This window comes from Leifsonia sp. Ger2509, assembly GCF_055231915.1.
The window spans coordinates 3,966,488-4,014,330 of sequence record NZ_JBUYVB010000003.1 but is presented as its reverse complement, the minus strand read 5'-3'; the positions used below and the strand labels follow the sequence as shown (position 1 = coordinate 4,014,330).

Annotated in this window: 54 protein-coding genes, 1 tRNA gene and 1 riboswitch (1 of these 56 cut by a window edge); of the genes, 20 read left to right on the top strand and 35 right to left on the bottom strand. The window is 68.4% G+C overall.

Annotated features, from left to right (window positions below; genetic code table 11):
* Positions 1–66: 66 nt before the first annotated feature.
* Positions 67–327 (bottom strand): thioredoxin domain-containing protein, encoded by a 261-nt coding sequence (locus ACV7NN_RS19490; protein WP_463351199.1) that lies wholly within the window; start codon positions 325–327, stop codon positions 67–69.
* 149 nt (positions 328–476) lie between these two features.
* On the opposite strand from ACV7NN_RS19490, the gene ACV7NN_RS19485 reads away from it, so the two are divergent.
* The 3 genes from ACV7NN_RS19485 (at position 477) to ACV7NN_RS19475 (ending at position 2,044) form a co-directional block, all read left to right on the top strand.
* A complete protein-coding gene (locus ACV7NN_RS19485) occupies positions 477–1,286 on the top strand; it encodes an SGNH/GDSL hydrolase family protein (protein WP_463351198.1) in 810 nt (269 codons plus the stop codon).
* 9 nt (positions 1,287–1,295) lie between these two features.
* Positions 1,296–1,916 (top strand): oligoribonuclease, encoded by a 621-nt coding sequence (gene orn, locus ACV7NN_RS19480; protein ID WP_463351197.1) that lies wholly within the window; start codon positions 1,296–1,298, stop codon positions 1,914–1,916.
* A gap of 52 nt (positions 1,917–1,968) precedes the next feature.
* Positions 1,969–2,044 (top strand) — tRNA-His (locus ACV7NN_RS19475).
* 17 nt (positions 2,045–2,061) lie between these two features.
* Here the strand turns inward: ACV7NN_RS19475 and ACV7NN_RS19470 are convergent.
* Positions 2,062–2,583 (bottom strand): AAA family ATPase, encoded by a 522-nt coding sequence (locus ACV7NN_RS19470; RefSeq protein WP_463351196.1) that lies wholly within the window; start codon positions 2,581–2,583, stop codon positions 2,062–2,064.
* A gap of 68 nt (positions 2,584–2,651) precedes the next feature.
* Here ACV7NN_RS19470 and ACV7NN_RS19465 point away from each other — a divergent pair, with 68 nt between their 5' ends.
* Both ACV7NN_RS19465 and ACV7NN_RS19460 read left to right on the top strand, forming a co-directional pair.
* Entirely contained in the window at positions 2,652–4,547 is a 1,896-nt protein-coding gene (locus ACV7NN_RS19465; protein ID WP_463351195.1) for a DUF2207 domain-containing protein, read from the top strand.
* Positions 4,548–4,590: 43 nt separating this feature from the next.
* The gene (locus ACV7NN_RS19460; RefSeq protein WP_463351194.1) at positions 4,591–4,767 is read left to right on the top strand and encodes a hypothetical protein; all 177 of its coding nucleotides are present in this window, start codon (positions 4,591–4,593) and stop codon (positions 4,765–4,767) included.
* 20 nt (positions 4,768–4,787) lie between these two features.
* Here the strand turns inward: ACV7NN_RS19460 and ACV7NN_RS19455 are convergent, their stop codons facing one another.
* The 3 genes from ACV7NN_RS19455 to ACV7NN_RS19445 form a co-directional block, all read right to left on the bottom strand.
* A complete protein-coding gene (locus ACV7NN_RS19455) occupies positions 4,788–5,693 on the bottom strand; it encodes a hypothetical protein (RefSeq protein ID WP_463351193.1) in 906 nt (301 codons plus the stop codon).
* Entirely contained in the window at positions 5,690–6,343 is a 654-nt protein-coding gene (locus tag ACV7NN_RS19450) for a hypothetical protein (RefSeq protein WP_463351192.1), read from the bottom strand. Before ACV7NN_RS19450 ends, ACV7NN_RS19455 begins: the two co-directional genes overlap by 4 nt.
* A 109-nt stretch (positions 6,344–6,452) precedes the next feature.
* Positions 6,453–7,415, bottom strand: coding sequence for a helix-turn-helix domain-containing protein (locus tag ACV7NN_RS19445; RefSeq protein WP_463351191.1), 963 nt, complete (start codon positions 7,413–7,415; stop codon positions 6,453–6,455).
* A gap of 86 nt (positions 7,416–7,501) precedes the next feature.
* Between ACV7NN_RS19445 and ACV7NN_RS19440 the strand changes: the two genes are divergently transcribed.
* The 3 genes from ACV7NN_RS19440 to ACV7NN_RS19430 all read left to right on the top strand — a co-directional run bounded on the left by ACV7NN_RS19440 (position 7,502) and on the right by ACV7NN_RS19430 (position 8,926).
* A complete protein-coding gene (locus ACV7NN_RS19440) occupies positions 7,502–7,705 on the top strand; it encodes a hypothetical protein (RefSeq protein WP_463351190.1) in 204 nt (67 codons plus the stop codon).
* Positions 7,706–7,869: 164 nt separating this feature from the next.
* Complete coding sequence (locus ACV7NN_RS19435) at positions 7,870–8,016, top strand: hypothetical protein (RefSeq protein ID WP_463351189.1); 147 nt, start codon at positions 7,870–7,872, stop codon at positions 8,014–8,016.
* 34 nt (positions 8,017–8,050) lie between these two features.
* Entirely contained in the window at positions 8,051–8,926 is an 876-nt protein-coding gene (locus tag ACV7NN_RS19430; RefSeq protein ID WP_463351188.1) for an aminoglycoside phosphotransferase family protein, read from the top strand.
* Between the two features lie 3 nt (positions 8,927–8,929).
* Here ACV7NN_RS19430 and ACV7NN_RS19425 read toward each other — a convergent pair whose 3' ends face one another.
* From ACV7NN_RS19425 to ACV7NN_RS19415, 3 genes are all read right to left on the bottom strand, one after another.
* Positions 8,930–10,288: a maltokinase N-terminal cap-like domain-containing protein gene (locus ACV7NN_RS19425; RefSeq protein ID WP_463351187.1), complete on the bottom strand. Its 1,359-nt coding sequence runs from the start codon at positions 10,286–10,288 to the stop codon at positions 8,930–8,932.
* A gap of 55 nt (positions 10,289–10,343) precedes the next feature.
* A complete protein-coding gene (locus ACV7NN_RS19420) occupies positions 10,344–11,426 on the bottom strand; it encodes a fatty acid desaturase family protein (protein WP_463351186.1) in 1,083 nt (360 codons plus the stop codon).
* 141 nt (positions 11,427–11,567) lie between these two features.
* A complete protein-coding gene (locus tag ACV7NN_RS19415) occupies positions 11,568–12,293 on the bottom strand; it encodes a GAF and ANTAR domain-containing protein (protein ID WP_463351185.1) in 726 nt (241 codons plus the stop codon).
* 335 nt (positions 12,294–12,628) lie between these two features.
* On the opposite strand from ACV7NN_RS19415, the gene ACV7NN_RS19410 reads away from it, so the two are divergent.
* The 3 genes from ACV7NN_RS19410 to ACV7NN_RS19400 all read left to right on the top strand — a co-directional run bounded on the left by ACV7NN_RS19410 (position 12,629) and on the right by ACV7NN_RS19400 (position 14,895).
* Positions 12,629–13,387, top strand: a complete 759-nt coding sequence (locus tag ACV7NN_RS19410) for an aggregation-promoting factor C-terminal-like domain-containing protein (RefSeq protein WP_463351184.1) — start codon at positions 12,629–12,631, stop codon at positions 13,385–13,387.
* A 92-nt stretch (positions 13,388–13,479) separates the two neighbouring features.
* Positions 13,480–14,541: a hypothetical protein gene (locus ACV7NN_RS19405; protein WP_463351183.1), complete on the top strand. Its 1,062-nt coding sequence runs from the start codon at positions 13,480–13,482 to the stop codon at positions 14,539–14,541.
* A 3-nt stretch (positions 14,542–14,544) separates the two neighbouring features.
* Positions 14,545–14,895 (top strand): metallopeptidase family protein, encoded by a 351-nt coding sequence (locus ACV7NN_RS19400; RefSeq protein WP_463351182.1) that lies wholly within the window; start codon positions 14,545–14,547, stop codon positions 14,893–14,895.
* Between the two features lie 27 nt (positions 14,896–14,922).
* Here ACV7NN_RS19400 and ACV7NN_RS19395 read toward each other — a convergent pair whose 3' ends face one another.
* From ACV7NN_RS19395 to ACV7NN_RS19370, 6 genes are all read right to left on the bottom strand, one after another.
* The gene (locus ACV7NN_RS19395) at positions 14,923–15,183 is read right to left on the bottom strand and encodes a hypothetical protein (RefSeq protein WP_463351181.1); all 261 of its coding nucleotides are present in this window, start codon (positions 15,181–15,183) and stop codon (positions 14,923–14,925) included.
* A 24-nt stretch (positions 15,184–15,207) separates the two neighbouring features.
* Positions 15,208–15,822 carry a nucleoside/nucleotide kinase family protein gene (locus ACV7NN_RS19390; RefSeq protein WP_463351180.1) on the bottom strand — a complete coding sequence of 205 codons (615 nt, stop codon included), beginning with the start codon at positions 15,820–15,822 and terminating at the stop codon, positions 15,208–15,210.
* The gene (locus ACV7NN_RS19385) at positions 15,806–16,588 is read right to left on the bottom strand and encodes an energy-coupling factor transporter transmembrane component T family protein (RefSeq protein ID WP_463351179.1); all 783 of its coding nucleotides are present in this window, start codon (positions 16,586–16,588) and stop codon (positions 15,806–15,808) included. Before ACV7NN_RS19385 ends, ACV7NN_RS19390 begins: the two co-directional genes overlap by 17 nt.
* Positions 16,585–18,069: an ABC transporter ATP-binding protein gene (locus ACV7NN_RS19380; RefSeq protein ID WP_463351178.1), complete on the bottom strand. Its 1,485-nt coding sequence runs from the start codon at positions 18,067–18,069 to the stop codon at positions 16,585–16,587. The genes ACV7NN_RS19385 and ACV7NN_RS19380 overlap by 4 nt, the downstream gene beginning before the upstream one ends.
* A gap of 11 nt (positions 18,070–18,080) precedes the next feature.
* The gene (locus ACV7NN_RS19375; RefSeq protein WP_463351177.1) at positions 18,081–18,701 is read right to left on the bottom strand and encodes an ECF transporter S component; all 621 of its coding nucleotides are present in this window, start codon (positions 18,699–18,701) and stop codon (positions 18,081–18,083) included.
* Positions 18,702–18,738: 37 nt separating this feature from the next.
* Positions 18,739–18,848: riboswitch (TPP riboswitch) on the bottom strand.
* Positions 18,849–18,884: 36 nt separating this feature from the next.
* On the bottom strand, positions 18,885–19,217 hold the full coding sequence (locus ACV7NN_RS19370) for a spore germination protein GerW family protein (protein WP_463351176.1): 333 nt from the start codon (positions 19,215–19,217) through the stop codon (positions 18,885–18,887).
* Positions 19,218–19,330: 113 nt separating this feature from the next.
* Here ACV7NN_RS19370 and ACV7NN_RS19365 point away from each other — a divergent pair, with 113 nt between their 5' ends.
* On the top strand, positions 19,331–20,248 hold the full coding sequence (locus ACV7NN_RS19365; protein WP_463351175.1) for an endonuclease/exonuclease/phosphatase family protein: 918 nt from the start codon (positions 19,331–19,333) through the stop codon (positions 20,246–20,248).
* A gap of 5 nt (positions 20,249–20,253) precedes the next feature.
* Here the strand turns inward: ACV7NN_RS19365 and ACV7NN_RS19360 are convergent, their stop codons facing one another.
* Positions 20,254–21,516, bottom strand: coding sequence for a DNA polymerase IV (locus ACV7NN_RS19360; protein ID WP_463351174.1), 1,263 nt, complete (start codon positions 21,514–21,516; stop codon positions 20,254–20,256).
* Positions 21,517–21,651: 135 nt separating this feature from the next.
* Here ACV7NN_RS19360 and ACV7NN_RS19355 point away from each other — a divergent pair, with 135 nt between their 5' ends.
* The 3 genes from ACV7NN_RS19355 to ACV7NN_RS19345 are packed head-to-tail and all read left to right on the top strand — an operon-like array spanning position 21,652 to position 24,711.
* Positions 21,652–22,329 (top strand): response regulator transcription factor, encoded by a 678-nt coding sequence (locus tag ACV7NN_RS19355; RefSeq protein ID WP_463351173.1) that lies wholly within the window; start codon positions 21,652–21,654, stop codon positions 22,327–22,329.
* A complete protein-coding gene (locus tag ACV7NN_RS19350) occupies positions 22,329–23,696 on the top strand; it encodes a HAMP domain-containing sensor histidine kinase (protein ID WP_463351172.1) in 1,368 nt (455 codons plus the stop codon). The genes ACV7NN_RS19355 and ACV7NN_RS19350 overlap by 1 nt, the downstream gene beginning before the upstream one ends.
* A 10-nt stretch (positions 23,697–23,706) precedes the next feature.
* Positions 23,707–24,711 (top strand): aldo/keto reductase family protein, encoded by a 1,005-nt coding sequence (locus ACV7NN_RS19345; RefSeq protein WP_463351171.1) that lies wholly within the window; start codon positions 23,707–23,709, stop codon positions 24,709–24,711.
* 82 nt (positions 24,712–24,793) lie between these two features.
* Here ACV7NN_RS19345 and ACV7NN_RS19340 read toward each other — a convergent pair whose 3' ends face one another.
* The 5 genes from ACV7NN_RS19340 to ACV7NN_RS19320 are packed head-to-tail and all read right to left on the bottom strand — an operon-like array spanning position 24,794 to position 29,071.
* Positions 24,794–25,441, bottom strand: coding sequence for a hypothetical protein (locus ACV7NN_RS19340; RefSeq protein ID WP_463351170.1), 648 nt, complete (start codon positions 25,439–25,441; stop codon positions 24,794–24,796).
* A 58-nt stretch (positions 25,442–25,499) separates the two neighbouring features.
* Positions 25,500–26,672 carry an ABC transporter permease gene (locus ACV7NN_RS19335; protein ID WP_463351169.1) on the bottom strand — a complete coding sequence of 391 codons (1,173 nt, stop codon included), beginning with the start codon at positions 26,670–26,672 and terminating at the stop codon, positions 25,500–25,502.
* 35 nt (positions 26,673–26,707) lie between these two features.
* Entirely contained in the window at positions 26,708–27,391 is a 684-nt protein-coding gene (locus ACV7NN_RS19330) for an ABC transporter ATP-binding protein (protein ID WP_463351168.1), read from the bottom strand.
* The gene (locus ACV7NN_RS19325; protein ID WP_463351167.1) at positions 27,388–28,485 is read right to left on the bottom strand and encodes a peptidoglycan-binding protein; all 1,098 of its coding nucleotides are present in this window, start codon (positions 28,483–28,485) and stop codon (positions 27,388–27,390) included. The genes ACV7NN_RS19330 and ACV7NN_RS19325 overlap by 4 nt, the downstream gene beginning before the upstream one ends.
* Positions 28,478–29,071, bottom strand: a complete 594-nt coding sequence (locus tag ACV7NN_RS19320; RefSeq protein WP_463351166.1) for a hypothetical protein — start codon at positions 29,069–29,071, stop codon at positions 28,478–28,480. The genes ACV7NN_RS19325 and ACV7NN_RS19320 overlap by 8 nt, the downstream gene beginning before the upstream one ends.
* Before the next feature lie 139 nt (positions 29,072–29,210).
* Here ACV7NN_RS19320 and ACV7NN_RS19315 point away from each other — a divergent pair, with 139 nt between their 5' ends.
* Together ACV7NN_RS19315 and ACV7NN_RS19310 are read left to right on the top strand one after the other, a co-directional pair.
* Entirely contained in the window at positions 29,211–29,861 is a 651-nt protein-coding gene (locus ACV7NN_RS19315) for a response regulator transcription factor (protein WP_463351334.1), read from the top strand.
* Positions 29,858–31,087: a sensor histidine kinase gene (locus tag ACV7NN_RS19310; RefSeq protein WP_463351165.1), complete on the top strand. Its 1,230-nt coding sequence runs from the start codon at positions 29,858–29,860 to the stop codon at positions 31,085–31,087. Before ACV7NN_RS19315 ends, ACV7NN_RS19310 begins: the two co-directional genes overlap by 4 nt.
* A 112-nt stretch (positions 31,088–31,199) precedes the next feature.
* Here ACV7NN_RS19310 and ACV7NN_RS19305 read toward each other — a convergent pair whose 3' ends face one another.
* The 6 genes from ACV7NN_RS19305 to ACV7NN_RS19280 form a co-directional block, all read right to left on the bottom strand.
* Positions 31,200–32,921, bottom strand: coding sequence for an MDR family MFS transporter (locus ACV7NN_RS19305; protein WP_463351164.1), 1,722 nt, complete (start codon positions 32,919–32,921; stop codon positions 31,200–31,202).
* Positions 32,918–33,553 (bottom strand): TetR/AcrR family transcriptional regulator, encoded by a 636-nt coding sequence (locus tag ACV7NN_RS19300; RefSeq protein WP_463351163.1) that lies wholly within the window; start codon positions 33,551–33,553, stop codon positions 32,918–32,920. The genes ACV7NN_RS19305 and ACV7NN_RS19300 overlap by 4 nt, the downstream gene beginning before the upstream one ends.
* Before the next feature lie 73 nt (positions 33,554–33,626).
* Positions 33,627–34,190, bottom strand: coding sequence for a DUF1697 domain-containing protein (locus ACV7NN_RS19295; protein ID WP_463351162.1), 564 nt, complete (start codon positions 34,188–34,190; stop codon positions 33,627–33,629).
* Positions 34,187–34,507: a hypothetical protein gene (locus ACV7NN_RS19290; RefSeq protein WP_463351161.1), complete on the bottom strand. Its 321-nt coding sequence runs from the start codon at positions 34,505–34,507 to the stop codon at positions 34,187–34,189. Before ACV7NN_RS19290 ends, ACV7NN_RS19295 begins: the two co-directional genes overlap by 4 nt.
* Positions 34,508–34,637: 130 nt before the next feature.
* The gene (locus ACV7NN_RS19285) at positions 34,638–35,402 is read right to left on the bottom strand and encodes a YidC/Oxa1 family membrane protein insertase (protein WP_463351160.1); all 765 of its coding nucleotides are present in this window, start codon (positions 35,400–35,402) and stop codon (positions 34,638–34,640) included.
* A 91-nt stretch (positions 35,403–35,493) separates the two neighbouring features.
* The gene (locus ACV7NN_RS19280) at positions 35,494–35,844 is read right to left on the bottom strand and encodes a DUF6412 domain-containing protein (protein WP_463351159.1); all 351 of its coding nucleotides are present in this window, start codon (positions 35,842–35,844) and stop codon (positions 35,494–35,496) included.
* A gap of 82 nt (positions 35,845–35,926) precedes the next feature.
* On the opposite strand from ACV7NN_RS19280, the gene ACV7NN_RS19275 reads away from it, so the two are divergent.
* Complete coding sequence (locus ACV7NN_RS19275; RefSeq protein ID WP_463351158.1) at positions 35,927–36,580, top strand: SDR family oxidoreductase; 654 nt, start codon at positions 35,927–35,929, stop codon at positions 36,578–36,580.
* A gap of 9 nt (positions 36,581–36,589) precedes the next feature.
* On the top strand, positions 36,590–38,293 hold the full coding sequence (locus tag ACV7NN_RS19270; protein ID WP_463351157.1) for a long-chain-fatty-acid--CoA ligase: 1,704 nt from the start codon (positions 36,590–36,592) through the stop codon (positions 38,291–38,293).
* On the opposite strand, the gene ACV7NN_RS19265 is transcribed toward ACV7NN_RS19270, so the two are convergent.
* Together ACV7NN_RS19265 and ACV7NN_RS19260 are read right to left on the bottom strand one after the other, a co-directional pair.
* The gene (locus tag ACV7NN_RS19265; protein WP_463351156.1) at positions 38,290–38,811 is read right to left on the bottom strand and encodes a PaaI family thioesterase; all 522 of its coding nucleotides are present in this window, start codon (positions 38,809–38,811) and stop codon (positions 38,290–38,292) included. The two genes, ACV7NN_RS19270 and ACV7NN_RS19265, sit on opposite strands and share 4 nt — an antisense overlap.
* Positions 38,808–40,574 (bottom strand): APC family permease, encoded by a 1,767-nt coding sequence (locus ACV7NN_RS19260; protein ID WP_463351155.1) that lies wholly within the window; start codon positions 40,572–40,574, stop codon positions 38,808–38,810. The genes ACV7NN_RS19265 and ACV7NN_RS19260 overlap by 4 nt, the downstream gene beginning before the upstream one ends.
* Before the next feature lie 197 nt (positions 40,575–40,771).
* Here ACV7NN_RS19260 and ACV7NN_RS19255 point away from each other — a divergent pair, with 197 nt between their 5' ends.
* Positions 40,772–40,909, top strand: a complete 138-nt coding sequence (locus ACV7NN_RS19255) for a hypothetical protein (protein ID WP_463351154.1) — start codon at positions 40,772–40,774, stop codon at positions 40,907–40,909.
* Here the strand turns inward: ACV7NN_RS19255 and ACV7NN_RS19250 are convergent.
* The 7 genes from ACV7NN_RS19250 to ligA all read right to left on the bottom strand — a co-directional run.
* Positions 40,896–41,804: an oxygenase MpaB family protein gene (locus ACV7NN_RS19250; RefSeq protein WP_463351153.1), complete on the bottom strand. Its 909-nt coding sequence runs from the start codon at positions 41,802–41,804 to the stop codon at positions 40,896–40,898. The genes ACV7NN_RS19255 and ACV7NN_RS19250 overlap by 14 nt on opposite strands.
* A complete protein-coding gene (locus ACV7NN_RS19245) occupies positions 41,801–42,358 on the bottom strand; it encodes a YbaK/EbsC family protein (RefSeq protein WP_463351152.1) in 558 nt (185 codons plus the stop codon). The genes ACV7NN_RS19250 and ACV7NN_RS19245 overlap by 4 nt, the downstream gene beginning before the upstream one ends.
* A 4-nt stretch (positions 42,359–42,362) precedes the next feature.
* Positions 42,363–43,871, bottom strand: coding sequence for an Asp-tRNA(Asn)/Glu-tRNA(Gln) amidotransferase subunit GatB (gene gatB, locus ACV7NN_RS19240; protein ID WP_463351151.1), 1,509 nt, complete (start codon positions 43,869–43,871; stop codon positions 42,363–42,365).
* Positions 43,871–45,418: an Asp-tRNA(Asn)/Glu-tRNA(Gln) amidotransferase subunit GatA gene (gene gatA / locus ACV7NN_RS19235; protein WP_463351150.1), complete on the bottom strand. Its 1,548-nt coding sequence runs from the start codon at positions 45,416–45,418 to the stop codon at positions 43,871–43,873. Before gatA ends, gatB begins: the two co-directional genes overlap by 1 nt.
* 3 nt (positions 45,419–45,421) lie before the next feature.
* Complete coding sequence (gatC, locus tag ACV7NN_RS19230; RefSeq protein ID WP_463351149.1) at positions 45,422–45,718, bottom strand: Asp-tRNA(Asn)/Glu-tRNA(Gln) amidotransferase subunit GatC; 297 nt, start codon at positions 45,716–45,718, stop codon at positions 45,422–45,424.
* Between the two features lie 63 nt (positions 45,719–45,781).
* On the bottom strand, positions 45,782–47,092 hold the full coding sequence (locus ACV7NN_RS19225; RefSeq protein ID WP_463351148.1) for an alpha/beta hydrolase: 1,311 nt from the start codon (positions 47,090–47,092) through the stop codon (positions 45,782–45,784).
* A gap of 197 nt (positions 47,093–47,289) precedes the next feature.
* Positions 47,290–47,843 carry the final stretch of an NAD-dependent DNA ligase LigA gene (ligA, locus tag ACV7NN_RS19220; protein ID WP_463351147.1) on the bottom strand. Its footprint extends 1,693 nt past the window's final position, so the window shows 554 of its 2,247 coding nt (coding positions 1,694–2,247); its start codon lies beyond the right edge, outside the window — the gene reads right to left on this strand; its stop codon occupies positions 47,290–47,292.

Below are 47,843 nucleotides of genomic sequence, written 5' to 3'. Positions count from 1 at the left end.
TAGAAGGCTCCTGCTCTATCCGCTGAGCTACGGGGGCGCTCAACCGCCTCAACGATACCGGATGGGTCAGAGCGCTTTTGCAGCCGCCACGAGGACCTGCTGCAGCGTCGGTACCCCTTCGGCGCGGAAGACCTCCACGCCGTCCGCGTTGTTGACGATCACCGTCGGCGTGAACCGGATGCCGTCCGCTTCGGCCGAGTCGTTGTCGCGTGCGACATCGAGTTCCGTCACCTTCGCCTCCGGCACCAGTCGCGCAGCCTCGGCCAGCACCGCCCTGGTCTGCATGCACGGCTCGCAGAAAGCCGACGTGTAGAGCCTGAGTTCCATCGAATCCTCCCCGGCAGGTGACACGCAGGCAAACCCGCGGTGTCGCGCTCTCCCCGTTCAGTGTACGGCCGGCGAACAGCCGGAGACGAGTCGACGGCGGACGCGCGGTGAGTCCCCGCGCGCGCCCGGACGCCGCGAGAATTCGTACTGTGACAGGCGCCGCGTGGACCCGGTATGTCGCCCTCGGTGATTCGATCACCGAAGGGTTCTGCGACCCGGCCCCGACGGCTACGGGGCCGGTCCCCGGCGCCGAGTGGCTCGGATGGGCGGACCGGCTCGCCGTCATCCTCGACGGTCACGCGCGGCTTGGTCACACATCCTTCGAGTTCGCGAACCTGGCCGTCCGGGGCCGGCGGATCGCGCACGTCGTCGACGACCAGATCCCCCGCGCGATCGCCCTGCATGCCGACCTCGTCTCCGTGATGATCGGCGGGAACGACCTGATGAGTCCGAACGCGGACCCGGATGCGCTGGCCACCCGGCTCGAGGACGGCATCCGTCACCTGCGCCAAGCGGGTTCGAACGTGCTGCTGGCGAACTGCTTCGACCCGCAGTTCGCGTTCTTCCTCAAACCGTTCCGGGGACGGGCAGCGGTGTTCAACGCGGACATCTGGAGCATCGCGCGGGCGAACGGCGCGAGTGTGCTCGATGTGTGGGGAATCCGCGAGTTCCAGCAGACCTCGATGTGGGCGGCGGACCGGGTGCACCTGAGCACCCGTGGTCATCGTCTGCTGGCGGCACGTGCTGCACACGTGCTCGGCGTTCCGTACGCCGAGATCGCGGCGCGATCCGTTCCCTTCCCGGATGCGCCGATCCCGCCACCCGACTCGCTCCCCTTCCGCACGTGGCTGCGTGTCTACGCCATCCCGTGGGCTGGGCGTCGGCTGAGGGGTGTCTCCGCCGGCGACGGGCTGAGTCCCAAACTGCCGGTCCCGTGCCGCGTCGGAGCCCCACAGTAGACTTTCCGCATGCCTACTTCCTCGGATCGACTGGTCTGGATCGACTGCGAAATGACCGGACTCGACCTCGAGATCGACGAGCTCGTCGAGATCGCCGTGGTGATCACCGACTTCGACCTGAACGTGCTCGACCCGGGCCTCAGCATCGTCATCAAGCCGGATGCGTCAGCGCTTGCGAACATGAGCGACTTCGTTCGCCAGATGCACACGACCTCGGGCCTGATCGAGGAGATCCCGAACGGTGTGAGCCTCGCTGAGGCCGAATACGAGGTGCTCGAATACGTGCTGAAGTTCGCCCCCGGCGCCCGCACGGCACCGCTCGCCGGCAACACGATCGGCACCGACCGGTCGTTCATCGCCAAGTTCATGCCGAGGCTCGACAACCACCTGCACTACCGCAACGTCGACGTGTCGTCCATCAAGGAGCTGGCACGACGCTGGTTCCCGCGCGTGTACTTCAACGCCCCCGCGAAGAACGGCGGCCACCGCGCGCTGGCCGACATTCTCGAGTCGATCCGCGAGCTCGACTACTACCGTTCCGCGGCCTTCGTCGGCGAACCGGGACCCACGTCGGAGCAGACCCAGGCGGTCGCCAGCTCCGTGGTGGAAAAATGGGCGGCGCGGATGTAATAGAATCTCCTAGTTGCCTCGCTCGGCGCAGCAGTGTCGGGCAGGTCGCATGGTGGGTATAGCTCAGCTGGTAGAGCGCCTGGTTGTGGTCCAGGAGGTCGCGGGTTCAAGCCCCGTTACTCACCCCAATTGCTCCACCCGGCCGTCACCAGCCCACGGTCGCCCGGATGGCTGCGGCCACCTCGGCAGGACTGGTGTTCGTCGTGTCGAAGTCTTCGTCGTCGCAGCCTGCGGCATCCAGGATGTGCGTCAGTTCGACGGCCCTGGCCGGATACCAGGCGAGGGCTTCGGAGTCTCCCGCGTGCCGCTTGCGCAGCCGCGCCTGCAGGACGACAGGATCGGTGACCAGGCGTGCCACGAACATCCCCGTGCTCTGCGCGGCCTCCCGGTACCGCGGTAGCTCCGAACGCTGCTCCACGACACCCGCAAGAATGATCCGCTCGGCGCCGACCGCGCGATAGTTGCCGACCAGGGCAGCGAGATTCCTGAGCTCCAGCTCGTGGTTGAAGGGATCACCGGCGGGCGCCGGCCACGATCGGCGTATGTCGTCGAGGTCGATCACGGCGTTCTGAATTCCGTTCAGGCTGACGATCTTGCTCAACTGGTCCGCCGCCGTGGTCTTGCCTGTTCCGACGGTTCCATTGATGAATACGCAGTCGACTTTCATTGCGCCACCACCGTATCGCGACGTGTGGTCGTCGCGGCATTTCCTCAAGCGCGCGCTACTCTCTAGCAGTGCCCAGCCACGTCGCCCGCTCGTCTCTCCTCACCGCTCTCGCTGTAGCGGGCGTTCTTGCCGGGCTCTTCGGCCTCGGGTCTCCCGCCATGGCGGCTCCGACTCCCGTCACCGAGCCCCATGCCGCAACGGTTCACAGCAGGTCCCAGCCCGCCCTCCGCACCGACACCAGCGACTTCACCTTCGACTCGTTCACCGCCGACTACACGCTCAGCCGTGACGCCGGCAAGGTCTCCACCCTGAAGACCGTCGAGACGCTGGTCGCCGAGTTTCCGCAGACCGACCAGAACCACGGTATCGTGCGGGCCATCCCGCTGACCGACCAGAACACGAACCTGGATGTCTCGGTCGTCTCGGTGACGGATGCGAACGGGGCGAGCATCCCGTTCCAGCGTGCGGACCAGGACGGCTTCGCGCAGTTGCGCATCGGCTCGCCGAACACCTTCGTGCATGGCCGGCAGACCTACGTGATCACGTACACGCAGCAGAATGTGGTCCGCTACTTCGCCGACACGGGTGACGACGAGTTCTACTGGGATGTCAACGGAACGGGATGGGACCAGCCGTTCGGCCGGGTGACGGCTCGGCTGCACCTCGACGGCGCGGTCTCGGCTGCCCTCACCGGCAGCAACGCATGCTATGTCGGCAATCTGGGCAGCACCGATCGCTGCACGATCACGTCCGCTCCCGAGGCAGGTGGAACGGTGATCACCGCCGGCCACGCGAACCTCGGCCCGCAACAGAACATCACGATGGCGGTCGGCTTCGCGGCCGGAACGTTCGCCGCCCCGCCCGACCCGCGTGCGGCGTTTCCGTTCGCCGTCCTCCCGTGGATCCTCCTGGGTCTGGCGATCGCGATCCTTGTCTCGGTCGTGATCGCCCGGCTGTACGTCTGGCGAACGCCGAAGGGCCGCGGCATCATCGTCGCGCAGTACGCTCCCCCGCCCGGCATGTTCCCGGCACTCGCGGCGCAGTTCCTGAACCGCGGGGATCGGGCGGTTCCTGCGCAGCTCATCGGGTTCGCCGTGAACAAGGTCGCGGCCCTCATCGACCACTCGAACGCATCCGTCGACACCATGTTCGGGCTGCGGCGACTGGTGCCGTCCGCCGCGGTGGCGGACCCCGATGAGCGCGCCATCCTGGACCGCATCTTCCCGACCGACGAACCCGGAGCCGAAGTGCTGCTCGATCCGCGCGACCACAAGCTCGGAGACCGGATGGCGGGCCTCGACACCGAACTCGCTCGCGTCGTCGACGCACGCGGCCTTCGCGGGAGGGCGAAGAGTCGCCTTCCGCGCATCCTCGGATCGGGGATCGTTCTGGTCCTCGCCGCGTGGCTGCTCCTGATCTGGTGGGCGACGACGCAGAACGGCACGACCGGCATCCTGTCGTGGGGGCTGTGGGCGGTCGTCATCATCGCTGTGCTGGTCTTCTGGCTGGCGCGGGTCCCGGACCTCATGACGGTCGAGGGCGTCGAGGTCCGCGATCAGCTCCTCGGCCTCCGCGAATACCTCACACTCGCCGAGGCGGACCGTTTCCGCGTGCTGCAGAGTCCCGGAGGCGCCGACCGGGTCGATGCGACCGACGGCTCTGCGGTCGTCGGGCTCAATGAGAAGCTCTTGCCCTACGCGATCGTCTGGGGTGTCGAGAAGGAGTGGATGCGCGAACTCGCCCACGCCTACGCCACGACGGGCACAGAACCCGAGTGGACCGCAGGGACCATGAACGCCTCCCTGCTCCCCCTGCAGATCGCCGCCTTCAGCTCGCTCTACGAGGGCGCACCGTTCGCGGTCACCCCGCCACCGTCGTCGGGCTCAGGGAGCTCGTTCGGCGGTTCGGGCGGCGGCGGCTTCTCCGGTGGCGGCGGCGGAGGCGGCGGTGGCGGCGGGTGGTGAACCCGGCATGCCGTTTCGACGTCGAGCGGAGTACCGTTCAGCTATGGATGTGACGATCGCGCAACTGGAAGGCGGACCGTTCGACGGCCGCACCTGGGATGTTACGGAGTACGCTCTGCAGGCCGAGATCACTGACGACGACGGGCGCACGGCCACCTATCTGGAGACAGCGAGGCGCACGGCGACCGGTCTGGTGATCTGGACCGTCGACATCGACTGAGCTGCGGAGTTGAGGCTGGGTCAGGGCGCCAGGTTGCGGAACTGGAACTGGAGCCGCGTCGAACCGTCGACCGGCAGAACCAGTGTGGTGTCGTGGGGGTTCCAGACGTTGGGCACCAGGAACATATGGTCACTGCCGACGATGAGCAGTCGGAGACCGGCGTAGCGGTAGCGGAACTTCTGGCTGTCCGTGGGCGGCAGTTCGATCTCCGTGACGTGCGATTCGGCAGGGAGATACAGCCGATCCTGCGTGTCGACGATCACGCTCGGCAGAGTGTCGAGGTGACGCGCCTGCTGCTGCGCGAGGCCGAGCCCTGACCATTGCGCGATCGTCGCCGTCGCCCAGAACACGCAGGCCGCGGTCGCCGCCCAGAGCAGCACGACGACGCCGAGTCTCGGAACCGTTCCTCTTCGATCCCGGCGCGCCACGAACCGGAGGGTCCCGAGGCCGTAGGCCGCTACGGCACCGCCGATGGCGAGGACGAGCGGCGTCACCAGCGGATAGTACGGCCAGCCGGACAGCAACGGGTAAGCGAAGAGCAGGATGAGCCCCGCACCCAGGATGATCAGGCCGACCAACACAGTGCGCCGCACGGCACCGGCGAACCCGGGCCTTCGTGAGCGGCGACGGATGATCGCATGCACCCCGACCAGGGCCGCGCCCAGGAGCGCGAGCACCAGCAGGGGCACGAGCAGCGGCTGCGGGCTGCGGGCGACGTAGTTCTGGGTGGTGAGGCCGATCACATCCACGTCGATCCCGAAATAGTCGTACTGTGCGCGCGACGAGACGTAGCCGAAATAGAACAGGAGCGCACCGAGCAGGGTCGCCGGCGCGATGACACTGCCGAGGACGTTCACCCAGCGTTCGACCTGGGGCGCGGCGGGCGTCTCGGCGCTCTCGGCCGCTTTCGGCGCGTCGTCCGTCACGCGACGGCCCCGCCGCGATCCGACTGCGCGGGCCCGATGCCCTGGCTGGGGGGCGGCGGATCGAGCGGAATGCTCACGCTCGGCTCATTCGCCACGGCCGAGAGGAAGTCCTCGCACTCGGAGGTCTGCCCGTTCACACAGGTGACATCTCCCGAGATGCTGACGGCGGGCTCCGTTCCCGTGGAGTCGGCAGATCCCGTGGGCGTGACCCCGAGGTCGCACACTTGGTGACCGACGTCGAAGACGAACCCGATGCACGCCGGATGGTCGGTCGGGCATCCCTGGTCGGCCAGCGTGTAGACATCGGTGCTGAACGCCGCACCCGTGATCGTGATCTGCACGTCTGCAGGGATCTTGGCCGCGTCCTGCTGCACGATCCAGTTGATCGTCACGCAGGTGTCGGCGCCGGTGGTCTGGTCCTGTGTGGTGTCCCCGCCGATGGGGAGCTGGGCGAGCTCGACGGAGACGGCCTGTGATGTGTTGTCGGGCTGCGGTGCGGTGGTGCCCGTTTTCGGTGACGCAGTATCGACCCCGCCCGGCGTGACTTCGGGCGCAGCTGTTCCGACGCATCCGGTGAGGCTCGCCAGACAGACGATCACCGTCACGAGGACCACGCTGAACGCGCTCCCCCGATATCCCCTTGCATCCATCTCAGCCTCCGCGTGGAGGGGTGACGAGGTCCGCGAGACGTCCGCCACCGATGACCTGAGTATCCCGCAACGCGCCGCCACCGGCAACCGTCCGCGACAGCGCGGCCGCTCAGGCAGGCTGGCCGGATGCGGCGAACGCGCGCCGATAGCGGGTCGGCGCGACCCCGACCTCCTGGTCGAAGTGGTGACGGAAGAGGGTCGGGCTGCTGAAACCGCACTGGGCGCTGATCTCGTCGATCGACATCGTCGTCGTCTCGAGCAGCAGGCGCGCGTGAAGGATGCGCTGGCGGTTGAGCCACTGCATCGGCGAGACGCCGGTCTCGGCCCGGAACCTCCGGGAGAAGCTTCGCGTCGACATCCGTGCATGCTGCGCCAGCGACGGGATGGTGTGCTGCTCGTCGAGTCGCGCGGCCAGGTACTCGAGGACGCCGGCCAGCGCATCCCCCTCGGCCTCGGGAACAGGGTGGTCGACGAACTGCCGCTGACCCCCGTCGCGCTGCGGGGGCACGACCATGTGGCGTGCGATGGTGTTCGCCACCGCGCTGCCGAGCTCACGGCGGACGAGGTGGAGGCAGGCGTCGACGCCCGCGGCGGTGCCTGCGCTCGTGATCAAGGCGCCATCGTCGACGAAGAGCACGTCGGGGTCGATCCGCGCGAGCGGGTAGCGCTTCGCGAGCTCGGCGGCGTAGCGCCAGTGCGTGGTGCAGGCGCGACCGTCGAGCAGCCCGGCAGCACCGAGCACGAACGCGCCGGAGCACACGCTCAGCAGGATGGCACCCCGGTCGGATGCGCGCCTCAGCGCTTCGAGGATTTCTTCGGGGTAGTCGTCACGGATGCGCGCAGCGGGAACGGCGATCAGATCGGCATCGTCCATCGCCTCGAGACCGAAGGGCGGGGTGATCGTCGCTCCGGTGGGATTGGTGAGGGGCACGCCGGGCTCGACACCGCACACGCGGAAGTCGAAGACCGGGAGACCGGCGTAGCTGCGGTCGAGTCCGAACACCTCGCAGACGACCCCGAATTCGAACATCGCGAAATCGTCGATCAGCGGTACAGCGACGGTGGTGATCATGCGCTCGAGTCTAATGGCCGAATGTTTGCGAAGATAGTCTCAAAGCCATCTGGTGGCCGAATATGTACTTCCGTATCGTTAACGCCATGACACAGGGAACGCTCACACTAGGACATGGCCACCGGATGGCGACGCGCGCGACCGCGCGTACGGCATCCCCCGAACGGCGCAGGCACCCGATCAGCGAGTTCCTCTCGTCGGCGATCAAGGCGCGCGGCGGCGAACCGAACCGGGACACGGAGCGGATGTTCCGCGACCTCCAGGCTGCGCAGAGCGCGCGCGAGAACTGAGGCACAGAGCGCAGCGCGAGCTGAGGCGCAGAGCGCACGCGCGAGCTGAGGCACAGAGCGCAGCGCGAGCTGAAGCACAGCCCGCCGAGACCGACGCCGCGGCGCCTCATCGACACGCGCATCGGCTCCCGCGGATGTCGGTGGCGGGCCTCATCATTGTGTTCATGAACCTCGAAATGTGCGAACGCTGCGACGGTACGGGTGCCGACCCCGTCCAGCCCTACCGGATCGACGAGGTCGCGCTCTGCGTCGAATGCCTGGGCGACGGCTGCCACCGTTTCCCCGAAGAGGAGCTGCAGCTGAGCGCGTGAGCCGCCCTTCTCGGCACGCGCTAGCCTGAGATCCGTGGATACGCCGGCTGCTGACATCGAGGTCGACGACGCACTGGTGCGGGCTCTTCTCGCGGACCAGCATCCCGATCTCGCCGACCTGCCGCTGCGCCTGGTCGCGAACGGCTGGGACAACGCCATCTACCGCCTCGGTGTCGACTACGCGGTGCGGGTTCCCCGGCGCACGATCGCGGCACAGCTCGTCGCCAACGAGAACAGCTGGCTGCCGCTGCTGTCCACCCTCGTGCACAGCACGATCCCCGTCCCGGTCCGCACCGGAAAGCCCAGCGCTCGATTCCCCTGGCAGTGGAGCGTCACCCGCTGGATCGACGGCGAACTCGCTGCGGACACCCCCTTCGACGAGCACGGCGCGCTCGCGCTCGAGCTCGGCCGGTTCGTGAGGGACCTCCACGTCCCCGCTCCCGCGGACGCCCCGGCCAACCCGGTACGCGGCGTGCCGCTCGAGACGCGGTCGGATGCGGTCGCCGCGCGCCTGGCAACCGGGCTGGTCCCGCATGCCGCCTCCGTCGCCACCCTCTGGCAGGATGCCCTCTCCGCTCCTGTCTGGGCGGGTCCGCCGCTCTGGCTTCACGGCGACCTGCATCCCGCGAACATCATCGTCCGTGACGGGCAGCTGGCGGCCGTGATCGACTTCGGTGACCTGACCGCCGGCGACCCGGCCACCGACCTCGCGACGGCCTGGCTGACATTCGACGCCGAGGGACGCCGCGCGTTCATCCGGGAACTGACCTACGACGACGCGACGTGGGCCCGCGCCCGCGGGTGGGCCCTCACCATGGCGAGCGCACTGCTCACGAACTCGGCCGACGCACCCACGATGCGCCGGATGGGCCTGCACGCCGTCGAGCAATTGCTCGAAGACGGACCCTGAGCCCTAGCCCGGCAGGGGCGCCGAGCGCGCCACCAGCCGCTGAACGGCGGCGAGCGGGATGCCCACCCACGTCGGCCTGCTCCGCGATTCGTACACGGCCTCGTACACCGCTTTGTCCAGCTCGAACGCGTCGAGCAGCAGCCGATGCGCCCGCACATCGAATCCGGAGGATGCCACGTAACCGTCCACGTAGGAGCGGCGCGCCTCCGACGCCCAGTCCCGCGCATCCGTACCGCCCGTATGCGCAAGAGAGCCCGCGACGTAGTCGAACGACCGCAGCATCCCGGCGATGTCGCGGAGCGTCGAATCGGGCCGTGACCGTTCATCCATCGGGCGCAGCGGCTCGCCTTCGAAGTCGATGAGCACCCAGCCGCGGCCCGGCGCGAGCAGCGCCTGGCCGAGGTGCAGGTCGCCGTGGATCCGCTGCAGCCGGGGCAGGTCACCCGACGCCGCGGCCGCGTAGACGGCAGTGATGCTGTCGGCGAACGGTGCGATCTCCGCCACTTCGCTGGTCGCGACGGCCAGACGCGCCCGCATGCTCACGAGGGCATCCTCGACATCGTCCGGACCCGGCTCGACCGTCGACAGCACTCGTGCCAGCGTCGCGTGGACCTCTGCGGTGGCGATGCCCAGGTCGTATGCGCGGTCGGCGAAGCTCTCGTCCGCCGCTGCCGCGCGAAGAGCCACCCTCCACGCGTCGTCGAGGCCCGGAAGGAACTCCTGCGCGAACGCGAGGTGACCGGTGGCCCTCCCACTGTCGCGTCCGGGGTCGGCCCAGGTCGCCGTGAGGTATCCCACCAGCGGGGGCGCGCGGTGCGAGCCGCCTTCGGTGAGGGCGGCCTGCGTCGTGACATCCGGATTCTCGCCGTGATGGAGCACCCGGAAGACCTTGGCGATCACGAACGGCAGCGAACCGTCTGCCATCTCGTAGATGATCGAGGTGTTGGACTGCTCGCCACCGAGCACGCGCGAGCGGGCGATCCCGCCCGAACCTCCCAGCGCCGTGCCGTGTGCGGCGGCACCGTCCCCCTCGAGTGTGCGCTCACTGCTGATCGCATCGAGCAAGGCCGCCGCGAACACAGGATCGTGCGGCCCGTCGTAGTAGAACCGGCCGCCGATGTCGCCGATCAGGGTCGCCGCCGATCCGCTCGCTGCAGCCGTCCTGACGACCACGGGCACCTGGTACAGCACCGGCACGTCGGGCGCATCGTCGATGACGAGGTGGATGAAAGAGCTGGCGTCGCCGCTCGTGGCCCCGAGGCGCACGGTGCCGATGATCCGGATGCGCGGAATCTGGCTCTTCGTCGCGTACCACCGCTGGCGCACCATCCAGGGTCCCAGGAGGGCGGCGACATCGTCCATGTCTGAACCATACGCCGTCCGGCCGAGCCCGTGCCATGCGCGCCGGGCGGGTCGGTCAAGGCTCGATCGCGCTCCGCTGCTCGAGGAGCGGGCACGCGAACGGGTCCTTCTCGCCGAGGCCGACGCGGTTGATGTAGCGGGTGACGATTCCGTAGGACTCGACGAGTCCGGTCTGCGTGTACGGGACGCCGTGCGCTTCGCAGTAGGCCTCGATCGCCGGCGCTGCACGTCGCAGGTGCGGCCGGGGCATCGACGGGAACAGGTGGTGCTCGATCTGGTAGTTCAGCCCGCCCATCAGGAAGTCGAGCAGCAGGTTTCCGCGGATGTTCCGGCTCATCAGAACCTGTCGGGTCAGGAAGTCGAGCTTGACATCCTTGCCCACGATCGGCATCCCTTTGTGGTTCGGTGCGAACGACAGGCCCATGTACATTCCGAACACACCGAGCTGGACGGCGAGGAACGCAGCGGCGACGCCCGGCGTCAGGACGAGGAACACGAGCGCGAGGTAGGCGATGACGCGTGTGGCCAGGAAGACGATCTCGATCGGCCTGCGCTTCAGCGGGTCTCTCGCGAAGACCCGTCGCACGCTGGAGGCGTGAAGGGAGAGCCCTTCGAGCAGGAGCACCGGAAAGAAGAACCAGCCCTGGTGGCCGATGAGCCAGCGGACCAGTGGATTGGTGTGTGCGGTGACCTGCGCTGTGGTGAACGAGACGACGGGCAGGTCGAGATCGGGGTCGACACCCTCCTTGTTCGGATTCGCGTGGTGGCGGGTGTGCTTGTGCTGCCACCAGCCGTAACTCATGCCGACGATCAGGTTGCCGATCACCAGGCTCGTCCAGTCGTTCCACGGGCCCGAGCGGAAGATCTGGCGATGGGCGGCATCGTGACCGAGGAAGGCGATCTGTGTGAAGACGAACCCGAACGCGACCGCCGTGAGCAACTGCCACCAGCTGTCCCCGACCGCCACGAACAGCACGATGCAGGCCGCGACGGCGACCGGCACAGCGACCAGCTTCGTCCAGTAGTACCCGTAGCGCCTGCGCAGGAGCCCGGATGCCCTGATCAGCGCGGCCAGTTCGACATACGAGTCTGCCGGGCGCCCCGCGCGCGCACCTGCCGGGTGGACGATCGTGCTCATGGGCGCTCCCGTGCGGTCGAAATGACGAACCACTGCCGGGGTCTCGAGCAACACCTCGATCATACCGAGGCAAGGCCTTCGACCCCCCGATTCACAGCGCGCTAACGGCGTCGGCGCAGATATCGCACGAGCGGATGCCGGCTACACCGTCAGGCGGCGGTCCACCACGCGCTCGGCCACGTCCCGAAGGTGTTCGTTGTTGCGCCTGGCGTAGTTTCGCAGCACCGCGAACGCTTCATCGATCGGAACGTGCCTGGTCTGCGCGACGATGCCTTTCGCCTGTTCGATGAGGACCCTGCTGCCGAGTGCATGCTCGAGCTGGTCGGCCAGGATCCGGCCATCCCGGATCGCGCGCTCCTGGAGGATGCCGATGGTCGCCACATCGGCGAGCGCCCTCGCGACCGCCGCATCCTCGCCGCGCAACGCACCGACATCGCGGCCGAAGAGATTGAGCGCGCCGATCGTGGAGTCGCGCAGCCGGAGCGGGACCGCCAGAACGGATCGGAAACCCGCCGCAGCCGCAGTGTCCCGGAAGCGCGAGGGCGCGGAATCGAGGATGTCGTCGACCGCGACGAGCGCTCCGGTGCGAAAGCTCTGGATGCAGGGGCCGATCCCGGTCTCCACCTGTGCCGCCTCGACCCGTTCGCTTGTGCCGTTCGACGAAGCGATCGGATGCAGCGCACCCGCAGGGTCCGCGAGCACGATCCCAGCGGCATCCACTCCGAGGATCGCCACGCACTCCTCTGTCAATGTGTGCAGGAGGTCGATGACGTCGTATCCCGCGACCAGCGTGTCGGCAAGGGTGACGAAGGTCGTGATGAGCTGCGCCTCACGATCGTCCCTCTGCTGCCGCGACTGGGTCGACATGAGGCAAGTCTAGGAACTCGGAGGTGGATAAGAGCGCTTCCCGCGCATCGCCGTGCATGAGACTCCCAGCCAACGTGCACGTCTTTGCCATGGGTTGTGCCCCGATCGCCCAGATCGGCCTCGTACGGTATCAGGGTTGGTGGCACAGTACGCCGCCTCGTCGCGTATGCACAATCGCGCCGGCCTCCCAACGAACCCGACCCTGGCCGACTGACGATCTTCCGCGGCGTCCAGCCCGCTCCGGTCCGCGCCCTCCCCAGGGCCTCAGACGACCATGCCCGCAATCGGCCTCGGCCTTTTCAGCGCGGCGGGGAAGTTCCCAGCTCAGGAAGTACATGCCCAGCCTCACCTCATTTCTGTCCGTGAAGTACCTCGTCGGCGGCATCGCCGCAGCAGCGCTCACTGCAGCGCTCGTCGTCCCGGCGGCCGTCACCCACAATGCCCAGGCGGCCGAACGGATCGCAGCAACGCGCCAGCTGTCCGAATCGACCGGAATGCACCACGAACAGCTCGCCGTCTACAAGGGCATCGTGCGCGACCGCCTCGAGGCGGAAGCGGCGAAGACGCTCGCGACCGGCACCCAGACCGTGAAGACCAACAGCTCGACGGTCAGCACCGCAGCCGCGAGCCAGGCGCTCACACAGCTCGCGAGCTACCAGAAACTCCCCGACGACACGGTGCGAGCCCGCATCGACCTCGCGTCCGTCGCCGTGCACAGTGTCGCCGTCAAGGGCTCACAGGTGCGGCAGGCGGCAGCAGCCGCGGAGGCCAAGCGCCTCGCTAACACCCCGGACGGCGCCCGCGCCACCGCGCGCACGATGATGGCGCAGAAGTACGGCTGGGGCGACGGCGAATTCCAGTGCCTCAGCAGCCTGTGGCAGAAGGAGTCCGGCTGGTCGTACACCGCGTACAACCCGGGCGGCGGCGCGACCGGCATCCCGCAGGCCCTCCCCGGAAGCAAGATGGCGAGCGCCGGTTCCGACTGGCAGACGAACGCAGCCACGCAGATCCGCTGGGGCCTCGACTACATCGCCCGCTCCTACGGTTCGCCGTGCAGCGCATGGTCCCACTCGCAGTCGATGAACTGGTACTGATCAGCACCTGAAGCTTTCCACGGGGAGCCCCGGATCCGTCCGGGGCTCCCCGTGTGCGCCGATTAGACTCGTCACGGCCGCAGAGGAGAGCAATGAGCGAGACAGTCATCCAGGGCGCCCACCTCGTGGGCAGCATCAACCTCCCGGATGCGGGCACGACGTTCCGCACCGTCAGCGAGCACCTCGGCGACCGGCTGAAGCGCATCCCCGACGGGGAGGTCGGCGAACGTTTCTACTGGATCCAGTTCCAGACCAAGCGCTTCGACACGATGGCGGGCATCTCGCGCATCCCGGTCGAGCCGTTCTACATCCGCGAGATCTTCGATGGGCGGCCCTTCACGATCGACCCGGGTGTCGACGCCGGCGACCTCGTCTTCCCCGACCTCGGCTATGCGGATGCGGCGATCGAGTCGTACCGCACCTTCGCCGAACTGCGCGCCCAGGGTGTCATCGCTCCAGGCACCCGCTTCCAGGTCTCTCTTCCGACGCCGGCCGCCATCGTCGGTGCATTCGTGGTCGCAGACGATCGAGCGGCATTCGAACCGGCGTACGAGCGAGCGCTGTTCGCCGAGCTCGACCGCATCCTCGACGTAATCCCGCACGCCGAGCTCGCAGTCCAGTGGGACACGGCCGTCGAGTTCGCATTGCTCGAATCGGCGAACATCCGATCGCACCACGCGATCACGCCCTGGTTCGACGATGTGATGGGCGGAGTCGTCGAGCGCGCTGCCCGGCAGGCCTCGCACGTTCCCGCCGCGGTCGACCTCGGCTATCACCTCTGCTACGGCGATGTCGAGGAGGCGCATTTCGTGCAGCCGACGGACGCCGGCTACCTGGCGACCTTCACTTCGCGCCTCCTCGAGCAGAGCCCGCGCACGGTGAATTGGGTGCACCTTCCGGTGCCCATCGAGCGCGACGACGAGGCGTTCTTCGCACCCCTGGCAGACGTCGAACTGCCGGAAGGCACGGAGCTCTACCTCGGGCTCATCCACCACGAGGACGGCGTCGAGGGCGCCCTCCGTCGCGCTCGTGCCGCCGCGACGGCGCAGTCGCGCTTCGGCGTCGCCACCGAGTGCGGCTTCGGTCGCGGACCGAGCGAGCGAACGGCGCCCCTGCTCGACCTGCACGCCGCGGTCGCCGACCCCTGGGGCTAGCTGATGCTCGACCTGGATGCGGACGCCTTCGAAGCGCTCGTCACGGACGAACTCGACGCGCTCCCCGACGACATGATCGACGGGCTCGACAACATCGTCTTCGTCGTCGAGGACCGTCCGGAAGACGGATCGCTCGACCTGCTCGGGCTGTACGACGGCATCGCACTGACCGAACGCGGGCAGTACGGGTTCGGCGAGATGCCGGACCGCATCATCCTGTACCGCGAGCCGCTCCTGTCGATCTGCGAGACGGAGGACGAACTGCGCGACGAGATCCATGTGACGCTCGTGCACGAGATCGCGCACTTCTACGGTATCGACGACGACAAGCTCCACGAACTCGGCTGGGGCTGAATCGCCCCGCCGATCGCGGCGCGCGCGCTACTCGTCGTCGCGGATGGCCTCCACGGGGTCGCTGTCCGGAGCGTCGAACGTGTACCTGACGTGAAGCTCCCCCTGGATCTCGCGTGTGTCGCCTGCGTTGTACCAGAACAGCGATTCGAGCCCCTCCACCGCGGCGACCGCGCCGATGCGGTCGTCGTAGCGGCCGGCGATGAGAACACGCCGGTCGGTCTCTCCGGCCAGCGGGCCGTCGGCATATTCGACGACGTACTCTTCGCTGGCCCGCTCTGCATCACTCATGCGACCACGTTAGACCCGTTCGACTCACCTGTCGCGTGAGATCAGCGGCCAGTCGGTGACGTCGAGCACGGCGTCCGCGTGCGAGTGCGGGGCCTCCAGGGCCAGGTACTTCTCGAACTGCGCCTGCCAGTGGTCCCAGTGCGCATCGAAGCCGCCCTTGTCGCGGCGCAGCGCGCGGTCTTTGCGCAGGCCGTCGTCGGCCGTCAGCCAGAGGCGCAGATCCGCGAGCAGCGCGTTCGCACGGGACAGGGTGCCGCATCCTTCGACCACGAGCGGAAGCGATCCGTCGACCTCGACCCATTCGTCGAGTCGTCCCAGCGCCCAGCTGTAGCGCTGCCATCGGCCGCCTGTGCCGGCGCGTCGCGGAGCGAGGAGTTCGGCACCGAGGTTCGCGCTTCCATCCAGGAGGCCGCCCCAGCCCGGGTAGAGGTCGTCCATCCGCACCAGCGACGGCCGATCGCCGCCCGGCCACCGCTCGACGATCAGGTCCGCGAGGGTGCTCTTGCCCGCGCCCGCCGGGCCGTCGATGAGGACGACGACTGCGTGCCCGGACGCGCGGGCAGCCAGGTCCGCCGCCTTCACCAGCTCCAGGAGCGCGTCAAGCCCCTGATGAGCTTCGACCTCAGGCCGCGCCGACAAGATTCCAGCTTCCTGCGGCCACCGCGGCACCCGTCGCAAGCAGCGCGACCCCGATCCCGAGCAGCACGACCATCCAGTCGCGGAGCCGGAAGACGCTCGGCCGCGCCCAGCTGCGGGCGCCCGGTGCGCCGAATCCGCGTGCTTCCATGGCAGTGGCCAGTTTGCTCCCCCGCCGGATCGAAAGCACCAGCAACGCGAAGGCCTGTCCGAGGAAACGCCGCACGACGCCGCGGTCTGCGACGCCCCGCGCACGTCGGGCGAGACCGAGCGCCCGCCAGTCGTCGATGAACAATCCGACCAGTCGAAGGCCGGCGAGGCCGCCCAGGACGAACCGAGCCGGCAGCCGGAGGACCTGCGCCAGCCCGTCGGCCAGATCGGTCGGGTCGATGGTCACGAACAGCAGGACCGCCGGGACCCCGATCGCGAGAACGCGAAGCGCCGTCGCCGCGCCGAGAGCGATCGACCCGTCGCTCACCTCGATGAGGGACCAGTGCCAGTACACGGTGCCGGACGTCCGGCCGTACAGCACTGTGGTCAGGCCGGCCAGCGGAGCTGCGATCCACACCGGCGCGGTCCGCACGACGACCAGTTTCGGCGGCAGTCCCACGAACGCGAGCAGCACCAGCTCGGCCGCGAGTGCGACCGCGGCCGAGACCCAGTCGATGCTCAGCAGCAGTCCGAGGGTGATGGCGAGCGAGAAGCCGAACTTCGCCACGGGGTTGACCCCCGCGAGCGGACCGGCGCGGTACGGTGCGAGGACGCTCACGATGGCCTCCCCGCGTGCATCTGAGCCGGATGCTCGGCGTCGGTCAGCAACCGGAACTCACGGGCACCGATGGCGTGGACGAAATCCACGTCGTGGGTCGCGGCGACGATCGCGTGCCCCGCGTCCCGCAGGTCGGCGATCAGGTCGACGAGTCCCGCCCAGGTGAGCGCATCCTGACCGAACGTGGGCTCGTCGAAGACGAGGACCCGCGGACGCGTGATCAGCACTGTCGCGACCGAGAGCCGCCGCTTCTGGCCGCCGGACAGCGTGAAGGGGTTGGCGTCGGCGAGCTCCGCGAGCCGCAGCCGCTGCAGCAACTCGTCCACCCTCCGCGACACCTCGGGGGCCGGGAGGCGGAGTGCCCGCGGCCCCACCCGGAGCTCGGCACGCACGGTCGCTTCGAGCAGCTGGTGCTCCGGGTTCTGGAAGACACTGCCGATCCGGGTGAGGAGCTGCGCCGACGTCCACCGCTGGGGCGCCGCTGCCGCGCCGGCGGCGAGGTCGGGAGAGGCGGCGAGCGACCCGGCGGCGGGCGGGATGAGGCCCCCCAGCGTCAGCGCGAGCGTCGACTTGCCGACACCGTTGCGCCCCGTCAGTGCCGTCGCCGATCCGGCGCGGACGCACAGGTCGATCCGGTGCGGCAGCGGCTCGCCCCGGCCGCGGCGGATCACTAGGCCGGATGCGTCGAGCAGCACTGACCCCGCGTCGTCCACCGGCGTCGAGGATCGTATCGCGTCGTGCGGAAGCCAGACCCCGGCGCGACGCAGCACGTCCGCGTTGTCGGCGAGCACCGCGTCCGGTTCTCCGTCGGCCAGCACCCCGCCGTCCGCTGCCAGCACGATCACCCTGTCGACCAGGTCACGCCACACCGACACACGATGCTCGACGACCACCAGCGTGGCGCCGGTCGAACGGACCACCTCGCCGACAGCATCCCGGACCTCCAGCACGCCGTCCGGGTCGAGGTTGGCCGTCGGTTCATCGAGCAGCAGCAGCCCTGGACGCATTGCGAGGAGACCGGCGAGGGCGAGGCGCTGCTTCTGGCCTCCCGACAGCGCGGACGTCGGATGGTCGAGCGGCAGGTCGAGGCCGACGGCGGCCAGGGACGCGGCCACCCGCCTCCAGATCTCCTCCCTGGGGATCCCGAGGTTCTCGCAGCCGAACGCGACATCGTCGCCGATACGCGCGAGGATGACCTGCGCATCCGGGTCCTGCAGGAGCAGGCCGCTCCGGCCGCGCCGGATGCCGGGGCGCTCCCCGTCGATCAGCAGGCCGCCGCGTGTCTCGCCCTCATCGTCGCCGCCGAGCACACCGGCCAGCGCGGCGAGAAGGGTGCTCTTGCCCGACCCGGACGCGCCGAGGAGCAGGACGCGCTCCCCCGGCTCGATGCGCAACGACACGTCGCGCACGGCCCACCCCGAGCGCCCGCCGTAGCGCCAGCCCCAGCCGTCGCTCGCGACCGAGGCAGGCCGACCATCCATGACGCGGACGCTCAGCCCTGCGCCGCGGCGGCCCGGCCGGCGGCGAAGCGGCTGAGCGCACCCGTCTTCGCGAGAGCCTTGACGATGAGCCACGATCCGAGCCCGCCCACCACGATTCCGGAGATCGTCGTCGTGATCGTGTAGATGATCGCGAACTCCGGTTTGGCGCCCGGGTAGGAGACCAGGAGGTCGAGCACCGACTCGGCCAGCCCTGCACCGGCACCGGCGAGCAGAGCGACATAGAGCCGCCAGTTCGCGTAGAGGAACAGGGCGAAGACGATCTCCGCGCCGAGACCCTGCACGAAGCCGGAGAGCAGCGTGGTGAAGCCCCATTGGGTTCCCAGCAGAGCGGAGACGATGGCGGCGACGAGTTCGGTGAAGATCGCCGCGCCGGGTTTGCGGATGATGAGCGCGCCGAGCACGCCGGCGAACAGCCAGGGACCGTTGAGCAGCCCCTGAAGGCCGGGGAGCGCTGCGGTCACCGGAGCGCTGATCGGTGTCCAGGCGACGCCCCAGGCCCAGAAGATGACCCCGCAGGCGACGGCGACGACGCTTGCGACGACGATGTCGACGACCCGCCAGCGGAGGTTGCGAGTCGGACGGCTGGTTGTTGTTGCGATTGTTGCGTGCACTGTTCGTGCCCTTCCACTCGAGGAAAAGAGGGCACGGGATTGAGAAATGCGGCCTCCCTGCGCTGGCATTATCCAGATCAGGTTCGACGGTCGAAGCTTGAGAAGCTTCCTCTCAGCCCGGCTCACCGGACTCCCGTGTTCGGACAACAGTCTAGTGGTGCGCGCAGCAGGGCGCGCCCATCCTCACCGCTTGAGCGCGCGGATGATGCGGGTCCAGGCGAGACCGGCGGTGAACACGAATGGAATCGCGACGACCATGAGCGTGATGATGTTCGGCCGGAAGTGCAGCCCGTTCCTGTCCCGCACATATGCGCCGAGCGGAATACTGTACCCGCCGCCACCGCCGCCACCGGCGCCGTTGTCCGCATCCCCGCCCATGGAGCCGGCGCCGAAGCCGTACTGCACGAGCGAGACGGGGATCAGCGTGATCCCGTCGAGTTCGACAGGGTCGCCGTAGACCGAACGGATACCGTTGGAGGTCAGGGTCTCAGCAAGCCGGAGCGAGGTGTTCGTCATGGTGCCACGCTACCCGCCGGGACGGCCGCTGAACAGGGCGGTTTCGTCGTCCACACAGGCCGCGTACAGCGTTTGCGGATTCTTCTCACCAGAGGGCACGGAATAATCGTCGGGTGTCGAATGCCAGAGCAGTCCGCGGACCCCGCGGCATCGCCGTCGGCGTCCTGGCACTCCTCGTCGGCGCACTGATCCTCTGGCACAGCCTTCTGCCCGACGTGGGAGGCGCGGCCTCGCTGGTCGAGACCTTCCTGCCGTGGTCGGGCGGCGCGATCCTGGCGCTCGGACTCGCGGCGCTTCTTCGCTTCTCCCTTCTCGGTGGCCTCTGCGTGGCCGTCGCCGCAGCGATCTGGTCGCTCACCTTCGGGCCGGCGATGCTGCCCGGCATGGCGACCGGCGCCACGGCGCTCACGGTCGCGAGCGAGAACATCCACGCCCGGAACGCGGCGGCCGGTGCGATCGCGACGGACCTCGCCGCGCACCACCCGGATGTGATCGCCCTCCAGGAGCTCGACTCCACCTCGCGCGCGGCCGTGGCCACGGCGCTCGACGCGAAATACCCCTATTCGCGCATCGTCGGCACGGTCGGCGTGTGGAGCAGGATCCCGATCGGTGGCGAGAAGCGGCTCGACCTCGGACTCGGCTGGGACCGCGCCCTGTGGGTCGACCTCGACACGCCAGGCACCCCCACCAGGGTCTACGCCGTCCATCTGGCCTCCGTGCGCCCCGGCCAGTACCAGCAACGCGACACGATGCTCACGAACCTCGCTGCGACGCTCAAGTCCGATCATTCGTCGCGGATCGTCGTCGTCGGCGACTTCAACAGCGCATCGACCGACCGCGCCTTCGCTCCGCTCACCCATGTGGTCCATGAGGACTCGGAGAGTGATCTCGGCTTCGGTTTCACCTGGCCGGCGACGTTCCCGGTCGCTCGCCTCGACCACGCTCTCACCCGCGGCCTGACGACAGTGACGAGCTCAGTGCTTCCCGACAATGGGAGCGACCACCGCGGCATCCTCGTCGGGATGCGCTGACGCGGTCAGTCGTCCGGCATCGCCCGCGGGTCGGCCGTCTCGCCGACGACGGGACCGGTGGAACGCACCAGCGACGCCGGGCCGATCGCTCCCCGGCCGAACCGCGCACTCACCCGGTCGAGGGTCCGCTCCGCTTCTCGCCACTCCTCGTCCGGATCCCACAGCGCGAGCCGGCTGCCGCCCGCGTCATCGAGCTGCTCGACGCGCACACCGATCAGGCGGATGGGCGTGCGCCCGAGCCCGAGGCCGTCGTAGATCGACGAGACTTCTTCGAAGATGCGACGGCCGACGTTCGTCGGCTCGGCGAGGGTGCGCGAACGGGTCACGGTCCGGAAATCGGAGAACCGCAGTTTGAGTGCCACGGTGCGGCCGACCAGGTCGTGTTTGCGCAGCCGCGCGCCGACCTGGCTGGACAGACGGAGCAGTTCCCGGCGAAGCCTGACCGGATCGGAGATGTCCTGCTCGAACGTCATCTCGTGGCCGACGCTCTTCTCGCGGGACGTGACGACCACGCTGCGCGGGTCGACGCCGTTGGCCAGGTCGTGGAGCTTGCGGCCGGAGGCTTCGCCGACCGCCCGCTGGAGGACGGTGAGCGGTGTGTCGGCGAGATCGGCGACCGTATGGAGCCCGAGCCGCTGGAGCGACTGCTGGGTGCTCTCGCCGACGCCCCACAGCGCGCCGACCGGTAACGGCCGCAGGTACGCAAGCGTCTCGGATGCGGGAATGACCAGGAGGCCGTCCGGTTTCGCGCGACCGGATGCGAGCTTGGCGACGAACTTCGTCGATGCCGCGCCGACCGAGCAGGTGAGGCCGGTCTCGTCGCGCACGCGGCTGCGGATGAGCTCGGCGATGCGCCGCGGCGAACCGAGCAGCCGGCGCGCACCCGAGACGTCGAGGAACGCTTCGTCGATGCTGAGCGGCTCGACCAGCGGCGTCACCTCGGAGAAGATCGTCATCACGCGCTTCGAGTAGTCGCGGTACTTCTCCATGTGCGGGGGCAGGATGATCGCCGACGGGCACAGCCGGAGCGCCTGGGCCACCGGCATGGCCGACCGCACCCCGAACCGGCGGGCCTCGTAGGTTGCGCTGGTCACCACCGACCGCGGCCCCGGATGCCCGACAATCGCAGGCTTGCCGCGGAGTTCGGGATGGTCGAGCAGCTCGACGGCCGCGAAGAACGCATCCATGTCGACGTGGAGGATGGTCGCCGAGGCGTCGTCGACGTCATCGGTCGTCACCCGCCGGTCGCTGCCATCCGTTCTTCCCACTCCCCCAGCTTCGCACGCGCGCGCAACAGCGGACGCGTGCGATCGACGGTCGCCGCAATGTTCGGATCGTGTAAGACGTGCGAGGCGGGATGCGCGCCGCTCGATCCGCGTCCGTTCCGGCGCTTATCGTAAGTTGTGACCGAGGAACGTGGGCTGGTGCTGCTGGTCGAGGACGAGACGGCGATCGCCGAGCTCGAGCGGCTGTATCTCACCCAGGCGGGCTTCAGCGTGCACACGGAACGCGACGGAACCGCCGCGCTCGCCCAGATCAGGCGCCTGCGGCCCGCTGTGGTCATCCTCGACATCGGCCTGCCCGGCCTCGACGGCATCGGGGTCTGCCGTGCGCTCCGCGAGGCCGGCGACTGGACACCGGTGGTGTTCGTGACCGCCCGCGACGACGAAGTGGACCGCGTGCTCGGTCTCGAGCTCGGCGCCGACGACTACGTCACCAAGCCGTTCTCGCCACGCGAGCTCGTCGCGCGGGTGAAGGGCATCCTGCGCCGCACCTCCCTTCCGCCGGATGGGACCGTGACCGTGGCGGGGATCGTGCTCGACCCTGGGCGGCGCACGGTCGTCGCCGACGGGGAGCGGGTGGAGCTGACCGCGACCGAATTCGACCTGCTCGCCAAGCTGATGACTCAGCCCGGCCGCGTGTTCACCCGGGAGCAATTGCTCTCCTCCGTCTGGGGCGTGGCCGACTACAGTTCCAGCCGCACCGTCGACGTCCACATCGCCCAGCTCCGCGGCAAGCTCGGCCCGGAGTGCCCGATCCGCACGGTCAGGCGCATCGGCTACCCGATCGAAGACCGCTGATGCGCTTCGCCCGGTGGATCCGCTCCCTCGGCGGACGCATCCTCCTCGTCACCGTCGGCGTCGCGGCGATCGCGGTGCTCGTCACGGCCGTCGCGTCGCTCCAACTCGTGCAGAGCGCCACGACCGCCCAGGCCAGGGCGCAGCTCTCGCTGCAGGTGAAGGCGCTGGTCGACCGTCCGCTGGCAACGCTTCAGGTGCTCGCGGATGAACAGGAGTCCGCGGCATCCCGCGGGGTCCTCTTCGGGCTCGTGTCCGAGGACGGCACGATCACCGGATCCGCCGCCGGTGTGATCCCCCCGCGCATCGGTCGTCAGGTCGCTGCTGGACGCACGGTGTCGACCACCGTCGACCGGCGCGGCAATTCGTACGTGGTGGAAGGCCGGCCGCGGGCTGCCGGGGGCGGTGTGGTGGCGATCCAGCGCGTCGACGAAATCGTCAGGTCTGGACGGGCCGTCACCGGGCAGATCCTGCTCGCCCTCGCCATCGGGCTTCTGGCGGCGGTCATCGCCGGCGTCCTCCTCGCCCGGCGGGTGACCCGTCCGCTCCTCCAGACCGCCGAGGCCGCGCGACGGCTGGCGCACGGCGAACGCGGCGTCCAGGTGGCGAGCCAGAACATCCCCGAGGTCGACGACGTCGCCCACGCGCTCGGAAAGCTCGACGACGCCCTCGTCGCCAGCGAGGCCCGCCAGCGCGAGTTCCTGCTCTCGGTCTCCCACGAGATCCGCACACCGCTGACGGCGATCCGCGGCTATGGGGAAGCACTTGCCGACGGGGTCGTCCCCTCGGAGGATGCGCCGCAGGTCGGTGCGACCCTCGTCACCGAGGCCGAGCGACTCGACCGCTTCGTCGCCGACCTGCTCGAACTCGCCCGGCTCGAAGCGGACGACTTCGCGATCGAGAGCCGCCCGGTCGACCTGCGCGAGGTGCTCGCACAGGCCGAGCGCGCCTGGCAGGGCCGGTGCCTGCAACTCGGCGTGAGCCTGTCGGCCGAACTCCCCGATGGAGCGGTGGTCGTCACCGCCGATCCGCTCCGCGTCCGACAGGTGGTGGACGGCCTGATCGAGAACGCGCTCCGGGCGACCCCCGCGGGCGGTCGCGTCGTCGTCGCCGTGCGGATGAGGTCGGTCGGGCCCGCGATCGACGTGCGGGACAGCGGACCCGGCCTGACCGACGACGACGCGGCACACGCGTTCCAGCGCGGCGCCCTGCGCGCGAAATACCGGGATGTCCGCCCGGTCGGTACCGGGCTCGGCCTCTCGATCGCGGCGCGGCTCGTCGCGCGGATGGGCGGATCGATCGCCGCGGGCTCCGCTCCAGAGGGCGGTGCCCGGTTCACCGTGGAGCTTCCCGTGGGAAGGAACGAGTAGCGTTTCAGCTATGGAATTCAGATACCTCGGAAACTCCGGCTTCAAGATCTCGGAGATCATCTACGGCAATTGGCTGACCCACGCTTCGCAGGTCGAGAACGACGTAGCGCGGCAGTGTGTGGAGGCGGCTCTCGACGCTGGAATCACCACCTTCGACACCGCGGACGCCTACGCGAACACGGAAGCCGAGCGGGTCCTCGGCGACGCTCTGAAGGGCCAGCGGCGTTCATCCCTCGAGATCTTCACAAAGGTCTACTGGCCGACCGGCCCGAAGGGGCACAACGACGTCGGGCTCTCCCGTAAGCACATCATGGAGTCCATCGACGGCTCGCTGGAGCGTCTCGGCACCGACTACGTCGACCTCTACCAGGCGCACCGCTTCGACTACGAAACACCGATCGAGGAGACGATGCAGGCGTTCGCCGACGTCGTCCGTGCGGGCAAAGCGCTCTACATCGGAGTCTCCGAGTGGAACGCCGACCAGCTGCGCGCCGGGCACAAGCTGGCCCGCGACCTCGGCATCCAGTTCATCTCCAACCAGCCGCAGTACTCGATGCTGTGGCGGGTGATCGAGTCCGAGGTCGTTCCGACCTCCGCTGAGCTCGGCATCTCGCAGATCGTCTGGTCGCCGGTCGCCCAGGGCGTGCTCACCGGCAAGTACAAGCCGGGTGCCGACGCTCCCGCGGGCAGCCGCGCCTCGGACGCCAAGGGCGGGGCCAACGCGATCAAGGGCTTCATGCGCGACGATGTCCTCACCGCAGTGCAGAAGCTCCAGCCGATCGCCGACGAACTCGGGATCACGATGGCTCAGCTCGCCGTCGCCTGGGTGCTGCAGAATCCGAACGTGTCCGGGGCGATCGTGGGCGCATCCCGCCCGGAGCAGGTCGCCTCCAACGCCGAGGCCGCGGGAATCACCCTCGACGCCTCGGTTCTGGCCCGCATCGACCTCGCCGTGGGCGACGTCGCTGAGACCGACCCCGCAGAGACCGTGTCGCCGGACAAGCGCCCGGCCTAACGCCCGCCCGGAGCCCGAGCACAGGAATTGTCACCTCAACGCCGAGGATTCGGGTGATTTTTCCTGTGCTCGGCGCTCGTTCTCAGACGAGGGCGGCGATCACCGGGGCGAACCACTCCCGGAAGGCCACGGAGTCGTCGCGCAGGGATGTGCTCACCACGACCGTGTGCGGCGCGACGATCCAGGCCCCGGGCTCGGCGAGCGGAAGCACGTAGATGTCCAGGCGGAAATAGCCGGCCTGCCTGCGGAGCTCGTGCTCGCGGTCGCGCACCACATCGACGATGTCGGCGGCGCGACGCGAGTGCTGCAGCAGGCTCAGCGTCGCGTACTCCTCGTGACGCTCGACCGCCCACGCATACGCGGTCTCGTAGTGCTCGGTGACCAGGTCCTGGAGCTCGATCGCCCGGTCGAAGAGCTCGAAGTGCGGCGGCTTCAGCTGCGACACGATCGGGCGTCGCTCGCGCTGCAGGCTCAGCTCCCACCAGGCTTTCCACTGCTCGGCGGCGGTTGCCGGATCGGAGTTCGCGGCGTGCCCCTGCACCGTCGGGTGCAGCAGCGGATGCGACCCCGTCGCCGGGTGCATGACCCGCGCGACCGGAGGGAAGACGCGTGGGATGGGCGGCCGTTCGACATCGGTGAGGCCTGCGAGGTCACGGAGGGCGAGCGCCATCAGCAGGTCCCAGGGGCAATCCTCGGTGACCTGCCATCGAAGGGTCCCCTCGACGAACATGGTGTCAGCATAGATTCGACGTCTGACAGCCGCCAGTGTGCGTTTCGTGCCGGTCGGATCACGCGGAGCGGAGCGCATCCGCCGGTGCCAGCCGCGCCGCTCGCACCGCCGGATAGATCCCGGCGACCGCACCCACCGCGATCGTCGCAAGGACGGCGAGCCCGGCCACCTGGAGCGACACGACAGGCGGACTCCCCTGTGCCGTGGCGACGACCCAGGTCACGGCCGATCCGATCGCAACACCCGCGAGTCCTCCGCATGCGGAGAGGAGTATCGATTCGAGGAGGAACTGGATCGCCACATGACGTGACCGTGCGCCCAGGGCCCGGCGCAGACCGATCTCGGTCCGGCGCTCGAAGACGGCGATGACCATGATGTTCGCGATTCCGACGCCACCGACGAGGAGCGCGACGCCCGCGAGCGCGACGAAGAGGTCGACGAATGCGTTGCGGGCTTCGAGCCGCGCGGCCAGAACGTCGGACGGCCTGCGTACCTCCACCTGGTCCGGAGCGTCGGGCGACGCAGTGAACGGGAGCACAGCGGCCACGGCGGCGGTGAGGTCGGGGTCGGTGCGCACGTAGATCCGGGTCGGCGTCCCGTCGAAACCGAACTGCGCTGTCGCGAGCGGGAAGCTGACGAGAGCTGCGTCGTCGAGCTCGGGCGCGACCGTGACCGGGGCGAGGATTCCGATGACGGCGAAGTACCGTCCATCGATGAAGACCTGCGTCTGGGGACCGACGTCATCGACCCCGAGATTCTGGGCGGCGCTGAAACCCAGGACGACCTCGGGATACGCGTTCGCCGACCGCCCCAGGTACGACCCGTGCAGCAGGCGGCCATCGAGCGACGACAGCAGGGAGGACTGTGCAGCCACGACGCTGATACCGGAGGTGTCGATCTCCGGGATCGCAGCGCTGCGCCGCACCGTCGCGTTCGGAAGGGTGCCGACCGCCGTCACATGCTCGACGGGCGGTATCGCCCCGATCATCGTCTCGGCCGTGGCCGGGAGCGGAGTGACATTTCCGTTGAACGTCTGCCCGGTGGCGACGGTGAGCAGGTTGCCCTCCGCTCCGAGCTGGGCGAGCAGCCGCGCCTGGGACGAGTCCGAAAGCCCGAGGACGGAGACGAGCGCCGCTACGGCGACCGCGATCCCGAGTGCCGAAAGGATCGAGCGCGCTCGCCTGGCGCCCAGTCCGGTGACCGCGAGGCGGATCGCTTCCCTCCCCCTCATCCGCGAACGAAAGGACTGGGGCTCCGGCATGCGCATCATCTGCTCACCGAGTCGTCGACGATCCGACCGTCGTGCAGCCGGACGCGGCGCTGCATGGCGGACGCGACCTGCGCGTCGTGCGTGATCACGACGACGGCCGTGTCCGGGCCGGCGAGGCCGCGAAGCAGTCCGATGACCGACTCTCCGCTCGACGAATCGAGGTTCCCCGTCGGTTCGTCGGCGAGCACGATCGATGGACTGCCGACGATCGCCCGCGCGATCGCCGCTCGCTGCTGCTCGCCTCCCGAGAGCTGGGCCGGCCGATGGCCGCTGCGCCCGGTGAGGCCGACGCGTTCGAGCGCGTCGCGGGCGGCGGCCCGCCGCTCGAGCACTCCCTCGCCGCGGTAGAGTCGCCCGGTCGCCACATTGTCCAGGATGCTCATGTGCCTCAGCAGGTGGAACTGCTGGAAGACGAAGCCGATCCGGTAGGCGCGAATCGCGGAGAGTTCATCGTCGCCCAGGCTCGACACGTCGATCCCGGCGATGGTGACGCGTCCGGTCGTCGGCACCTCGAGCGTCCCGAGGATGTTGAGGAGTGTCGACTTCCCCGATCCGGACGGTCCGGTGATCGCGACCGTCTCCCCTGTCCCGATCCGCAGCGAGACGTCGAGGAGCGCATCCACCTGCGTGGGAGGCGGATAGGACTTGCCCACCCCTTCGAGAACCACGAGGTCACTCATGACGACGGGACCTCGACCGTGTCGCCCTCGTGCAGCCTTGAAGACGTCACCTGGACGAGCGTCTGGGCGAAGAGTCCAGGCATGACCGCGGTGAGCCGACCGGTGTGGCCGTGCATCACGTACACCGCGTAGCCACCTTCGCTCAACGCCACCAATGCGGTCACCGGGACAGCGAGCACGTTCTCCACGGTCTTGTCCGTGACATGAACGGTGACCGGCGCCTGGTCGAGCTCCGACGCGCCCGCCGGGTTGTCCAGTGCGACCGAGACGGGAACGGTCACGTCCGGCGACTGCTCTCCCCCGCCTCCGGAATCGGATGTACGCGCGGCCGCGCTGGCGACGCGCGCCAGGGCAGTGATGCGCCCGTTCAGCGACGTCCCGGAGGGCAGCGTGACCGAGACCCGGTCGCCGGGGTGCACAAGGTAGGTCTGCGAGGTCGGCACCTGCGCGACCACTCCCACGGCAGAGGAGTCGATCGTGATCACGGGACCGCCCGGCGAGACGGGGGAACCCAGCGCTGCGACGGTCGAGGCGACCCGGACGGCCGCCGGTTCGAAGACGATTGCGCCGTGAGCGACCACTCCGGTCTGCTCCTGACCGGTCGCGAGCTGCCAGCGATCCACGGCTTCACCGGTGACGGAGGTGAAGCTGTCGTCGACGGTGAGATCGAGTCCGGCGGCGTAGCCGAGCGCGACCAGGTTCTGTTCGAGCTGGGCGATGTCCGGTCCGGCCGTCATGCCTGATCGGAAGTCGCGCCAGGCGGGCCGCGCCCCGTAGAACAGCGTGACCGGTGATCCGTCCACCTCGAACAACTCCGACCCACGCTTCTCGATCGTCCCTGGGGTGGGCAGCGCCGTCACCGTCCCGCCGGGCTGACCGCCGAACACCGGGGAATCGAGTCCGTGGCCGAGAGCGCCCGACAGCTGGGTCGAGGTCGACAGCGTCGTTCGCTTCACGACCGCAGTCGCCACCGGCACGCCCGTCGACGTGCCGGTGTCCGGCGCCCCGCCGTGGAGCATCAGGAAGCCGGCGAGCGATCCTGCGACAACGACCGCGGCCGCCGTCACGACCCCCAGAACGACGCGCCTAGCCATGGGAGAGCGCACTCAGCGACGACGCGCGCACCTCGGCGTCGAGCTGCTTCCGGCAGGCCGAGAACGCCCTCTGCAGCGAGGGATCCTGCTTTCCCAGCGCTCCGTTGTTCGGTAGCTCGTCGGCAGACAGCCCGAACCCGTGGCCAGGGGTGTATGGCGTGGAACTCTTGGGGTCCCGGTAGTCCGGCAGGCCGTTCGCGCGCAGGCATTGCGCCGCCTTCACGCCGGCCGCGACGAGCGCAGGAGGCGCAGGGGGCTCGTCCGTCGGCGTGAATCCGGCGGCGGCGATGAGTGCAGAACAGGCCTGCTCGATCGCCTGCCCCTGTGAACCGCTCAGGTTCTGGATGCTGCGCGAGTCCGTGTAGACGTGGCCGGCCGAATCCGCAACCGGGTCCTGGTAGCTCGGCACGCCGTGCGACCGGATGCAGTCGGCCGCCGCGTGGAGCTTCGACGCCTGACCGCCTCCCGGTCCGGACACGTCGGCCGACCCTCCTCCGAGGTGCGGCACATCGCTCGACGGGCCGGAGGTGCACCCGGCGAGCAGCACGGCGAGCGCGCAGACCGCGGCAGTGACGAGGATCTTCATGATGGATCTCCTGGGGCTGGTGATGGCGACCGGGCGCGGGCGCACCCGGTCCATATACCGGTTCTACGGCGTGACCGGTTACACCAGCCGAACAGGCCGTGTTAGACCGCTGTCATCCCGGCGGACGCACAATGGAAGCGTGCGGATACTCGTCGTCGAAGACCACCAGCTGCTTGCCGACCGGATAGCGGAGGGGCTGCGCGACGCCGGCATGGCCGCCGACGTTGTCTACGACGGCGCGAGCGCCCTCGAGCAGGCGGATGCGGTCGACTACGACGTGGTCGTGCTCGATCGCGACATCCCCGTCGTCCACGGCGACCGCGTGTGCCGTGCGCTCACCGGTGGCGACGCGGGAACGCGCGTTATCATGCTCACTGCGGCCAGCGAGATCTACGACCGTGTCACCGGCCTCGAGCTCGGCGCGGACGACTACCTCTGCAAGCCCTTCGCGTTCGAGGAACTCATCGCCCGGGTGCGGGCGCTCGCACGGCGCGAACCGTCCCGGCCGGCTGTGGTAGTGCGCGACGACCTCACGATCGACCGCGCGCGCCTCCGTGTCTCGCGGGGCGACGGTCCGCTCGTCCTCACCCACAAAGAGTTCGGGGTCCTCGAATATCTGGCCGCCGCTGACGGAGCAGTGGTCAGCGCCGAAGAACTCCTCGAGCACGTCTGGGACATGAACGCCGACCCGTTCAGCAACACCGTGGCGGTCACGATCGCGCGGCTGCGCAAGAAGCTGGGCGAGCCTCCGCTCATCACCACCGTCGTGGGGGCCGGGTACCGGCTGTGAGACTGCTCCGGCTCACCGCCCGCGCGCGCCTCACCATCCTGTTCGCAGCCCTGTATGCCGTCGGCGGCACGATCCTGCTCGTGATCACGTACGTACTCGTCGCGCAGAACGTCTCCGTGGCCGACATCAACAGCCCGTCGTCGGATGCAGCCTTCCAGAAGGCGTGCGCGAACGTCGCGACCTCGACGAAGCCGCTGGACGAGAACCTGAAGTTCAAGTGCGCGACCAGCGTCAAACTCGGGGCGGCGGCCGCCGCGAACGCCCAGCGCCGAGCGATGCTCGACGATCTGCTGCTCTACGCAGCGATCACCCTGGTGGCGACCACCCTCGTCGCAGCGTTCGTGGGCTGGCTGATCGCGGGACGCATCCTGAGGCCCATCCATCGCCTCACTGAGGCGGCCAGGAGTGCGAGCGAGAACAACCTGAGCCAACGGCTCGACCTCACCGGACCGCACGATGAGATCCGCGAGCTGGGCGACACGTTCGATGCCATGCTGGACAGACTGGAATCCGCGTTCCTCGCACAGCGCCGGTTCATCGCGAACGCCAGCCACGAGCTGAGGACGCCGCTCACCGTCATGGGCACCACCCTCGACGTTGTGCTCGCGAAACGGTCGCCGACGAAGGCCGAGCTCGTGGCGATGGGCGAAGACGTGCGCACTGAGGTCTCGAACGCGGATGCGCTCATCACCACACTCCTCGCGCTCGCCCAGAAAGAGGGCGGCCTCCGTTCCACCGAGAGGGTCGACCTCGGTGCAGTCGTGGCCGACATCGTCGAGGGCACGGACTTCGGCGACCTGACCTGCAGCATCGACACCGACGTGGCCCCCGTCGACGGCAACCGTGTCCTGCTCGAGCGACTCGTGTCCAACCTGGTCTCGAACGCCGTCCGCTACAACGTGCCGCACGGCCGTGTCTCGGTGATGGTGTCACCGTCCGCGGCTTTCGCCACCCTCCGCATCGTGAACACCGGAGCGCCGGTCGCTCCGGAGCGCATCGACGAGATCTTCCAGCCTTTCACCCGGCTCGACGAGCGCGTCGGCACGGAGGGATTCGGGCTGGGTCTCGCATTGGTCGAGACGATCGCGACAGCACACCGCGGCTCGGTCGGAGCGACGGCCCTTCCGGATGGCGGTCTGGAGGTCGTCGTGCGACTGCCCGCATCCGGTTCCGCATCCGTGCCCGAGCCTGCGCCCGCTGCCGTCAGCGCCCGGGCCGACGGCTGACGCGCCGGCCCAACGCGAACCGGCCCGCCCGGTACGTTCCCGCGGTGTCGAGCGGGAGGGTTCGTACCGGACGGGCCGGGTCAGTGCGGTTGCGGGAGCAGCGGATGCGCGCTCAGCGTGTTGCGGGAGCGGCAGGCCCGTGCGGCTCGGCCTCTGCTGTCATCGCCTCGAGTTCCAGGTCGGCGAGCTCCACATCCAGCGGGTCGAGGCCGTCGATCTCGTTCGCGGAGCCGGCATCGAGGTTCACGCGCGTCGCGCCGTCGATCTCGAGGGTCTCGGCGACGACATCGCGCTCGATCGTGGTCGCCAGCGGCTTCTCCTTCACGAAGAAGAGGACGACCGTCGCGACCAGCACCAGCGGAACCATGTACAGGAACACCGGGGTGAGCGCGTCGTTGTATGCCCCGATGATCACGTCGTGGATCGGGCCCGGAAGCGACTTGACGAGGGCGGGGGTGAACGAGTTGCTCGAGCCGCTCGAACCGGCGCCGGCGGGCATCCGGTCGGCGAGCAGCTGGGTGAGGCGCGAGACGAACAGGCTTCCGACGATCGCTGCACCGAGCGACGCGCCGATCTGGCGGAAGTAGTTGTTCGATGCGGTAGCCGTGCCCACCTTCGAGACGGGGAAGGAGTTCTGCACGATGAGGATGAGGATCTGCATGCTCATGCCGAGTCCGACACCCATCACGGCCAGGTAGGAGCAGAGCACCCACACCGGCAGGCTCGGGGTCATTGTGGACAGCAGCACGAGGGCGACCGCCACGATGACCGTTCCGACGATCGGAAGCCACTTGTAGCGTCCGGTGCGGCTGACCAGCTGCCCGGACACGATCGACGTCACCAGCAGGGCGGCCATCATCGGGATCATCAGCAGGCCTGCCTGGGTCGCATCCGCCCCCGTCACCATCTGCAGGTATGTCGGCAGGTACGCGAGCGCACCGAACATCGCGATGCCGATGATGAGCCCGGCGATCGTGGACAGGTTGAAGTTGCGGTCCTTGAAGAGGTTCAGCGGCATGATCGGCTCAGCGGCGCGGCGCTCGACGAGCACGAACAAGACGGCGGAGACGAGGGTGCCGGCGATCAGCGCGATGATGATGCCGCTGTTCCAGTCGTAGGTGGTGCCGCCCCACGTGGTGACGAGCACGAGGCACGTGGATGCGATGGCCAGCAGGCCCATTCCGGCCCAGTCGAGCTTCGGCTTTCCGCTCATGCCCTTGGGCAGGCGCAGGAAGACCACGGCGGACAGGATCGCGAGGAGACCGAGCGGGATGTTCATCCAGAACGCCCAGCGCCAGCCGATGCTCTCGGTGAACCAGCCGCCGAGAAGCGGGCCGGCGACGGACGACAGTGCGAACACGCCACCCATGATCCCCATGTACTTTCCGCGCTCGCGGGCGGGGACGACGTCGGCGATGATCGCGTTCGACAGGATCATCAGCCCGCCGCCGCCGAGGCCCTGCACGGCACGCCCGGCGATGAGCCAGGTCATGTCGGGAGCGAGGCCGCCGATGACGGAGCCCGCGATGAAGAGCGCGATGGCGCCGATGAACAGGCCCTTGCGCCCGATCAGGTCGCCGAGCTTGCCGTAGACCGGGAGCATGATGGTCGAGGCGAGGATGTAGGCCGTGGTCACCCACAGCATGTGGTCGACACCGTGCAGCTCACCGACGATCGTGGGCAGCGCGGTGCTGAAGATGGTCTGGTCGAGGGATGCGAGGAGCATCGTGACCATGAGGCCTGCGAAGACCAGGAGGATGGTGCGCTTCTGCGGCGCAGCGGCCGCACCCGCGCGAGCGGGTGCACCGGAGGGGATGGTTGCGGTGTCGGTCATTTCAGTTTCTCTAGTGCCTCTCGGATGAGCGCGTTGGCTCGGTTTTGGAGTTCGTCACGGGCCTGCGTCCCGTCAGCGGCGATGAATTCCTTGACGGCGATCTTCACGGCGCCGGCGCAGAACGGAAGGATGAGTTCGGCGAACGCGATGCGTTCCGCCTCGGTGTCGTCGGCGAACCGCGGCGAACGCCCGACGATGACAGCGATCGCGTCGACGAGCTGCTGCCCCATGCGGGTCAGCTGCGCGAGCTGACGGCCGAGGAGCTGCGGATACGTGCGCGCCAGCTCCATCCGCCCCTGCCGCAGTTCGTGGTCGGGGACGGTCGGGCCGATGAGCGCGAAGATGAGCGCGACGATCGACTCGGTCAGCTCGGCGGGCGCGAACTCGTCGAGGTGGGCCGCGAGGGCGGCTTCATCGAGCTCGACATCGCGGACGCCGAGGATCGCGTCTTCTTTGCTGTCGAAGTAGTTGAAGAAGGTGCGGGACGAGACCGGGATCGATTCGCAGATCGCGTCGACCGTCGCGTTCTCCATGCCCACTTCGAGGGCGAGCGCAACGGCCGCGCGTTCGAGCTGCTGCCGCGTCTCGGCGCGCTTGCGTTCGCGCAGGCCAGGGGTGTCGGTTGATGTCACCCTTCAATGATTGCGCGCTCCGTAATTTTGCACAACTGAAACTATTCAGAAATGCAACAATCACGGGAGATGCTCAGGTACGGGCGTCCAGCTCCCCCAGGATCCTCAGCACCGTGCGCTGGTTGCGCGCGGTCGCAGCGGGGTCCAGCTGCCTCCAGAAGGCCGCGGTGAGCCGCGTCTTCGAGACACCGAGCGGGCACCACTGGTAGATCGCGTGATCGCCCACGGCCACCAGTTCTGGCGCGATCGACTCCGCCGCCGGCACGTCGAGCGTCTTCGGCATCGGCTCCGGGCCCAGGAAGGTCACGACCTGCTTCGAGAGGTCGTCGCCCGCATCCAGCAGTGGGTTCTCCGCGGCGACCCGCCGGAACTCCGCCTCTGGAACGAGAAGGACACGCGCGGACACCCCGGAGCGCCGAGCGATCTCCTTCTCGACCTCCGCCGTCGCGCTCTGCCAATGTGCATCCGGCCGACCGGACGATTCGAACACCACGTTTCCGCTGCGCAGGAGAGTCTTGACGTTCGTGAAGCCTGCAGCCTCGAACGACGCGGCAAGATCCGACATGGCGACGGCCGTCGTCGGCCCCACGTTGATGCCGCGGATGAGTCCGACGGCGAGACCACCGACCGGGCTCACCCGCGCGGCCAGGCGTCGTCGCTGATCGGATCCGCAGCCACGAGCCGCGACTGCGGGATCTCCGCCGTGTCGAACGGCCCGCGCCCGTCCCGGCGGTACTGCGGCTCGTCGAAGGCGACGACCCACACCGGTCCGGACGGGCCCGGCACGTTCGCGCCATCGGGCCGCGCCGTGCCCGTCGAGACGATCACACCCGTCGGCTCCCCCTCCCAGGCGTCGAGCTCGCCGATGGCGCCTTCCGGAACGTGAACCTGCACGCCGACGCCGAACGGATGATCGTGGGGGTCGTGGACCTGGCGCGTCCTGCTTCTCCTCATGGCGCCCATTGTGCCACCGCGAGCAGGAGACGGATCGAGGATCAGCCTGGGTCGGTCGAGAGAACCGCCATGGAAAGCGACATGATCGTCCATTCTGCAGCGTTCCGCGGACGCTCGCCGGATCCCCGCCTCAGCCGATTGCCGGACGCGACTGCGCACCGCGATCGGGGTCGAGCATCCGCCGCAGGACGAAGCGCTCCACGACGGTCCAGGCCGTCGAGGTCAGTATGTACGCAGCAGCCGCCAGCGGGACGAACGCGGCGAACACGACGGTGACGTACGGGAGGAACGACAGCGCCTTGACGAAACCACCGGGGGCCGCCGCGCCCTGCGTCTGCGGCAGCGCCAGAACACGGCGCGAGACCGTTGTCACCGCCGCGATCAGCACGAGCACCACAAGGTACACGACGACCGATGGCCAGACGGACCCGACCGCGCCCGCCAGCCCCACGAAGCTCGTCCCGAGCGGTGCGCCGAGCACCTGTTCGGCCAGGAGGGCGTTGGCGTGCCCGGCGATCTGATAATGCGTGAACAGGGCGTAGACCAGCGAGATGACAGGAATCTGCAGCAGGAGCGGAAGGATGCCCGCGAACGGCGAAGCCTTCTCCGTCTCGTACAGCTCCATGGTCTTGCGGGCGAGCGTCTCGCGGTCCTTGCCGTGTTTCTTCTGCAGCTCGGCGAGTTTCGGGGCGAGTCTCCTGCGGGTGAACTCGGCTCGGACCTGCGACCGGCCGACCGGGATGAGAACGGCGCGTGCGAGCATCGTGAGGATGATGACGGCGACGAGACCGCTCGCCGCACCGACGACGGGTTCGGCCGCCGAGGAAAGAGTTGTGACGAAACGGTACGCCCCGTCGAGGATGGCCGCTACGGGCGCGAATGAGAAGAAGTCCATGAGAATGAGTCCCTGCGTCTACGGATGGATGGAAACCGTGTGGCCGCGTGGACGCGCGCAGGAAGCCCCGCATGCGGGTGCTCCGGAGGCGTCAGACGGCCGGCAGGGACAGTGCCGGGGCTCGCGGACGCGCGTGACCGTCCGCATCCGGATCGCTCTGACCGATCAGCTCGGCACGGTCGGCCGGCTCGACCGGATGTGCGAGCGAACGGCTGACGACAAGCGATGCGGCCAGCGCCACCACGTAGCGCACGGATGCGGCGACGAGAAGGGATGCCAGCCCGATCGCTCCGACGGCGCCGGCGATCGCGAGCGCCGTGCCAGGACCTGAGGCCCCGCGCAGTACCTCCAGCGGCCCGGCGATGAGCCGGGCGAGCAGGTCGAGGAACTGCAGCATGGGGAGGTCTCTCCAGGATCGGGCGGCCGCGACGAGAGCGGCCACTGGCGAGCGTACCAACAGCGCTCTCCGCTTCGACAGGATGTTCGCCTTGGGCGCAGCGGACCGGCTGGAGGAAGATGGTTCTATGACTCGCGTTGCCATCGTCGGTGCCCACGGTAAAGTCGCGCAGCAGCTGATGCGCCTCCTGTACGACAGAGGTGACGAATTCGTCGGCGTCGTTCGTAACGACGAGCACGGCGAGGACGTCTTCCGTCTCGGCGGCGAAGGCGCGCTCCTCGACATCGAGGCTGCATCCGCCGAGCAACTCGCCATCCCGTTCGCCGGATGCGACGTCGTCGTCTTCAGCGCGGGGGCCGGTCCGGGTTCCGGTGTCGAGCGCAAACGGACGGTCGACTATGCCGGTTCAGTCAAGTCCGTGCAGGCCGCGATCATCGCCGGCGCGCGGCGGTTCATCCAGGTGTCGGCGTGGGGCGTCGACAATCCCGTCGCCGAGGACGCCGACGCGCAGTGGGCGGCATACGTCGCAGCCAAGCGCGACGCGGATGCGGTGCTTCGCCAGTCCGGTCTGGACTGGACCATCCTGCGCCCGGGCGCGCTGACCTACGACGAGGGCACCGGAAGCGTCCTGCTCGGCACGACCGTGCCACGCGGGTCGATTCCGCGCGAAGATGTCGCCTCACTCATCGTCGCGTGCATGGACGAGCCGCAGTCGATCGGCAAGCAGTGGGAGGTCATCAGCGGCGACGTACCGATCGCCGAGGCGGTGCGCGGCGCGTAGGCTCGTCGCGTGACTACGTACGCAGATCGGCCGTGGCTGGCCAGTTACGCTCCTGGTGTCCCCGACGACGTCGAACTCCCGGAAGGATCCCTCGCGCACCTGATCGACGAGTCCGTCGCGACGTACGGCAAGAACGTCGCGCTCGAGTTCTTCGGGGCGACGACCACGTACGCCGCCCTGGGCGACCAGATCGCGCGAGCCGCGGAGGGCCTCCGCCGCCTCGGAGTCGGCAAGGGCGATCGCGTGGCGCTCGTTCTCCCCAACTGCCCGCAGCATGTCGCCGCGTTCTACGCCGTCCTGCGTCTGGGCGCTGTCGTCGTGGAGCACAACCCGCTCTACACTCCGCGCGAGATGCGACACCAGTTCGAAGACCATGGAGCACAGGTCGCGATCGTCTGGGACAAGGCGAGCGCGATGGTTCAGGACCTTCCCGCGGACCTCGGCGTCACGACGGTGATCTCCGTCGACATCACCCGCGCGATGCCGGCGTCGAAGCGATTCGCCCTCCGCCTCCCGGTGGCGGCGGCGCGCAAGGCGCGGGAGCAGCTGACGACGCAGGCACGCGGAACGATCACGTGGGAGAAGCTTCTCGACAACCGTCCGATCAAGGCCACCCACCCCCGGCCGGAGGCCGCCGACCTCGCTCTGATCCAATACACCAGCGGTACGACCGGCGTTCCGAAGGGCGCCATGCTCAGCCACCGCAACCTCGATGTGAACGCTGCCCAGGCTCGTGCCTGGGTCCCCGCGATCGAACGGGGCACCTCGGTCGTCTATGCCGTGCTGCCCTTGTTCCACGCCTATGGGCTTACCCTCTGTCTCACCTTCGCCATGAGCATGGGCTCGCGGCTGGTGCTCTTCCCCAAATTCGACCCGGACCTTGTGCTCGATGTCATCAAAAAGCGGCCGCCGACGTTCCTGCCGGCCGTTCCACCGATCTACGAGCGACTCGCGACGGCAGCGAAGGCGAAGAAAGTCTCGCTCAGCGGGATCGCGATCGCGATCTCCGGAGCCATGAACCTGCCGGACACGATCGTGAGCATGTGGGAGAAGGAGACCGGCGGCTATCTCGTCGAAGGATACGGACTGTCCGAATGCTCGCCGGTCCTGATGGCCAACCCGGTCGGCAGCACTCGCAAGGCCGGCACCGTCGGCCTCGCGCTCCCGAACACGGAGCTGCGCGTCATCGACCCGGAGAACCCGGACACCGACCGCGACTTCGGCGAAGAGGGCGAGCTGGTCGCTCGGGGTCCGCAGGTGTTCTCCGGCTATTGGCGCAAGCCGGACGAGACGGCCACCGTGCTCGACGAGCACGGCTGGTTCCGCACCGGCGACATCGTCACGATGGACGACGAGGGATTCGTGCGTATCGTCGACCGCATCAAGGAGCTCATCATCACTGGTGGCTTCAACGTCGCGCCGACCGAGGTGGAGGACTGCCTGCGCACTGTCGAGGGCGTCGCGGACGTGGCCGTCGTCGGCGTTCCGCACGGACGCGGGGGCGAGGATGTGGTGGCCGCCGTCGTGATGAAGCCCGGAGCCTCCTTCGACGAGACCGCGATCCGTGCGTACGCCCGCGAGAACCTCACGCCGTACAAGGTGCCGAAGAAGATCACACAAGTCGACGAGCTGCCGCGCTCCCTCATCGGAAAGGTCGTCCGACGCCAGGTGCGCGACCACCTGCTGAAGGCCGACACCGGTCCCGAGGACTAGTCGATCGGGAAGACGAGCAACGAACCGGTGGCCGTTGCGACGATCTTGCCCGACGCATCCGTCACGACACCGTCGGCGAACGCGACCCGGTTGCCCGGCTTCGTGACCTCGCCCACACAGGTGAGCGGGCCAGCGCCCGCGAAGACCGGCCGAAGATAGTTCACCTTGATCTCGATCGACGTGTAGCCCTGGCCCTGCTGGAGCGTGCTCTGAACCGCGCATCCCAACGCCGAGTCGAGGAGTGTGCAGACGAGTCCCCCGTGCACCGTCCCGAGGGGATTGTAGTGGGACTCGTCGGGGTCGCAGGTGAACGTCGCCGACCCGATCACCGCATCCACCAGCCGCATGTTCAGGTGCGCCATGATCGGCGGGGGCGGCAGTTCGCCCCGGATCATCGTGTGCAGGTAGTCGAGGCCCGACATCGTGGGCATGACGGCGACGCCCGGTGCCGGGTCCTCCCACTCGACGAGGCGGCTGCGGACACCGTCCTGCGATTCGGGATGCTCGTCCGCCGTCACTCGCGCTCCTCCTGCGAAGCGCCGAAGTGCGTATCCGTCGGCGGTAGCTCCGACGGGGCTTCGACGGGCTCACCGGTCTCAGCGTTGATCGCGACCCTGCCAGGAGGCAGGTTGGACAGGTCAGGCGCGATCACCGTCTCCCCCATGCCGATGTCCGGGATTCCGAATCCCACGGTAGCGCCCTCGAGTGGGGCCAGAATGATGTCATCCGAACGCATCGGCAGGGTCTCGCCCCGGAAGTAGTCCGGCCTGATGATCCACCACACGAACATCAGGACCAGGCCGATGAGGAGTCCGCCGACCCCGACCACTGCTTCGGCCCCGATGCCCCAGATGGTCACATTCTTGCCGTTGTCGTCGACGAGCCAGTCCGGGGCGGCGAACTGGATGAGCCCGTAGATGAAGACGGCGAGGAGGATCACTCCGCCGAGCACCGGGAACAGCCCGCGCATGACGAAGTGACGGAAGGAACTGAACATCGTCTTGCGGTAGAACCAGGCACTCGCGAATCCGGTCAACCCGTAGTAGAACGCGATCATCAGGCCGATCGATCCGATCAGGGCGTTCAGCAGGCTGAAACTGATCCACGAGAAGATCAGGAAGAAGGCCGCCGAAGCGATGCCCATGCCGATCGTCGACCAGGTCGGCGTGAGGAACCGGGGGTGGATCCTTGCGAACTTCTCCGGAATCGCCTTGTACACGGCCATCGACAGCGACGTTCGCGCCGTCGGAAGGATCGTGGTCTGTGTCGATGCGGATGCTGAGGTGAGGATCGAGAACCCGAGCAAGGTCAGCAGGATCGACCCGATCGGTCCACTGCCGAATAAAGTGGGCCCGATAGCCGAGAAGACGTCGCTCGAGTTCGCGGGGTTGGCCAATCCGATTCCCTTGTCGCCGACGCCGGCGAAAGCGATGGTCGCGACAGAGACGATGGCGTAGGTGAGCAGCAGCAGGACGGTGCTGATGATGGCAGCACGACCCGGCGTCTTCCCGGGGTCTTTGGTCTCCTCGTTCACCGACACGGCCGTGTCCCAGCCCCAGTAGATGAAGATCGCCGTCAGCATCGCCGGCGCGATGGTCTGACTGAAGTCGAGTCCGAACGGGTTGAACCAATCCCACTGAGGGATGATCGAGTAGGGTTCGGCATTGCCTGTGTAGACCTTCACGAGGGCGAATCCTGCGAAGAAGAGCAGGATGACCACCTCGAACGACAGCAGCACGTACTGCACACGCGCCGAGATCTCGATGCCGCGGTAACAGATCCAGGTCATCAGTGCGATCCACAGCAGGCCTGCGATCAGCGTCGCGAACTCGTTATTGGCAAGGGCGGCGACCCCGGGCAAGCCGAAGCCGCCGATGAAGGTGAACGAATAGGATCCCGCGATCTGTGCGAGATTCGACATGACGATCACATCGGCGACGATGATGCCCCAGCCGCCCATCCAGCCGGTGATCGGGCCGAAGGCCCGCGTCGCCCAGGTGAACGTGGTGCCGCAGTCAGGTTCGGCCTTGTTGAGCTCCTGGTAGGCGACGGCGATCAGGTACATCGGGATGAACGCGAGCAGCACGATGCCCGGAGCGTGAACGCCGGCGGCGAGCGTGCCGCCGACCACGATGAATCCCAGGCTGGCGGCCAGGCTGTACGCGGGCGCCGTCGATGCGACACCGACCACCACGCTGGAGACGAGCCCGAGCGCGCCGGACTTCAGTCCTTTGCTGTCCACGGTCTCGGAGTTGGAACTGGGGGGAACAGTGCTCGTCATCGGGTCTCCCAACACTGCGGCCGGAGCACCGGCCGGACCTGGTCGCGAACGGCTGTTCATCGGTGAACAGCCCGACGAGATATGTTTACGCCCTTTCGGCCTTTCCCGCACGTATCCGGAGAGTCGGCCTCCCACGGCGCGAACGCGCATAGAGTCAGCAGTACGGAGCCGTTCGGCTCCCGATCAAGGGAGTCATCATGTCAGACAAGTCACCGAAGAAGAGCAGCGCTAAAACGGCCGCCTCGAAATCCCTGAAGGAGAAACGACTCGACAAACGCGCGAAATCCGACGCCAAGGCCCACCTCGACGCCGTCTCGGATATCAAGAAGCGCTAGAGCCGAGCCTTTCCAACCGACGTCGGGCGGCGTTCTCACCAGCGCTCGTCGGGCCGAGCATCCTTCCGGCCCCACGGAGCACGAGGGACGTCGCTCCGGCGATCGGCAGGGGCACCGGGCCGAGCTGCGGCTCCCGAAGGCCGAGCCGCTCGCGGTACGGCTGCTCGAGCGAATGCACGGCGCCGGCGAACAGGACGCCGTAGGACGGCCGAAGCGTCCGCCGCAGCGGAGCGTGCTGCACGAATCGGACGATCTCGCGCGCATCCCCTCCCCCGCTGAGTTCGGGGAGGAAAGCGGCCAGCTGGGCCTTCAGCTCTGTCCTGCTGCGCGGCGGGTCGGGTACGCGCATGAGCTCGCCGGCCTTCGCCCACTCGCGGACGTACCCGTCCGGGCCGCCCGGAATCGCTCCGCCCCAGAGTTCGTGCGCAGAGAGGAACGAGTCGGTGAACGCGAGATGCACCCAGCTCAGCAGGTGCGGATCGTTCGCGGCATACGGCCGGGTGGCGCCGTGGGCGTCGACATAGCTGCCGACGACGCGTTCATGAAGCCGAAGCACCCACTCCGATCCCCGAACGGCCTGCCCGGTGTCACCGTAGGTGACTGTGTGGATCCAGCGGATCGTTCCCGCAAGCCGCCCGAGCGGATCCTCCCGGAAGCGCGACCAGTCGCGTACGCCCGCGACAGCGCCAGGATGAAGCGCCTGCATGAGCAGGGCCCTGACTCCGGCGACGAGTGTCGGCATGGAGCCGTGGACCGTCCAGGCCGCGCTGCCCGGCCCGAAGTACCCGGCGTCCTCCCCCTCCTCGATCTCCCTCACCCATCCCGGCACGCCGCTCGACTGTCCGGACAGCGTCTCGAGCAGCCGCACGCGGATGGGTTCGGTGAGACGGGTCATCCGATCGGTACGTCCACCGCGAGTCCGTCGACGACCTGGGTGCCGGGGAGACCGCCGAGCGCACCCCCGGGAAGCAGGAGCTTCGACCGTCGCACCCCCGAGCCGATGATGACGACCTCCGTCGCGTTCACGCGGCTGTCGACGTAGACCGGCCACTCGGCGGGCAGGCCGATCGGGGTGATGCCGCCGTATTCCATGCCGGTGAGCTCGACGGCACGATCCATCGGGAGGAACGAGCACTTGCGTACGTCGAGAAGCCTGCGCACGACCGTGTTGATGTCCGCGCGGGTCGTCGCCAGGACCACGCAGGCAGCGATGCGTTCGACACCTTCGCGCTTGCCGGAGACCACGACGCAATTGGCGAGCGTCCCGGCATCGAGCCCGAAGCGCTCCTTCGTGGCGGCCGTGTCCGAGACGTCAGGATCGATCTCGACGACGCCGACCGCATCCGCCACTCCTGCCGCTGCAAGGGCGGCCGCGGTCGCCGCGCTGAGCAGGTCAGGACGGGTGGATGCGGGAGCCGTGGTCAGGCCGCCGAGCGTGAAGACTCCCATGGGCTCACGCCTGCGTGCCCGCGGCGCGTTCGAGGACGAGCTCCCGCACGCGCGCTGCGTCGGCCTGTCCCTTCATCGCCTTCATCACGGCCCCGATCACGGCGCCCGCCGCCTGCACCTTGCCGTCGCGGATCTTCTCGAGCACATCCGGCTGGGCCGCAAGCGCCTCGTCGATGGCCGCGATGAGCGCCCCATCGTCCGAGACGACAGCGAGCCCGCGTGCATCGACGACCTCCTGCGGCGACCCTTCTCCGGCGATCACGCCGTCGAGGACCTGTCGCGCCAGCCGGTCCGTGAGGGTCCCGGCGTCGACGAGCGCGGCGAGAGCCGCGACATGCTCGGGCGACACGAGAGTCTCAGCGGAGACGCCCTGGGCGTTGGCCAGGCGGGCGATCTCGCCCGTCCACCACTTGCGCGCCGCCGCCGGCGTGGCGCCCGCGGCGATCGTGGCCTCGACCGTGTCGAGAAGGTCGGCGTTCGCGACGTCCTGGAACTCGAGCGCTGTGAAGCCCCAGGCAGCAGCGAGCCGCTTGCGACGGCCGGCGGGCGGTTCCGGGAGGGTCGCGCGAAGCTCGTCGACCCACTCGCGTGAGGGGGCGACCGGCACCAGATCCGGTTCCGGGAAGTACCGGTAGTCGTCGGCGTCGCTCTTCGGCCGGCCGGCGCTGGTCGTGCCGGTGTCCTCGTGCCAGTGACGCGTCTCCTGGGTGATGGTTCCGCCGGCGGCGAGGATCGCGGCCTGGCGCTGGATCTCGTAGCGGACCGCGCGCTCGACCGACCGCAGCGAGTTCACGTTCTTCGTCTCGGTGCGCGTGCCGAGCACGTTCGACCCACGGGGCCGCAGCGAGACGTTCGCGTCGCAGCGGACGTTGCCCTCTTCCATCCGCGCGTTCGAGACGCCGAGCGCCCTGACGATCTCCCGAATCGCTGCGACGTACGTGCGTCCGACCTCGGGAGCGTCGGCCTCTGCACCCTCGATCATCTTCGTGACGATCTCGACGAGGGGAACTCCACCGCGGTTGTAGTCGACGAGCGAGTAATCGGCGCCCTGGATGCGGCCGGTGGACCCGCCGACGTGCGTGAGCTTGCCCGCGTCTTCTTCCATATGGGCGCGCTCGATCGCGACCGTCACCTCGCGACCGCTCTCCAGCTCGATCGTGATCGTGCCGTCGTAGGCGATCGGCTCGTCGTACTGCGAGGTCTGGAAGTTCTTCGCGGTGTCGGGGTAGAAGTAGTTCTTGCGCGCGAACCTGCTCGTCTCCGCGATCTCACAGCCGAGCGCGAGTCCGAGCCGGATGCTCGACTCGATCGCTTTCTTGTTGACCTGCGGGAGTCCGCCGGGCAGGCCGAGGCAGGTCGGGCAGGTGTTGGTGTTCGCACCCTGCCCGAACGCGTTCGAGCACCCGCAGAACATCTTCGTCACAGTGTTCAATTCGACGTGGACTTCGAAGCCGAGGACGGGCTCGAAGAGTTCGATGGCCGTGTCGTAGTCCATCAGTTCAGCTGCGGCCATCAGACGGCTCCCTCTTCGCTTGCGAACATCTCGGTCGCCGACAGGTCCGGCGCCTGGCTGAGGAGCGTGTGGCCCCACTGCTGCTCGAGAAGCTGCTCGAGCGCTGCGCCGATGGTGTAGAGCCGGGCGTCGGCCCGGGCCGGTGCCATCAGCTGGATGCCGACGGGCAGCCCGTCCTCAGGGGCGAGCCCGATGGGCAGTCCCATTCCCGGCACGCCGGCGAGGTTGGCGGGGATCGTCGTGACGTCGTTCAGGTACATCGCCATCGGATCGGCCAGCTTCTCGCCGAAACGAAAGGCCGTCGTCGGTGCGCTCGGGCTCACCAGCACATCCGCCTTCTCGAACGCGGCGGCGAAGTCGCGCTGGATGAGCGTACGGACCTTCTGCGCGCTTCCGTAGTACGCGTCGTAGTAGCCGGCGCTCAGGGCATAGGTGCCGAGGATGATACGGCGTTTGACCTCCGGGCCGAACCCGGCGTCGCGCGTTGCGGCCATGACCCGTTCGACGGTGACCGGTCCGTCCTCGGGGTCGACCCGGAGACCGAACCGTACCGAGTCGAAGCGGGCAAGGTTGCTCGACGCCTCGGCAGGAAGGATGAGGTAGTAGGCGGCGACCGCGTACTCGAAGCTGGGAGCCGCGACCTCGACGATCTCGGCTCCCGCGGATTCGAGAAGCGCGAGCGACTCCTCGAAACGCTGCTTCACGCCGGCCTGGAAGCCCTCTCCGGAGAGCTCCTTGATGACGCCGACGCGGACACCCGTGAGGGCGCCGCCGGACAGCCCGACCCGGGCGGCGGCGGCCATCGAGGGCCAGGTGTCGGACAGCGAGGTTGAGTCGAACGGGTCGTGCCCGGCGATCACGTCGTGGAGGAGGGCCGCGTCGAGCACCGAGCGCGACACGGGGCCGACCTGGTCGAGCGAGCTGGCGAGCGCGATCGCACCGTAACGGCTCACACCGCCGTAGGTCGGCTTGACGCCGACGGAACCGGTGACCGCGGCGGGCTGCCGGATGGACCCGCCCGTGTCGGAGCCGAGCGCGAGCGGGGCCTCGAATGCCGAGACCGCAGCGGCGGAGCCGCCGCCCGAGCCTCCGGGGATGCGCTCGAGATCCCACGGGTTGCGCGTGGGGCCGTAGGCCGAATGCTCGGTCGACGAGCCCATGGCGAACTCGTCCATGTTGGTCTTGCCGAGAGGAACGAGATCGGCCTCGCGGAGCTTGCGCACGACGGTCGCGTCGTAGGGCGGCAGCCACCCTTCGAGGATCCTGGAACCCGAGGTGGACGGCATGTCCTTCGTCGCGAGCACGTCCTTGATCGCGATGGGCACACCAGCGAGCGGGGACAACTGCGCCCCGGCGGCGCGACGCGCATCCACGTCTGCGGCGGTTGCCAGTGCGGCATCCCCCGCCACGTGCAGGAAGGCGTGCACGTCCTCGTCGACCGCTTCGATCCGGTCGAGGTGCGCACGGGTCGCTTCGACCGACGAGATGTCGCGGGTCGCGAGAAGATCGGCAAGCGTCGAGGCGGAGAGCCTGGTGAGGTCGGTCATCGTCTACTCCTCGTCCAGGATGGGCGGAACACGGAACCAGTCGCCCTGGCGATCCGGAGCACCGGAGAGCGCCTGCTCGACCGTGAGCCCGGGCACGACGACGTCTTCGCGGAAGACGTTCGTGAGCGGCATCGGATGGCTGGTCGCCGGGACATCGGGACCGGCGACTTCGGTGACCTTCGCGACCGCGTCGACGATCTGACCCAGCTCGGCCGTCAGGCTGGTGATCTCTTCGGGGCTCAGGTCGATCCTGGCGAGGCTCGCCAGGTGCGCGACCTGTTCGGCGCTAATTTCGGACATGGGTCTCCGTCTGCTGCGTCAGTGTGTGGATTCCTCAATCCTATTCGAGCAGTCGGGCGCAGGTCAGCGGTTCGAGGCCGTCGTCTCGGTGGGCGTCGCCGGCGTCGATCCGTCCATGACGAGATCGCCCATGTCGATCCCGATCAGGGCGAGGTTCCGCATCGACTCGCTGTCCGCTGCGAAGTATTCGTTGTGCCCTGACGATCCGCCGAGCTTCTCCTGCGTGATCGGGTCGACGCCGCCGGAGACACCCATCTTGCGCGCCCCGTAGCTCGCAGCCCCCGGGTCGCTCCCGAAGAAGGCGCTGTGCACGATGGGATCCATCGGCGCCTGGCCGACGAAGACGTTCCCGTCCGCGACGCTCAGCTGCGACACCGACTGGGCGTCGCTGCCCGGCGAGCCGAGGAGAGCCAGGGCATCGATGGTGACGGAGTGGCGCTGGAGTGCGAGCAGCACGGCGGTCGACCCGTAAGAGTGCGCGAAGACGCTCACGTACGGCATGTCGTTCCTGCGGATGGCCTGGAGCCCTTGCAGCGTCTTCTCGAAGTTGTCCGCGCCCTGGGTGGCGAGATCGAGGCCGCCGATGTTCATGAGCTCAGGCGTCTGGTAGCCGATCCACGCCACTGTCGCGACACCGGGGGTCACCTGTGTTCCACGGGGACCCAGGAGCCGGCGGAGCCAGTCGACCTGACTGTCGTAGAGATTCTGCGCCGTCTTGGCCCAGTCCACGATCTGCTCATCGACCGACATGTACATCCCCGGGACGAGGTAGCTGACGAAGCGAGCCGTGGACAGGTCGCCGACCACGATCGCCGCACGCGCATCGGAGGACGTGTCGAGCGAGACGAGAGTGCGCCTCACCCCGTCGTGCTTCGACAGTGCACGTTTGACGTTCTGGAGTGTGTCGAGGGTTCGCTCCAGCTCGAGCCTTCTCCCCTTACCCTGCTCCGACGCAAGGCTGATTCGCGCGTGCGCGATCGTCTGCTTGAGATCGAGGACGTTCGCGCGTCCTCGTACGTCGTAAGGAACGCCCTCCAGGTTTCCGATGACATGGGGGGCGGAGTGGATCAGCGATGCCTGCGTCGTCGGGTCGATCAGTCGCCACAATCCGGCGACGTCGCTGGCACGCGGAGGATTGACGAGCATTGCGTCGAGGGCCGCTCGGTGGGCGTCGACGAAGGCGGGCACATCGGACGCCGTGATCTGTGCGAGCGCGCCGAGAGTGGTCGCTGCGAGAAGCCCGGACTGGGTGTTGCCGGCCGGAGCGTCGTTCACCGTCGCCGGACGGGTCGGACCGTGCGACAGCACTGTGGAATAGGCGGCCGCAGGCTGGTACGGGGCAGCGTCGGCGGGCACGACTCCGGCCCCGGTCACTCCTGCTAGGACCGAGGTAATCGAGAGTATTGCCGCAAAACCGACCAGCACTCCGTCCGGGTCCCTCCGAGAGCGACGAGCAGAGCCCTTGCACCGCCCCTGTCGAGGCGCGCCCTTATGATGCTATCGGTCGGGAAACGTCCGCCAGATACACGTTCTACCCCCTGTTCGGGAGTAGAACCAGCATTTTAGCAGGTTCAGAGCGCGTCCGGCCCACCCTCGAGCAGCCTGCGGAACCCGTCAGCGTCGATGATCGGAATGCCGAGCTGTTCCGCTTTGGCCAGTTTCGAGCCCGCTCCGGGTCCCGCAGCGACGTAGTCGGTGTTCTTCGACACACTCGATGCGGATTTGCCGCCGGCGGCGATGATCGCCTCCTGCGCTCCCTCGCGCGTGAACCCCTCGAGGCTTCCAGTGGCGACGACGGTGAGTCCGGACAGCGTGCCACCGGCCGATTCTGCCGCACCCGGGCCGGCGTGGCCCGGAGTGGCGAACTGCACACCGGCCGCGGCCCAGCGCTCGACGATCTCCCGATGCCAGTCGACGGCGAACCAGGCGAGGACAGCGTCGGCGATGATGCCGCCGACACCGTCGACCTGCGCGAGCTCGTCGCGATCGGCGGAACGGATCGCATCCAGCGATCCGAAGTGGTTGGCGAGCGCCCGCGCGGCGACGGGGCCGACGTGGCGGATGTTCAGCGAGACGAGGATGCGCCAGAGTGGTTTGGCCTTCGCAGCCTGCAGGTTTGCGAGCA

Coding starts and splice junctions, on each gene's coding strand:
- ACV7NN_RS19470 (WP_463351196.1), bottom strand. CDS start 2,583: ATGAAAGTCGACTGCGTATTCATCAATGGAACCGTCGGAACAGGCAAG.
- gatB (WP_463351151.1), bottom strand. CDS start 43,871: ATGGCCGCAGCTGAACTGATGGACTACGACACGGCCATCGAACTCTTC.
- ACV7NN_RS19415 (WP_463351185.1), bottom strand. CDS start 12,293: ATGTCGACCCAGTCGCGGCAGCAGAGGGACGATCGTGAGGCGCAGCTC.
- ACV7NN_RS19405 (WP_463351183.1), top strand. CDS start 13,480: ATGAGCGAGACAGTCATCCAGGGCGCCCACCTCGTGGGCAGCATCAAC.
- ACV7NN_RS19395 (WP_463351181.1), bottom strand. CDS start 15,183: ATGAGTGATGCAGAGCGGGCCAGCGAAGAGTACGTCGTCGAATATGCC.
- orn (WP_463351197.1), top strand. CDS start 1,296: ATGCCTACTTCCTCGGATCGACTGGTCTGGATCGACTGCGAAATGACC.
- ACV7NN_RS19440 (WP_463351190.1), top strand. CDS start 7,502: ATGACACAGGGAACGCTCACACTAGGACATGGCCACCGGATGGCGACG.
- ACV7NN_RS19330 (WP_463351168.1), bottom strand. CDS start 27,391: ATGAGTGACCTCGTGGTTCTCGAAGGGGTGGGCAAGTCCTATCCGCCT.
- ACV7NN_RS19290 (WP_463351161.1), bottom strand. CDS start 34,507: ATGAGGAGAAGCAGGACGCGCCAGGTCCACGACCCCCACGATCATCCG.
- ACV7NN_RS19400 (WP_463351182.1), top strand. CDS start 14,545: ATGCTCGACCTGGATGCGGACGCCTTCGAAGCGCTCGTCACGGACGAA.
- ACV7NN_RS19260 (WP_463351155.1), bottom strand. CDS start 40,574: ATGACGAGCACTGTTCCCCCCAGTTCCAACTCCGAGACCGTGGACAGC.
- ACV7NN_RS19245 (WP_463351152.1), bottom strand. CDS start 42,358: ATGGGAGTCTTCACGCTCGGCGGCCTGACCACGGCTCCCGCATCCACC.
- ACV7NN_RS19450 (WP_463351192.1), bottom strand. CDS start 6,343: ATGGATGCAAGGGGATATCGGGGGAGCGCGTTCAGCGTGGTCCTCGTG.
- ACV7NN_RS19490 (WP_463351199.1), bottom strand. CDS start 327: ATGGAACTCAGGCTCTACACGTCGGCTTTCTGCGAGCCGTGCATGCAG.
- ACV7NN_RS19350 (WP_463351172.1), top strand. CDS start 22,329: ATGCGCTTCGCCCGGTGGATCCGCTCCCTCGGCGGACGCATCCTCCTC.
- ACV7NN_RS19275 (WP_463351158.1), top strand. CDS start 35,927: ATGACTCGCGTTGCCATCGTCGGTGCCCACGGTAAAGTCGCGCAGCAG.
- ACV7NN_RS19380 (WP_463351178.1), bottom strand. CDS start 18,069: ATGGATGGTCGGCCTGCCTCGGTCGCGAGCGACGGCTGGGGCTGGCGC.
- ACV7NN_RS19420 (WP_463351186.1), bottom strand. CDS start 11,426: ATGAGCACGATCGTCCACCCGGCAGGTGCGCGCGCGGGGCGCCCGGCA.
- ACV7NN_RS19445 (WP_463351191.1), bottom strand. CDS start 7,415: ATGATCACCACCGTCGCTGTACCGCTGATCGACGATTTCGCGATGTTC.
- ACV7NN_RS19325 (WP_463351167.1), bottom strand. CDS start 28,485: ATGGCTAGGCGCGTCGTTCTGGGGGTCGTGACGGCGGCCGCGGTCGTT.
- ACV7NN_RS19250 (WP_463351153.1), bottom strand. CDS start 41,804: ATGACCCGTCTCACCGAACCCATCCGCGTGCGGCTGCTCGAGACGCTG.
- ACV7NN_RS19345 (WP_463351171.1), top strand. CDS start 23,707: ATGGAATTCAGATACCTCGGAAACTCCGGCTTCAAGATCTCGGAGATC.
- ACV7NN_RS19370 (WP_463351176.1), bottom strand. CDS start 19,217: ATGACGAACACCTCGCTCCGGCTTGCTGAGACCCTGACCTCCAACGGT.
- ACV7NN_RS19305 (WP_463351164.1), bottom strand. CDS start 32,921: ATGACCGACACCGCAACCATCCCCTCCGGTGCACCCGCTCGCGCGGGT.
- ACV7NN_RS19340 (WP_463351170.1), bottom strand. CDS start 25,441: ATGTTCGTCGAGGGGACCCTTCGATGGCAGGTCACCGAGGATTGCCCC.
- gatA (WP_463351150.1), bottom strand. CDS start 45,418: ATGACCGACCTCACCAGGCTCTCCGCCTCGACGCTTGCCGATCTTCTC.
- gatC (WP_463351149.1), bottom strand. CDS start 45,718: ATGTCCGAAATTAGCGCCGAACAGGTCGCGCACCTGGCGAGCCTCGCC.
- ACV7NN_RS19255 (WP_463351154.1), top strand. CDS start 40,772: ATGTCAGACAAGTCACCGAAGAAGAGCAGCGCTAAAACGGCCGCCTCG.
- ACV7NN_RS19335 (WP_463351169.1), bottom strand. CDS start 26,672: ATGAGGGGGAGGGAAGCGATCCGCCTCGCGGTCACCGGACTGGGCGCC.
- ACV7NN_RS19410 (WP_463351184.1), top strand. CDS start 12,629: ATGCCCAGCCTCACCTCATTTCTGTCCGTGAAGTACCTCGTCGGCGGC.
- ACV7NN_RS19425 (WP_463351187.1), bottom strand. CDS start 10,288: ATGGACGATGTCGCCGCCCTCCTGGGACCCTGGATGGTGCGCCAGCGG.
- ACV7NN_RS19285 (WP_463351160.1), bottom strand. CDS start 35,402: ATGGACTTCTTCTCATTCGCGCCCGTAGCGGCCATCCTCGACGGGGCG.
- ACV7NN_RS19320 (WP_463351166.1), bottom strand. CDS start 29,071: ATGAAGATCCTCGTCACTGCCGCGGTCTGCGCGCTCGCCGTGCTGCTC.
- ACV7NN_RS19460 (WP_463351194.1), top strand. CDS start 4,591: ATGGATGTGACGATCGCGCAACTGGAAGGCGGACCGTTCGACGGCCGC.
- ACV7NN_RS19435 (WP_463351189.1), top strand. CDS start 7,870: ATGAACCTCGAAATGTGCGAACGCTGCGACGGTACGGGTGCCGACCCC.